This window comes from Chryseobacterium sp. C2(2020), assembly GCF_014218915.1.
Taxonomy (GTDB): domain Bacteria; phylum Bacteroidota; class Bacteroidia; order Flavobacteriales; family Weeksellaceae; genus Chryseobacterium; species Chryseobacterium mucoviscidosis.
The window spans coordinates 1-57,671 of sequence record NZ_JACLCT010000024.1 but is presented as its reverse complement, the minus strand read 5'-3'; the positions used below and the strand labels follow the sequence as shown (position 1 = coordinate 57,671).

General features: G+C 35.6%; 51 protein-coding genes and 4 tRNA genes (1 of these 55 running past the window's edge). 36 read left to right on the top strand and 19 right to left on the bottom strand.

What is annotated here, in order from left to right; all coding sequences use genetic code 11:
* A protein-coding gene (locus H6W52_RS14110) for a M23 family metallopeptidase (protein ID WP_116098784.1) crosses the window boundary here: on the bottom strand, positions 1 to 456 show its 5' end (the start). It extends 552 nt beyond the left edge of the window; only the first 456 of its 1,008 coding nucleotides appear in the window; its start codon is at positions 454 to 456; its stop codon lies beyond the left edge, outside the window.
* 228 nt (positions 457 to 684) lie between these two features.
* Here H6W52_RS14110 and H6W52_RS14105 point away from each other — a divergent pair, with 228 nt between their 5' ends.
* The 7 genes from H6W52_RS14105 (at position 685) to H6W52_RS14075 (ending at position 9,095) form a co-directional block, all read left to right on the top strand.
* Positions 685 to 1,722 (top strand): NAD(P)H-dependent glycerol-3-phosphate dehydrogenase, encoded by a 1,038-nt coding sequence (locus H6W52_RS14105; RefSeq protein WP_116098783.1) that lies wholly within the window; start codon positions 685 to 687, stop codon positions 1,720 to 1,722.
* A gap of 370 nt (positions 1,723 to 2,092) precedes the next feature.
* Positions 2,093 to 3,598: a malate dehydrogenase (quinone) gene (gene mqo, locus H6W52_RS14100; protein WP_116098782.1), complete on the top strand. Its 1,506-nt coding sequence runs from the start codon at positions 2,093 to 2,095 to the stop codon at positions 3,596 to 3,598.
* 84 nt (positions 3,599 to 3,682) lie between these two features.
* The gene (locus H6W52_RS14095) at positions 3,683 to 4,084 is read left to right on the top strand and encodes a hypothetical protein (protein ID WP_108411637.1); all 402 of its coding nucleotides are present in this window, start codon (positions 3,683 to 3,685) and stop codon (positions 4,082 to 4,084) included.
* A 122-nt stretch (positions 4,085 to 4,206) separates the two neighbouring features.
* Complete coding sequence (locus H6W52_RS14090) at positions 4,207 to 4,764, top strand: DUF1684 domain-containing protein (RefSeq protein WP_228457581.1); 558 nt, start codon at positions 4,207 to 4,209, stop codon at positions 4,762 to 4,764.
* A 3-nt stretch (positions 4,765 to 4,767) separates the two neighbouring features.
* Positions 4,768 to 5,241 (top strand): GNAT family N-acetyltransferase, encoded by a 474-nt coding sequence (locus tag H6W52_RS14085; RefSeq protein ID WP_087708978.1) that lies wholly within the window; start codon positions 4,768 to 4,770, stop codon positions 5,239 to 5,241.
* A 148-nt stretch (positions 5,242 to 5,389) separates the two neighbouring features.
* The gene (locus H6W52_RS14080) at positions 5,390 to 6,199 is read left to right on the top strand and encodes a glucose 1-dehydrogenase (protein ID WP_116098780.1); all 810 of its coding nucleotides are present in this window, start codon (positions 5,390 to 5,392) and stop codon (positions 6,197 to 6,199) included.
* A gap of 238 nt (positions 6,200 to 6,437) precedes the next feature.
* On the top strand, positions 6,438 to 9,095 hold the full coding sequence (locus H6W52_RS14075; protein ID WP_116098779.1) for an MGH1-like glycoside hydrolase domain-containing protein: 2,658 nt from the start codon (positions 6,438 to 6,440) through the stop codon (positions 9,093 to 9,095).
* A 40-nt stretch (positions 9,096 to 9,135) separates the two neighbouring features.
* Here the strand turns inward: H6W52_RS14075 and recO are convergent, their stop codons facing one another.
* From recO to H6W52_RS14055, 4 genes are read right to left on the bottom strand one after another with little or no spacing between them, the layout of a single operon-like run.
* A complete protein-coding gene (recO, locus tag H6W52_RS14070) occupies positions 9,136 to 9,822 on the bottom strand; it encodes a DNA repair protein RecO (RefSeq protein ID WP_116098778.1) in 687 nt (228 codons plus the stop codon).
* Positions 9,822 to 12,107: a T9SS type A sorting domain-containing protein gene (locus tag H6W52_RS14065; RefSeq protein WP_185144423.1), complete on the bottom strand. Its 2,286-nt coding sequence runs from the start codon at positions 12,105 to 12,107 to the stop codon at positions 9,822 to 9,824. Before H6W52_RS14065 ends, recO begins: the two co-directional genes overlap by 1 nt.
* Before the next feature lie 2 nt (positions 12,108 to 12,109).
* On the bottom strand, positions 12,110 to 13,060 hold the full coding sequence (locus tag H6W52_RS14060; RefSeq protein WP_116098777.1) for a bifunctional metallophosphatase/5'-nucleotidase: 951 nt from the start codon (positions 13,058 to 13,060) through the stop codon (positions 12,110 to 12,112).
* A complete protein-coding gene (locus tag H6W52_RS14055) occupies positions 13,060 to 13,827 on the bottom strand; it encodes a 5'-nucleotidase C-terminal domain-containing protein (protein WP_116098776.1) in 768 nt (255 codons plus the stop codon). The genes H6W52_RS14060 and H6W52_RS14055 overlap by 1 nt, the downstream gene beginning before the upstream one ends.
* Positions 13,828 to 14,014: 187 nt before the next feature.
* Between H6W52_RS14055 and dapA the strand changes: the two genes are divergently transcribed.
* From dapA to H6W52_RS14035, 4 genes are all read left to right on the top strand, one after another.
* Entirely contained in the window at positions 14,015 to 14,887 is an 873-nt protein-coding gene (gene dapA / locus H6W52_RS14050; protein ID WP_116098775.1) for a 4-hydroxy-tetrahydrodipicolinate synthase, read from the top strand.
* Between the two features lie 123 nt (positions 14,888 to 15,010).
* Positions 15,011 to 15,508 carry a GNAT family N-acetyltransferase gene (locus H6W52_RS14045; RefSeq protein ID WP_116098774.1) on the top strand — a complete coding sequence of 166 codons (498 nt, stop codon included), beginning with the start codon at positions 15,011 to 15,013 and terminating at the stop codon, positions 15,506 to 15,508.
* A gap of 295 nt (positions 15,509 to 15,803) precedes the next feature.
* Positions 15,804 to 16,382: a helix-turn-helix domain-containing protein gene (locus H6W52_RS14040; protein ID WP_087708992.1), complete on the top strand. Its 579-nt coding sequence runs from the start codon at positions 15,804 to 15,806 to the stop codon at positions 16,380 to 16,382.
* Positions 16,379 to 16,825, top strand: a complete 447-nt coding sequence (locus tag H6W52_RS14035) for a response regulator (protein ID WP_116098773.1) — start codon at positions 16,379 to 16,381, stop codon at positions 16,823 to 16,825. Before H6W52_RS14040 ends, H6W52_RS14035 begins: the two co-directional genes overlap by 4 nt.
* Positions 16,826 to 17,399: 574 nt before the next feature.
* Here H6W52_RS14035 and recG read toward each other — a convergent pair.
* From recG to H6W52_RS14010, 5 genes are all read right to left on the bottom strand, one after another.
* Entirely contained in the window at positions 17,400 to 19,484 is a 2,085-nt protein-coding gene (recG, locus tag H6W52_RS14030) for an ATP-dependent DNA helicase RecG (protein ID WP_116098772.1), read from the bottom strand.
* Between the two features lie 70 nt (positions 19,485 to 19,554).
* On the bottom strand, positions 19,555 to 20,088 hold the full coding sequence (locus tag H6W52_RS14025) for a thioredoxin family protein (protein ID WP_116098771.1): 534 nt from the start codon (positions 20,086 to 20,088) through the stop codon (positions 19,555 to 19,557).
* Positions 20,089 to 20,129: 41 nt separating this feature from the next.
* Positions 20,130 to 21,641 (bottom strand): peptide MFS transporter, encoded by a 1,512-nt coding sequence (locus tag H6W52_RS14020; protein WP_116098770.1) that lies wholly within the window; start codon positions 21,639 to 21,641, stop codon positions 20,130 to 20,132.
* 139 nt (positions 21,642 to 21,780) lie between these two features.
* Entirely contained in the window at positions 21,781 to 23,535 is a 1,755-nt protein-coding gene (locus tag H6W52_RS14015; protein ID WP_087712039.1) for a peptide MFS transporter, read from the bottom strand.
* Positions 23,536 to 23,668: 133 nt separating this feature from the next.
* Positions 23,669 to 25,324 (bottom strand): peptide MFS transporter, encoded by a 1,656-nt coding sequence (locus tag H6W52_RS14010; RefSeq protein WP_116098769.1) that lies wholly within the window; start codon positions 25,322 to 25,324, stop codon positions 23,669 to 23,671.
* 88 nt (positions 25,325 to 25,412) lie between these two features.
* On the opposite strand from H6W52_RS14010, the gene H6W52_RS14005 reads away from it, so the two are divergent.
* On the top strand, positions 25,413 to 25,658 hold the full coding sequence (locus H6W52_RS14005) for a DUF2281 domain-containing protein (RefSeq protein ID WP_157967257.1): 246 nt from the start codon (positions 25,413 to 25,415) through the stop codon (positions 25,656 to 25,658).
* Positions 25,648 to 25,950 carry a type II toxin-antitoxin system RelE/ParE family toxin gene (locus H6W52_RS14000; protein ID WP_157967256.1) on the top strand — a complete coding sequence of 101 codons (303 nt, stop codon included), beginning with the start codon at positions 25,648 to 25,650 and terminating at the stop codon, positions 25,948 to 25,950. The genes H6W52_RS14005 and H6W52_RS14000 overlap by 11 nt, the downstream gene beginning before the upstream one ends.
* A gap of 53 nt (positions 25,951 to 26,003) precedes the next feature.
* Here the strand turns inward: H6W52_RS14000 and H6W52_RS13995 are convergent, their stop codons facing one another.
* Positions 26,004 to 28,133 carry a S9 family peptidase gene (locus H6W52_RS13995; protein WP_116098766.1) on the bottom strand — a complete coding sequence of 710 codons (2,130 nt, stop codon included), beginning with the start codon at positions 28,131 to 28,133 and terminating at the stop codon, positions 26,004 to 26,006.
* 120 nt (positions 28,134 to 28,253) lie between these two features.
* On the opposite strand from H6W52_RS13995, the gene H6W52_RS13990 reads away from it, so the two are divergent.
* Both H6W52_RS13990 and H6W52_RS13985 read left to right on the top strand, forming a co-directional pair.
* Positions 28,254 to 28,727 (top strand): hypothetical protein, encoded by a 474-nt coding sequence (locus tag H6W52_RS13990; RefSeq protein ID WP_116098765.1) that lies wholly within the window; start codon positions 28,254 to 28,256, stop codon positions 28,725 to 28,727.
* An 11-nt stretch (positions 28,728 to 28,738) separates the two neighbouring features.
* Positions 28,739 to 28,924, top strand: a complete 186-nt coding sequence (locus tag H6W52_RS13985) for a DUF6496 domain-containing protein (protein WP_116098764.1) — start codon at positions 28,739 to 28,741, stop codon at positions 28,922 to 28,924.
* Positions 28,925 to 29,131: 207 nt separating this feature from the next.
* Here H6W52_RS13985 and glgP read toward each other — a convergent pair whose 3' ends face one another.
* Positions 29,132 to 30,790 carry an alpha-glucan family phosphorylase gene (gene glgP / locus H6W52_RS13980; protein WP_116098763.1) on the bottom strand — a complete coding sequence of 553 codons (1,659 nt, stop codon included), beginning with the start codon at positions 30,788 to 30,790 and terminating at the stop codon, positions 29,132 to 29,134.
* A 201-nt stretch (positions 30,791 to 30,991) separates the two neighbouring features.
* On the opposite strand from glgP, the gene H6W52_RS13975 reads away from it, so the two are divergent.
* The 4 genes from H6W52_RS13975 (at position 30,992) to H6W52_RS13960 (ending at position 35,263) form a co-directional block, all read left to right on the top strand.
* Positions 30,992 to 31,789, top strand: a complete 798-nt coding sequence (locus H6W52_RS13975) for a hypothetical protein (protein WP_087712020.1) — start codon at positions 30,992 to 30,994, stop codon at positions 31,787 to 31,789.
* Positions 31,790 to 31,922: 133 nt separating this feature from the next.
* A complete protein-coding gene (locus H6W52_RS13970; protein WP_116098762.1) occupies positions 31,923 to 34,019 on the top strand; it encodes a T9SS type B sorting domain-containing protein in 2,097 nt (698 codons plus the stop codon).
* Positions 34,020 to 34,103: 84 nt separating this feature from the next.
* Positions 34,104 to 34,625, top strand: coding sequence for a DUF1572 family protein (locus tag H6W52_RS13965; RefSeq protein WP_116098761.1), 522 nt, complete (start codon positions 34,104 to 34,106; stop codon positions 34,623 to 34,625).
* Positions 34,626 to 34,720: 95 nt separating this feature from the next.
* Positions 34,721 to 35,263: a hypothetical protein gene (locus H6W52_RS13960; protein WP_185144422.1), complete on the top strand. Its 543-nt coding sequence runs from the start codon at positions 34,721 to 34,723 to the stop codon at positions 35,261 to 35,263.
* 34 nt (positions 35,264 to 35,297) lie between these two features.
* Here H6W52_RS13960 and H6W52_RS13955 read toward each other — a convergent pair whose 3' ends face one another.
* Complete coding sequence (locus H6W52_RS13955) at positions 35,298 to 35,873, bottom strand: helix-turn-helix domain-containing protein (protein ID WP_157967255.1); 576 nt, start codon at positions 35,871 to 35,873, stop codon at positions 35,298 to 35,300.
* An 888-nt stretch (positions 35,874 to 36,761) separates the two neighbouring features.
* Between H6W52_RS13955 and H6W52_RS13950 the strand changes: the two genes are divergently transcribed.
* The 3 genes from H6W52_RS13950 to H6W52_RS13940 all read left to right on the top strand — a co-directional run bounded on the left by H6W52_RS13950 (position 36,762) and on the right by H6W52_RS13940 (position 40,867).
* Positions 36,762 to 37,433 carry a hypothetical protein gene (locus H6W52_RS13950; RefSeq protein ID WP_116098760.1) on the top strand — a complete coding sequence of 224 codons (672 nt, stop codon included), beginning with the start codon at positions 36,762 to 36,764 and terminating at the stop codon, positions 37,431 to 37,433.
* A gap of 376 nt (positions 37,434 to 37,809) precedes the next feature.
* Positions 37,810 to 39,156, top strand: coding sequence for a tRNA (N(6)-L-threonylcarbamoyladenosine(37)-C(2))-methylthiotransferase MtaB (mtaB, locus tag H6W52_RS13945; RefSeq protein ID WP_185216757.1), 1,347 nt, complete (start codon positions 37,810 to 37,812; stop codon positions 39,154 to 39,156).
* A gap of 193 nt (positions 39,157 to 39,349) precedes the next feature.
* Positions 39,350 to 40,867 (top strand): FMN-binding glutamate synthase family protein, encoded by a 1,518-nt coding sequence (locus H6W52_RS13940; RefSeq protein ID WP_076392693.1) that lies wholly within the window; start codon positions 39,350 to 39,352, stop codon positions 40,865 to 40,867.
* Positions 40,868 to 40,913: 46 nt separating this feature from the next.
* Here H6W52_RS13940 and H6W52_RS13935 read toward each other — a convergent pair whose 3' ends face one another.
* Positions 40,914 to 41,672, bottom strand: coding sequence for a hypothetical protein (locus H6W52_RS13935; RefSeq protein ID WP_087712009.1), 759 nt, complete (start codon positions 41,670 to 41,672; stop codon positions 40,914 to 40,916).
* Positions 41,673 to 41,729: 57 nt separating this feature from the next.
* Between H6W52_RS13935 and H6W52_RS13930 the strand changes: the two genes are divergently transcribed.
* A complete protein-coding gene (locus H6W52_RS13930; RefSeq protein WP_076392689.1) occupies positions 41,730 to 42,167 on the top strand; it encodes an RNA-binding S4 domain-containing protein in 438 nt (145 codons plus the stop codon).
* 9 nt (positions 42,168 to 42,176) lie between these two features.
* Here H6W52_RS13930 and H6W52_RS13925 read toward each other — a convergent pair whose 3' ends face one another.
* Complete coding sequence (locus tag H6W52_RS13925) at positions 42,177 to 42,692, bottom strand: shikimate kinase (RefSeq protein WP_116098758.1); 516 nt, start codon at positions 42,690 to 42,692, stop codon at positions 42,177 to 42,179.
* 114 nt (positions 42,693 to 42,806) lie between these two features.
* On the opposite strand from H6W52_RS13925, the gene H6W52_RS13920 reads away from it, so the two are divergent.
* The 4 genes from H6W52_RS13920 to H6W52_RS13905 all read left to right on the top strand — a co-directional run bounded on the left by H6W52_RS13920 (position 42,807) and on the right by H6W52_RS13905 (position 43,400).
* A tRNA-Lys gene (locus H6W52_RS13920) sits at positions 42,807 to 42,879 on the top strand.
* 39 nt (positions 42,880 to 42,918) lie between these two features.
* Positions 42,919 to 43,001, top strand: a tRNA-Leu gene (locus tag H6W52_RS13915).
* Between the two features lie 74 nt (positions 43,002 to 43,075).
* Positions 43,076 to 43,148 (top strand) — tRNA-Lys (locus H6W52_RS13910).
* A gap of 179 nt (positions 43,149 to 43,327) precedes the next feature.
* Positions 43,328 to 43,400 (top strand) — tRNA-Lys (locus tag H6W52_RS13905).
* Positions 43,401 to 43,584: 184 nt separating this feature from the next.
* Here H6W52_RS13905 and panC read toward each other — a convergent pair.
* Entirely contained in the window at positions 43,585 to 44,433 is an 849-nt protein-coding gene (gene panC, locus H6W52_RS13900) for a pantoate--beta-alanine ligase (protein ID WP_116098757.1), read from the bottom strand.
* Positions 44,434 to 44,614: 181 nt separating this feature from the next.
* Here panC and H6W52_RS13895 point away from each other — a divergent pair, with 181 nt between their 5' ends.
* The 9 genes from H6W52_RS13895 (at position 44,615) to H6W52_RS13855 (ending at position 55,243) form a co-directional block, all read left to right on the top strand.
* Positions 44,615 to 45,385 (top strand): glycogen/starch synthase, encoded by a 771-nt coding sequence (locus tag H6W52_RS13895; protein ID WP_116098756.1) that lies wholly within the window; start codon positions 44,615 to 44,617, stop codon positions 45,383 to 45,385.
* 14 nt (positions 45,386 to 45,399) lie between these two features.
* Positions 45,400 to 46,968, top strand: a complete 1,569-nt coding sequence (locus tag H6W52_RS13890) for a DUF4270 domain-containing protein (RefSeq protein WP_116098755.1) — start codon at positions 45,400 to 45,402, stop codon at positions 46,966 to 46,968.
* A gap of 23 nt (positions 46,969 to 46,991) precedes the next feature.
* Positions 46,992 to 48,845 (top strand): glutamine--fructose-6-phosphate transaminase (isomerizing), encoded by a 1,854-nt coding sequence (glmS, locus tag H6W52_RS13885; RefSeq protein WP_116098754.1) that lies wholly within the window; start codon positions 46,992 to 46,994, stop codon positions 48,843 to 48,845.
* A 108-nt stretch (positions 48,846 to 48,953) separates the two neighbouring features.
* The gene (gldK, locus tag H6W52_RS13880; RefSeq protein WP_116098753.1) at positions 48,954 to 50,372 is read left to right on the top strand and encodes a gliding motility lipoprotein GldK; all 1,419 of its coding nucleotides are present in this window, start codon (positions 48,954 to 48,956) and stop codon (positions 50,370 to 50,372) included.
* Positions 50,373 to 50,429: 57 nt separating this feature from the next.
* A complete protein-coding gene (gene gldL / locus H6W52_RS13875; RefSeq protein WP_116098752.1) occupies positions 50,430 to 51,119 on the top strand; it encodes a gliding motility protein GldL in 690 nt (229 codons plus the stop codon).
* Positions 51,120 to 51,173: 54 nt separating this feature from the next.
* Positions 51,174 to 52,763: a GldM family protein gene (locus H6W52_RS13870; RefSeq protein WP_116098751.1), complete on the top strand. Its 1,590-nt coding sequence runs from the start codon at positions 51,174 to 51,176 to the stop codon at positions 52,761 to 52,763.
* 9 nt (positions 52,764 to 52,772) lie between these two features.
* Positions 52,773 to 53,711: a gliding motility protein GldN gene (gene gldN / locus H6W52_RS13865; protein WP_116098750.1), complete on the top strand. Its 939-nt coding sequence runs from the start codon at positions 52,773 to 52,775 to the stop codon at positions 53,709 to 53,711.
* 55 nt (positions 53,712 to 53,766) lie between these two features.
* Positions 53,767 to 54,810, top strand: a complete 1,044-nt coding sequence (locus H6W52_RS13860; protein WP_116098749.1) for an NAD(P)/FAD-dependent oxidoreductase — start codon at positions 53,767 to 53,769, stop codon at positions 54,808 to 54,810.
* A gap of 175 nt (positions 54,811 to 54,985) precedes the next feature.
* On the top strand, positions 54,986 to 55,243 hold the full coding sequence (locus H6W52_RS13855; protein ID WP_087711702.1) for a SemiSWEET transporter: 258 nt from the start codon (positions 54,986 to 54,988) through the stop codon (positions 55,241 to 55,243).
* 59 nt (positions 55,244 to 55,302) lie between these two features.
* Here the strand turns inward: H6W52_RS13855 and H6W52_RS13850 are convergent, their stop codons facing one another.
* The 3 genes from H6W52_RS13850 to H6W52_RS13840 form a co-directional block, all read right to left on the bottom strand.
* Positions 55,303 to 55,749 carry an META domain-containing protein gene (locus tag H6W52_RS13850; protein WP_185144421.1) on the bottom strand — a complete coding sequence of 149 codons (447 nt, stop codon included), beginning with the start codon at positions 55,747 to 55,749 and terminating at the stop codon, positions 55,303 to 55,305.
* Positions 55,750 to 55,767: 18 nt separating this feature from the next.
* Entirely contained in the window at positions 55,768 to 56,172 is a 405-nt protein-coding gene (locus H6W52_RS13845; protein WP_116098747.1) for a hypothetical protein, read from the bottom strand.
* A 258-nt stretch (positions 56,173 to 56,430) separates the two neighbouring features.
* Entirely contained in the window at positions 56,431 to 57,303 is an 873-nt protein-coding gene (locus H6W52_RS13840; RefSeq protein WP_116098746.1) for a hypothetical protein, read from the bottom strand.
* Positions 57,304 to 57,671: the final 368 nt, after the last annotated feature.

The window sequence follows — 57,671 nt, the reverse complement described above, 5'->3', positions numbered from 1 at the left end:
GGAGGCTAAAACGGTTTTAAAAGGAATAGGATTTTTTCTCACTCCGAAATTAGACGAAATATAACCTTCAGTAGGCATTCCCAAAGGAACTTCCAGTAACTTTTTCTGAAGATTCATCAGATATTGGCTGTATCGGTTTGCCTGTTTTGCCAGATAAATAGAGTTGGAGATACTGTCTTTACTCAGAATAGTAACTTTCTCGTTGGGAACATCCTTAGATTTAAGGAAAGAATTCAGTTCTGCTACGGTTTGATCCACTAATGTAAGATCAGTTTTCATTTTCAGATAATCTACACTGTCTTTTTCAGTGTTTATTTTTACAAGGTTTACTTCATAATTTTTGTTGTCCTTTTCCGAATACAACTTCGCAATGAAAATACCTTGCGCAAAAACTACTAATAAAAGTCCTCCTAAAAGCACATTTATGTTCTTTTTACTGCTTAGAAATTTCTTCATTTTTCTTCTCTTAGTATAATTACAAAACGGTTTTAAGCCTGCAAATTTAATTAAAAATAAACTTTCAGGCTTATTTTTAACAAAACTTTAGTTTTTTCTGTAATTAACGGTCGATTAGATATTTAATTGTGTTGAAGTGTTAATTTTGTCTAAATTTGGTTTTTATCATGCTCCGAAAATCCTTCTTTCCGTCTTTGTTTTAATATATTTGCAGTTCACATTTCTATTATGGCAAAAAAGAAAACAAATATAGAATCGAACCCGAAGAAAAGCAAAAATGATGTTGCGGTAGGAGTAGTCGGAAGTGGAAGTTTTGCGACTGCTATTGTGAAAATGCTTGTAGAAAACTGTAAAGTCGTGCACTGGTGCGTAAGAAATGAGTACGTAAAAGGAGCGATCGAACAGAGAGGTCATAACCCGACTTATCTTACGGCAGTCAATTTCAATCTTAAAAATTTAAAGCTTACCACAGACATCAACGAGCTTGTTTCTGCGTGTGATATTATTGTCTTGGCAACGCCGTCGATCTATCTTTCCGATACGCTGGATAAAATGACTTGTGATTATCAGAATAAAATATTTGTTTCCGCCATTAAAGGAATTATTCCGAAGGTAAATGATGTCGTAGCACATTATTTAAGAGACGAATTTAAAATAGGTTTCAGGAATCAGGCAGTGATTGCAGGACCTTGTCACGCAGAAGAAGTAGCGATGGAAAGACTGTCCTATCTTACCGTTGCAACCGTAGAAGATGAAGTTTCACAGAAACTGGTGGATATTTTTAATTCAGATTTTATTAAAATGCATTCCAGCAAAGATATTTTAGGAAACGAATACAGTGCGATTCTTAAAAATATTTTCGCTATCGGAGCCGGAATTGCGAGTGGTTTAGGATATGGAGACAACTTTACCGCGGTTTTCGTTTCCAATGCGATCCGTGAAATGGAAACTTTTCTGGAAGCCATTTACGAAGCGCCGAGAGATGTTAACGAAAGTGCTTATCTGGGAGATTTACTGGTTACCGCGTATTCATTATTCTCCAGAAACAGAAATTTGGGAAATCTTATAGGAAAAGGATATACCGTAAAATCAGCAATCCAGTCGATGAACATGATTGCAGAAGGATATTATGCCGCGAATTCTATTTATAAAACGTCAAAGGAAAAAGGGCTGAAACTTCCGATTGTAGATACGATCTATGGAATTCTGTATGAAGGAAAAAATGCAGAAAAACAGTTTAAGAAACTCACCGCAAAACTCGATTAATTTTCAATTTTAAATAACACAAAAACATCAGAAATCTTCTTCTGGTGTTTTTTTTATGTATAGAAATCTTTTTTATTTGGAGCTTTTTCCTGCTTTCGCTACTCGCTTTTTTAGGTTTTCGGCGGCGGCAAAGCCGCCGCCGAAAACCTAAAAAGAGCTCAGACATGCCGCTCAATCATGACTATAAAGTTGTCGGATCATAAAAACTCAAGACAATAATCAGCATTTCAGCATCACAGATTTTAAAACAACTCAATAATCCGACAGATTCTGTAAATTAATTTTTTTGATAAAACCCATATTAAAATCGTTTAACCGAACCCTATTTTAAGAAACTTTTCCCGAACTTTGAAGTAATAAAATTTAAATTATGTCACAATCGCTTACAAGCAGAACGCCGAAACCCAAATACGACGTTGTTCTAATAGGTGGCGGAATTATGAGTGCCACTTTAGCTACCTTATTACACGAATTTGATCCTGAGCTCGAAATAGCTATTTTCGAAAGGCTGGGACGGTTTGCTAAAGAAAGTACAGCAGCCTGGAATAACGCAGGAACAGGTCACTCAGCATTTTGTGAGCTCAATTATACCCCTGAGAAACCCGACGGAACAATTGATATTTCAAAGGCAGAAAGCATCGCCGAACAGTTTGAAATTTCAAAACAGTTCTGGTCTTATTTAATTACAAAAGGTTACATCAGCGAACCGAAGGATTTCATTAATTCCTGTCCGCACATGAGTCTCGTTTTTGGAGAAAAAGATGCAGAATATCTTAAAAAACGTCATGAGAAAATGTCAGAATCTGTTCTCTTTAAAGGGATGGAATTTTCAACGGATCACGATAAATTGAGAGAATGGATTCCTTTGGTAATGAGCAAAAGAAACCAGTCGGAAGTAATGGCGGCAACCAAAATGGATCTGGGAACTGATGTTAATTTCGGAACGTTAACCAGAAAAATGGGAAGACATTTGCTGGAAGATTCCAATGTTGAAGTTTTCCTTTACCACGAAGTAAAAGACATTGATCCGAAAGAAGACGGAACCTGGGAAATGAAAGTGAAAGACAGAATTCATAATCACAAACAGGAAGTAGAAGCGAATTTCGTATTTATCGGTGCAGGAGGATATGCTTTGCCATTGTTAGACAGTTCAGAAATCAAAGAAAGCGAAGGTTACGGCGGTTTTCCGGTTTCCGGACAATGGCTGGTAACTCACAATCAGGAATTGGTGGAAAAACATCAGGCAAAAGTATATACACAAGCAACTGTGGATGCTCCGCCAATGTCGGTTCCACATTTGGATTTAAGAATAATCGACGGGCAGAAAGCTTTACTTTTCGGACCTTTTGCCGGATTTTCAACTAAATTTTTAAAAGAAGGAAGCTATTTGGATTTACCTGAAAGTGTGAATACTAAAAATTTAAGATCGCTTTTCGGAGCTTGGTGGCATAATATTCCTTTAACCAAATATCTGGTTCAGCAGGTCGCCATGACGAAGTCCCAGAGAATTCAGCATTTGAGAGAATTTATTAAAGATGCCAAAGAAGAGGACTGGGAACTGAAAGTTGCCGGACAAAGAGTTCAGATCATTAAAAAAGATGAAAAACATGGCGGAAAACTGGAATTCGGAACCGAAGTAGTAGTGAATAAAAAAGGAACAATAGCTTCTCTTTTAGGCGCTTCTCCGGGAGCGTCAACAGCAGTGTACGCAATGTTAAACGTGCTTGAAAAATGCTTCCCCGAAAAACTTCATGGCGAGTGGAAAGAAAAACTGCTGGAAATGGTTCCTTCTTACGGGCAAAAACTGGCAGATCATCCCGAGCTTACAGAAAAAGTGAGAAACTATTCAAAAGAAAAATTACAACTCGAATATTAAAAAAAGTGAGCGCTGAATAGTCAGTTTTTTAAATTAAAGTATTAAATTACAAACAATTGACTATTCACTTCTCACAAAGATATTATGTCAGAAACACTTATAAAACCTGTGATCGTGAAAGAATTATTAGAATCCCTTCAAACCAAATTCGAGGAGGAACAGCAGGTTATTGTCCATTGCTGTTTTCCGGCATCACCCTTTTTTGGAAACCTCATCAGAATATGGCAGTCAACCTATCTTTTTGATAATCAGTCGGAACATCAGAGCAAATTAATTCATGCGGAAAACATTACCATTTATCCCAACTGGACTCCCGTTCCGTTTATGAAAGATTTTTGGTTTACCTTGGTGTTTTCAGGGTTGCCGAAAGACTGTAAAAGCTTTGATTTAAAAGAAGTTATTCCGGAAGAAGGCGGATTTTTTGTAGAATCCATTAAAAGAAATTCATCAGACATCTACCGTGTGAAAATTTCAGAATCTTACTGAAAATTTAATCCGCTGAATGGCTTATTTACCGTAAGATCTTTATCGTAAATCATAGTTTTAAGTTCATGAAAAAATACCTACTTATCTTTTTACTTTTTCCACTTCTGATATTTTCTCAAAAATTGTCAAAAGAAGAATCCGAAATTAAAAAATTTCAGAAAGAACTGAATGCAGAATATTTAAACCCGAAAGAAACACCTTTACGCGGCGAGAATTTTAAAAATTTTAAGCAGCATCCTTTCTTTCCAATCAATTTAAAATACAGAATTACCGCAAAATTCGAGAAAACAGAAAATGCAGAACCTTTTGATCTTCCCACCTCTTCAGGCAAAACAAAACCTTACAGAGAATTTGGAAAAGCAACATTTCAGTTAGACGGAAAATCATATACATTAACGCTGTATCAAAGCTTAGATTTAATCAAACAGAAAAAATACAAAGACCATTTATTTCTGCCTTTCCGTGATGCTACTAACGAAAAAGAAACATACGGAGGCGGAAAATATCTCGATTTAACCATCCCAAAAGGCAAAACCATTATTCTGGATTTTAATAAATCGTATCACCCTTACTGTGCTTACAACGCTTACGATTACAACTGTCCCGTTGTTCCAGAAGAAAATAAACTTCCGGTTGAAATTCGGGCAGGAGTAATGTATGAAGACATATATCATCATTAAATTATGGTAAAATTAAAATTTTACGAACCGAAAGATTTTCCCGGAGTAAGCTATACTTTGGACGAACTGCAGTCACAATACACCGCAACTGCAGAACAGGCATTACAGAAAATTGAAGAGCGGAGCGACACCCTTGCTTTTCCCATCACCATTCTGGAAAATCATCATCCTGCCGGTTTTTTTGTGCTGGATTTCGGAAATGATAAATTAGACCTTACAGACAATCAGAATTCTACGTTATTGCGCTCCCTTTCCATAAATCCTGAATCGCAGGGAAAAGGAATCGGAAAAGCAGCAATGATCCTACTTGATGAATTTGTTCGGGAACACTTCAAAGATTGCAGCGAAATCGTTCTTGCAGTCAACCAAAACAATAGTTCCGCTTACGAACTATATCTCAAAGTCGGCTACAAATTCGACGGAAAAACAAGAATGGGCAGAAGCGGAATACAATATCTGATGTACAAAAAATTGTAAAACAGAATTTTTGAAAAAATTATCGTTTCAATAAAAAATAGTTTTAGCATAATCCTTAAAAATCAAACTTTAAGAAATTTTTAATTCAGAATTTTCATGTTTGGCGTGAAACTTTCACCTAAATTTGAGTAACATCAAATAATAAAACATGGAAATATCTCTTCACAATCAGGTCGCTGTCGTTACCGGAGCTTCCAGCGGAATCGGGTCAGGAATTGCAAAATCACTCGCTTCAGCCGGAGCAACAGTTATTGTCAATCACTCTTCGGAGCATTCGTCAGACGAAGCCAAAGCCGTTTTAAAAGGAATCACCGATGCAGGCGGAAACGGAATAACCTATCAGTGCGATGTTTCCAAAGAAGATCAGGTCGTTACAATGTTTCAGGATGTGGTTTCACAATTCGGAACAGTCGATATTCTCATCAACAACGCAGGTGTTCAGAAAGATGCAAAATTTACCGAAATGACACTCGATCAGTGGAATACCGTCATCGGAATCAATCTTACAGGTCAGTTTTTATGTGCAAGAGAAGCCATCAAAGAATTTCTTCGCCGTGGTATCGATCCTTCGCGTTCCGTTGCCTGTGGAAAAATCATTCACATCAGTTCCGTTCACGAAATCATTCCTTGGGCAGGTCACGCCAATTATGCTTCAAGCAAAGGCGCAATCAGAATGCTCATGCAGACTTTGGCGCAGGAATACGGAGCCGACAAAATCCGTGTCAATTCCATCTGTCCCGGAGCAATCCAGACACCCATCAACAAAGATGCATGGAACACTCCTGAAGCGTTAAACTCATTATTAGACCTGATTCCTTATAACAGAATCGGTCAACCGCAGGACATCGGAAATATGGCGGCGTTTCTGGCAAGTGATCTTGCAGACTACATTACCGGAGCCAGTATTTTTGTAGATGGCGGAATGACAACGTTCGAAAGCTTTTCAACAGGAGGATAATTCTTTTGGCGCATATTTCCGGCTTTCACTACTCGCTTTTTTGTGCCTTTGCTTTTTCCAAAACTTACAAAAATAGCTCAGACAGACCGTTCAATCCGGAGCGCATTGCAGCCGAAACATGAATGAACGTTATTAAAGAAAATGAATTGGTGAATTAATCAAACCTCATAGGTTTTTAAAACCTATGAGGTTTACCAAAAAATTAAATATTCATAGTTAATCATCATCTATAAAAAACATGAAAGAAAAAGAAAGACTGTCCGACGTTACATGGAAAAAATGGGGACCTTATGTCAGCAACCGCGAATGGGGTTTGGTGCGCGAAGATTACAGTGCAGATGGTGATGCATGGAACTATACCAATCACGACATTGCGGAGGCCAAAACCTACCGTTGGGGCGAAGAAGGGATCTGCGGTATCTGTGATGACCTTCAGAAACTTGTTTTTTCAGTCGGATTCTGGAACAAAAAAGATAAAATGCTGAAAGAACGCTTCTTTGGCCTATCAAACGGTCAGGGAAACCATGGGGAAGATGTAAAAGAATATTTTTATTATCTCGATTCCACGCCTACGCATTCTTACATGAAAATGCTGTACAAATATCCTCAAAACGCATTTCCCTACGAAGATCTCATAAAAACCAACGCAGAAAGAGGAAAAGAAGATCCTGAATACGAATTAATTGATACCGGAATTTTCGACCAAAACGAATACTTTGATATTTTTATTGAATACACCAAAGAAAGTCAGAATGATATTCTGGTAAAACTAACGGTCGTCAATAAATCAGAACAAGAAGCTCCGTTAATCATTCTGCCTACAGTCTGGTTCAGAAATACATGGAACTGGGGATATAATAATTACAAACCTCAGATGAATTCTGAAAATTCAGATTGTATCACTATTAATCATCACGATTTAGAAATCAAAAATGTATACGCAAAAAATGCTCAGAAAATATTATTCTGCGATAACGAAACTAATAATGAAAGACTGTATCAGTCTCAGAACCAGTCAAAATATACCAAAGACGGAATCAACGATTTTATCATCAACGGAAATTCCCAGTCTGTAAATCCAAAAGATTTTGGAACAAAGGCTTCCTTTTTCATCGACGAAAATTTTAAACCAAAAGAAACAAAAACGTTTGAATTCAGACTGTCAGATCAAGATTTAAAACAGCCTTTTCAGGATTTTGAGGAAATTTTGGATTCAAGACAGAAAGAAGCAGACGAATTTTATGCAGACATTCAGTGCGGAATAAAAACAGAAGACGAGAAACTCGTTCAGCGACAGGCTTTTGCAGGAATGCTCTGGAACAAAATGTTCTATCATTACAATGTGGAATGTTGGTTGAAAGGAGATCCTTCACAGGTTCCACCCCCAAAATCCCGTGAACACATCAGAAATTCTGAATGGAAGCACCTCAACAACGAGCATATTATTTCTATGCCCGATAAATGGGAATATCCGTGGTACGCAACGTGGGATCTGGCTTTTCATACCATCAGTTTTTCATTAATTGATCCCGATTTTGCAAAACATCAGCTCAAATTGTTTCTTTTTGAGTGGTATATGCATCCAAACGGACAGCTTCCGGCTTATGAATGGGATTTTAGTGATGTAAATCCTCCCGTTCATGCATGGGCTGTTTTCAGGGTTTTTAAAATAGATGAATATCTGAAGGGTAATCCCGATCTGCAATTTCTGGAAAGTGCTTTTCAGAAACTTTTAATGAATTTTACATGGTGGGTGAATAAAAAAGACAACAACGGAAATAATATTTTTGAAGGAGGATTTTTAGGTCTCGACAACATCGGCGTTTTCGACCGGAATATGCCTCTTCCCAACGGAGAACATCTTGAGCAATCCGACGGAACGAGCTGGATGGCAATGTTTGCTTTAAATATGATGAGAATTGCTCTGGAACTTGCTTTGTATAACAATGTGTATGAAGAAATGGCGATGAAGTTTTTTGAGCATTTTCTGGCAATTGCCAATTCTCTGGACAACATGGGAGAAGAATGTTTCAGTTTGTGGGATGAAGAAGATGAATTCTTTTATGATGCCATTGCTTCGAGCGATGGAGATCATATGTATCTGAAATTAAGGACAATTGTTGGACTTATTCCTATGTTTGCAGTTGAGGTTATCGATGATGAAATGATCGAAAAACTGCCGAATTTCAAGAAAAGAATGAAGTGGGTTCTGGAAAATAAACCGGAACTGGCTGCTTTGGTTTCTCATTGGGAAGTAAAAGGTGATGAATCCAAACATTTGCTTTCTCTTTTAAGAGGTCATCGTTTAAAGAGATTATTAAGCAGAATGCTCGATCCGGATCAGTTTTTAAGCGAATTCGGCGTTCGTGCGCTGTCAAAAGAATATGAAGACAATCCGTTTACCCTAAATCTCAACGGAACAGATTATAAGGTAAAATATACTCCCGCAGAAAGCGACAGCGGACTTTTCGGAGGAAACAGCAATTGGCGTGGTCCGATCTGGTTTCCGATTAATTTTTTAATTATTGAAAGTCTGCAACGCTTCTTTTTTTATTACAGTCCCGATTTTTTGGTGGAATATCCTACCGGAAGCGGAAACTATTCCAATCTTGACGAAATTGCAGAGGCTTTAAGCAAAAGACTGTCTCAATTATTTTTAAAAGATGAAAAAGGAAACCGCCCTTTTAACAGTCAGTATCCCAGATTTCAGACCGATCCGGATTTTAAAGATTATATTTTGTTCTACGAATATTTTCATGGTGATACCGGTCGTGGAGTAGGAGCATCGCATCAGACAGGTTGGACAGGGCTTATTGCCAAAATTTTAATGCCAAGATTTTCACGGAAAAATATTGCAGAATCTGAGACTGAAAGACCGAAAAATGTGGAATTTTAAATCAATAATATCTTACTTAATGCCAATTCTCAGGTATTAATCATTCAAATATCTGCTGAATGACTTCCAGAGAAGCCGGAATTTTAAAATCGGTGATATGGTAATGATAGTACACGAGTAAGCTGTCTAAAAAGTCTTTCCTGAAATTGGAATGTATTTTAATGCCGTAAGGATTTTCAGCAGAAAGAATTCTTTTCCAGATGGCTGAAACTTCTTCTGTAAACAGTTGGTGCATTATTTCATGGGTAAAAGTTCCTGTTTCAGGATCAAGAAATTTTCCTTCGTTCAATAATGGTGCAACGCCCTGAATTTTTAGAATTTTAATTAAAAAAATAAGATGCGACTGATAGTTGCGGCTTTCCAGCTCATCCGTAAATTCTTCAAGACAGAAAAAAATATGATGATTTTTGTTTTCATGTCTTAAATTCTGATTTAAAAAATCTGAAATAAAAAACACAACCGTATTACAGCGAATATCCGTATAAATATCGTTGCTTTTAATCATTTCAAATTTTGAAATCGTCTGGATTCCGTTTCCTTTTACAGGATTTACAGAGAAATTGAGTTTGCTTAACGGCAGAAGAAGGGCTTTTTTCTTATTTTTCTTAGCATATATTCCTTTCAGAAAATAAGACTGAAACCCGTCTTCTTCAGTGAAACAGTGCAGTACTGCATCATTTTCACCATATTTTATATAAGATAATAAAAATCCGCTTTGTGAATTCATTAATTTACGACAGCAATCTTCGCTGTAGCTTTATCGGAGCCGTCTTCATTGGTCATTAATACGAAATATACTCCCGAAGCAACTCTTGTTCCTCTCTGGTTATTGAGATCCCACTCATAATATCCACCTCTTGCCACTGCGGAATGTACAACGTTTCCGGCAGCATCAGCAATTCGGATGTTGGTAACTTCTGCCAAACCTTTAATAGTAACTTTTCCTTTAAAATTAGAATAAACTACAGGGTTTGGATATACCAGAACGTTTCCGAAATTTGATGTTACATCGGCAACATCTCCCTGATACGTCACAATTCCGTCATAAGAAACAAAATATACTTTTCCTGTTTTTTTATCAACTTTAATGTCCGTAATGGTATTTGTTGGAAGTGGAGAGTTTTCTTTGGTAAAATGTTTAATGGTCTGCTGTCCGTCTGCGGAAAGATAATACACACCTCCACCATCAACAGAAATCCACTTATGATCTCCCGCATCCACTTCAATCTGTAAAATCTGCCCGTCTCTGAAAAGTTCTTCACCCAATCCGTTCTGTTCTATAATAATTGGCTCAACGGTTGCGGAAGACGGTGTTTTTATAGCTGAAACAGCGTTTGGTAAAATTCTTAGTCCGGCATCCGTACCGATCCATGCATCTCCGGATTTATCGACCGCTACAGAAAGCGTTCCTCCGGAAGTTGTTGCAAAACCGTTAGGTTGTGTTAAAATATAGGCGGTATCGTCTGAAGTACTTTGTGTTTTCTTTGTATCGTAAGCTATAAAATTATTAGTTCTCGGCGTAGGAATAAAAAGAAGCCCTTCATTGTAAAGAGCTTTCTGGGAAGCTCCAAATTGAGAAGTGGTGTTTTTTATAACAAAGTCATCTCCTGTTCTGTCGTATGCACCGATTGCTGTATAAGGACCAAGTGCAGCACCGTCACCGGAGAAAGCTATAGAAGCAAAAAGATTGTTCGAATCATCAAAAGTCAAACCTACAGGACGCCTTGTGAAGATATTAGTAGTTCCTAAATCATATTTTTTGACGAAAGTAAAATCCTTGTTTCCTGCATTGTATTTCATTTTATAAATTCCGCGTGATCCATCCGTCATGTAGTTTGCAAAAAATACATCAGTTGGATTTACAGGATCTGCAACAACATCCAATACATTGAATACGGTTGAATTTCCTTTAAAATAGGACGGATAGATCCAGCTCATCCCGTCAAAATAATAAAATCCGGGATTTTTTATATTGAAAATAGGGGTATTGAATCTGCTTTCTCTTCCTCCGGTAGAAACCAAAATCTGATTTTCTCCGTAAAGACTGATTTTATAGGCATAATTCTGATAAGGACCATCCGGTTTGAAGGTATTTCCCCCCTCATTTTTAATTCCTGAAAAAATTGTTCCGCCATAAACACTGCTTCCTATAGTGGTTGCAGTGTTACATTCCTCACCAAAAGTTACGTTTGCGTTAAAGTTTCCGTTGGTTCCGAATGTATACACTCTGCTGAGATCCGTAACTACAATACTGTTATTAGTTACTACGACATCATGAACATTGGTAAATGACTGTGAAAGGGGAGTAAAAGCTCCTCCGTTATATAAATAAGCTGTATTGGCTGAAGAAAAGCTCAGAATCCCTTCTGAATCGATATGCTTGAATGTACCTGCCAATTCCGTAGTCCATGTTGAAAAGACAGGAAAGGTAGTATTCATCTCATGGCTTCTAAGACCGGTGTTGGTTACAGAAAACACTTTATTTCCGAAGATCGTGGCTTCATTACTTGCCTGATAAACTCCTCCGGATAAAAAGAATGCAGAATCTTTAAATTCTTTCTTCTTCAAATCGAATATTGAAACACCGTAACCTACAGAAATAACAGCAAGATCTCCGGTAATTGAGATATGGTTGATTTTTTTGCTTCCGTTATATCCGGTCGCAATAGGAATATCAACAACATAAGTAATTCCATCCGGAGTTATGACATCCAGCGAGCCGTTTTGATAACCTACCAAACCGATTTTGTTCTGCGGATTGTAATCAAAAGCTGAAACTTTAACCTCATGCAAACCGTTTGCTTTAGACAGTTTGGTAATTTCACCAGTAGAAATGGTATAGTAGAAAACCCCGCTTTCTGCTGCTGCAACTATTTTTCCGTTATCTTCTTTCATGGCAAGAACATTATTGTAGGAGAATAAGTCTGCCCATTTTTTTGAAGAAATAGTCTGTGCATGTGCAACTTGCAGGGATGCTAAAATACCAAGAGAGATTAAAGAGAGTTTTTTCATGCTTATGCTATTATGCTGCTGTCTATTACCTGATTGTTCCAGGAAATATGTTTTACATTTTTATTAGTATCAAAGAAGAAATCTATTCTGCCCAACAGAAGACCTGCCCATCCTACCTGATTTACCAGAACACTTTTGCCTGCTCTGTTGGTAAAAGTCTGTGGTTCCGGTAAGAAAGTGTGGGTATGGCCACCCAGAATAATATCAATATTTTCTGTTTTGGCAGCTAAAATTTTATCACTTATTTTATTAGGTTCGTCTTTATAATCGTAGCCGATGTGTGAAAGGCAGATAACAAGATCACATTTTTGTTCGTTTTTCAGGAAGTTGGAATAATGTTGGGCAACGTCAACAGGATCGGAGTAAACTGTTTCCCCATATTGTTTTTTGCCAACCAGTCCGTCCAGTTGAATGCCCACTCCGAAAATGCCTACTTTGATTCCGTTTTTATTGAAAATTTTATACGGAGACGTTTTTCCGTCAAGAACAGTATTTTTAAAATCGTAATTTGAACAGATGAAAGGGAATTTTGCATTGGGTAAAACTTTCAAAAATCCGTTCAGACCATTATCAAAATCATGATTTCCCATGGTAGAAGCATCATATTTCATCATGGACATTAATTTAAACTCCAATTCACCGCCGAAAAAGTTGAAATAGGGAGTTCCCTGAAAAATATCTCCGGAATCCAGAAGCAAAACATTGCTTTCCTGATTTCTGATCTGTTGTATTAAACTTGCCCTTCTTGCAAAACCTCCCTGATTGGGATTTTTGGTATAGCTTGCGTCAAAAGGCTCTATTCTGCTGTGCTGATCGTTGGTGTGAAGAATAGTAAGTTTCGTTGCGGACTTTAAATCAAGAATGTTTAATTCTTCCGCCATCATCATATTGGGAGCTAAAGCCATTGCTAAAGTTCCGCTACCTATTGCTTTTAAAAAACTTTTTCTATCCATTACTTTTTACCGATAAAATTTAGACGAACATCTGTACTGGGAACAACTTCAGGAGTTTTCTTAAAATAATCGATGAAAAGATCTCTTAATTTAATTCCTGTCGGGATCATTTCTCCTTTCGAGAAGAATTTCATATTGTCGCCTCCCAAAGCCAGATAATCTGAAGTTGCAATATTATAATCCTGTTCCGGATTTACTGTCTTCCCGTTGATTAAAGTTTTGGTTATCTGTCCGTTATTGGTTTCTATATACAAATGAGACACAGGATTGTTTACCTGATGTTCTGCATAATAATCGAAAAGTCCCTGAAGATCGCTGCCTTTCATTTTTACGATAATCACTTCATTTTCAAAAGGCATTACTTCAAAAACACTTTTCAGTAAAATATCTCCTTTCCCGATCGTGGTACGGATTCCTCCGATGTTGATGAGGGCTGCGTCTACATTTTTCTGTATATTTTTCTTTGCCCAAACATCTGCTCCGTCGAATGTATAGTCTGCTAAAAGATTACCTAAGTTACTGTTATCACCTTGTTTTGTAAGATCTACATTGGTGTGAGAGATCTTTTGGTTCATCTCTTTATCCAGTTTTTGCTTATAAGGCTCGATAATTTTTACAAATTCCTCATCATTTTTTAGCTCATTATTAATAGAAATATTTTTCTGGGTTTTTACCTCTGCAATCTGCATGGAAGAAGCCGATGAAGCCGTCTTACAAGCCGAAAGGGCAGCCAGAGCAATTCCTAATAACAAGAATTTATTTTTCATACGTCGACAATTATATTATTAAGGTATTGGTAATTATCATTCTATTGTATATTGATAAACAATTTAGCTGATAACTCCATTATATCTTTTAGTATATGCAAATATAATTATATGTATAATAAAACATTATTAATTATTAGAAATTCTTCTCACAAATGATTAAATTTGGCAAAAATAATTCTAACAGATGAGCATTTTAAAAGGAGTAGGTGTTGCTTTGGTAACGCCCTTTAATGAAGATTTATCCGTAGATTTCGATAGTTTAACAAAGTTGGTAGACTACAATATCGAAAACGGAACCGGTTATTTAGTTGTTTTGGGAACTACAGCGGAGGCTGCAACGCTTTCTGCTGAGGAAAAGAAACAGGTAATTGAGCATATCATTAAGGTTAATAATAAACGTGTTCCTTTGGTTTTGGGAATCGGCGGAAACAATACTCTTGAAGTAAAGAAACAGATTGAAGAAGCAGATCTTTCTGAATTTACTGCAGTACTTTCTGTTTCTCCTTATTACAACAAACCCAATCAGGAAGGGCTTTATCAGCATTATAAAATGTTGGCTTCAACCGGAAAGAATATTATCATCTACAACGTCCCTTCGAGAACTGGACAAAATGTTGAGGCAGAAACAACGCTGCGCTTGGCAAGAGAATTCCCTAATTTATTCCTGATTAAAGAAGCGGCTCCGAATATTCTTCAGTATTTCGATATTTTAAGAAAGAAGCCGGAAGGTTTCAATCTGGTTTCTGGAGATGATGAATATACGCTTCCTGTAACTTTGGCAGGTGGAGCAGGGGTAATTTCTGTAATAGGGCAGGCATATCCTAAAGAATTTTCTACCATGGTTCAGTTGGCTTTTGATAAAAAAGTGGATGAAGCCTACGAAATCCATAACAAGCTGGTTGAGATCACGAGACTGATTTTTGCTGAGGGAAATCCTTGCGGAATTAAAGTGATTCTTGCAGAAATGGGAATCATCAAAAACTATCTGAGACTTCCTTTAGTAGCTGCTTCAGAAGGGCTTCATGCTAAAATTAAAACTGAAATGGGAAATATTTAAAAGAAAGTTATTAATCTGCTTTGCAGTGATTTGTATATTTATAACATCATTTTGAAGCGATTCCAAAATATCAGGTGAAAGAATCAGTTCTTTCACCTTTTTCAATTTTTAAAATGTAATTAAATGAAATTAACAGAAGCTACAGAAAAAGATATTCCGATGATTCAGGATTTGGCAAGAAGATCCTGGGAAAGTGCATATAAGGGGATTATCTCGAATGAACAGATCAATTATATGTTGGAGAAAATGTATTCAGAAGAGGAAATTTCATCCCATTTAAAGAATCCGGATTATCATTATTTTTTAATTTTTGATGAAAGTAATCATTCTTTTGAGGGTTTCATGGGATATGAAAACGGTTACGAAGATGCCACAACGAAGCTTCACAGGATTTATCTGGTTCCGGAAAGTAAGGGGAAAGGTTTTGGAAAAGAAGCCCTAAGCTTTTTAAAACAGAAAATTTCTGAGAGTAATGATAAAAGAATTATTCTGAATGTGAATAAAGATAATAACGCTAAACATTTCTACGAATCTCAGGGATTTAAAGTATATGATGAGGTGGTTCTGGATATAGGAGACGGTTTTGTAATGGATGATTACCTGATGGAATTCAAGCTTTAAAGAAAAGAAGATTGGAATTTTATAAATCTTAAACATAATTCTATAAAATGTGATTTATTTATTTTTCGCATCTTTGCTGTACCAAATCACCTTCAAAAGTACATTCATATGCTTGGTGCTAAGCTTTATTGGCTTTTTATCAGTATATTTTTTTTCATCCTTAGTGTTTAAATTCCTGTATTTATTAATGCAGGAGTTTTTTATTTATGCAAAAAATAGCAGATTTTTATTATTTCACTTTTAATTGAAATAAAATTTTTATATTTACATTGAAACATTAAAGGATATATAAAAGATGAAAATGTACGTAAAATTTGACTTCAATACCCTCTGTAAAAAGATTCTTGATGAGAAACTTCGGGAGCACGGTCTTAAATACAGGCTTCTGAATTTCGGAGAAGTAGAGTTCTATGAATCTCTTACCCAGGAACAGCACAAGAATTTTAAAAAAAACCTTGAAGATTACGGAATAGAAATAATTGAAAATCAAAAGGCTGCGTTGGTACAAAAAATTAAAGATGCCATTGTAGAACTTATATCTTCCGAAGAAGGAATCTCTGTAAAAGCTTCCATTTACATTGCCGAAAAACTCAATCACAGCTACGGATATCTTTCGAATTTGTTCTCGGAGATTACCCATACTTCCATTGAAAATTTTCTCATTATCCGTAAAATAGAGTTTGCAAAAGAACTGATCATCAGTAAAAAGCTTAGTTTTACGGAGATCGCTTACCGCTTAAATTATTCCAGTGTAGCACATCTCAGCACACAGTTTAAAAATACAACGGGAATGACACCTTCTCAGTTCCAGAAAATTATTTCGCTGAGGAGAAAATTATCCCATATCAACGAACAATATCTGAAGGCTGTATGACCAAAGATTATCTGAATATAATTCTTGTAGAAGAGGACGAAGGAAAACGAATCTTTTTTGAAAATATATTTTCGGACTCAAAAATTGCCCTTAAAACAAATTCTTTTCACAAGATAAAATGTGTGATGGATTTGCTGGATGAAGAAGATATTTTGATTCCTGAAATGTTCTGGATTAATAAAGATATTATTGCAAAAGACGATTTTGATTTTTTTTCAGTAATACAATCACATATGAAGTTTAATGATACTGTGATTGTTATTTATTCGGAAAGTTTTAAGAATGACGAAGAAGACGATTTTTTGGTAAAAGGAATTAATGTTATTATGAAACTTCCTGATAATTATACAGATATGAAGAAAAAAGTGAGTGAGATTATCGCGATAAACTGGCAATATCACACTTCGGGATTCAATAAAAATAATTTTATCATGAAAGTGTGAAAAATTTGATTAAATTATTTTGGAATTAAAATTAAATTTTTATATTTGTAAAGTAATACTCACACAAAGGTGATAATTAAGTAGAAAATACATTGATTATCTCTTGAGAAATTACCGAAATTGGAACACAGATTTATCATATCAAAAAACGATAAATGAAGAATGAAAATTGTTTCAGTTTTTGAAAAAATTATATAAATCACAATGTTAGTTAAACAAAATGAATTATAATAATTTCCAATTAAAAGCGCAGAAGATCTTTAAACAAAACGGTACAATCATGAAAACTTAGTACTGCCAAAGGAGAATATATCGTTTCATTTTTTCAAATCCTTTGTCAGAAACCTAGTTAGTTTTTATAAATAAGCAATTGGAAACTTAATTCATTTTGTTTTTTTTACATCATTTTTTAAGCTTAAACATCATTACAATTACTATATTCATCACACCACATCACAAAATATTAAGCGAAAGGCTTATGTGAATTTTAAAGAAGTAAAGTAATTTTTCTTCAAATAACAGTTTTATAAGGGGGAACCGCGTGAAGACAAGATCTTTTCGCGGTTTTTTGTTTTCAGGAGATTTTACTCCATTTATTTTTTCCTTTGTAATTTCTCAGATAATCATTTTTAATAATCTGGTTTTCCGGTCTGGATAATAGCGGATCTGCTTCAAGTATTTTTTCTACCGTTTTTTTTGTTGCTTTGATAATGGCGGCATCATTCACAAGATCCAGTCTTTTAAAATCCACAACACCACTTTGCTGAGTCCCCAAAATATCTCCCGGACCGCGAAGCTGCATATCTACCTCAGAAATTTTGAAGCCGTCATTGGTTTCCACCATCGTTTTAATACGCGTTCTGCTGTCTTTAGACAATTTATCCGAAGTCATCAGAATACAATAGCTCTGTTCCGCACCACGACCGACACGTCCGCGAAGCTGATGAAGCTGGGAAAGCCCGAATCTCTCAGAACTTTCAATGACCATAACCGAGGCATTCGGGACATTTACACCCACTTCAATTACTGTTGTTGCGACCATAATTTCTGCTTTTCCGGAGGCAAAATAATTCATGGCAGCATCTTTTTCATCCGGTTTCATCTTTCCGTGGAGCATGGCTACGTTATAGTGTGTGAAATTATCCATCACATTTTCCAGACCTTCCATCAGATTTTTGTAGTCTAACGTTTCAGATTCTTCAATTAAAGGATAAACGAAGTAAACCTGCCGTCCTTTCTGGATTTCCTCGCGGCAGAAATTATAAACATAAGCGCGGTCTTTTTCCCTTCTGTGAGCCGTGATGATGGGTTTTCTTCCAACAGGAAGCTCATCGATAACCGAGACATCAAGATCCGAATAAAAACTCATTGCAAGAGTTCTAGGAATTGGCGTTGCTGTCATAACCAGAATATGAGGCGGAATTTTATTTTTTGCCCAAAGTTTTGCTCTTTGTGCTACACCAAACCGATGCTGCTCGTCGATAATTGCCAACCCGAGATTCTTAAATTTTACTTTATCTTCCAAAACCGCATGAGTTCCCACAAGAATAGAAAGTTCGCCGTTTTCCAATTCTTCATGAATTTTATTCCGTTCGGACTTTTTTGTAGAGCCTGTTAAAAGTCTTATTTTAACTTCCGTCTTTTCTAAAAGTTCTTTAATTCCGTTATAATGTTGCTGGGCAAGAATTTCCGTAGGAGCCATGATGCAGCTCTGGAAACCGTTGTCTTTTGCTATAAGCATCGTTAAAAGAGCAACCATGGTTTTTCCGGAACCTACATCTCCCTGCAAAAGCCGGTTCATCTGGATCGGACGTTTCATATCCATCCGGATTTCTTTGAGTACTCTTTTCTGAGCTCCCGTTAAATCAAACGGAAGATGATTTTCATAAAAATCATTAAAATAATCTCCGACAACAGGGAACGGATTTCCTGCAGTATGGCTTTTGTGATGAAGTTTTTTCAGCCCGAATCCTAACTGAAAGAAAAATGATTCTTCAAATTTTAAGCGGTAATCGGCTTTCTCAAAATGCTCCATATCCTTCGGAAAATGAATATTGAGATAGGTGTGCTGCCTTGATAAAAACTTAAATGCCTTCATCAGATAATCCGGAAAATTCTCATGGATAAGATTCGGGATTTCTTTGCATACATTTCGTAACACAACCTGAAAAAACCGCTGATTCAGTCCTCTTTTGGTCAGCTTTTCCGAACTTGGATAAATAGGTCTTAAACGGTTTTCGGAATCTTTCTTTTCTTCAATTTCTATTTCGGGATGCGGCATCGAAAACTGGTTGTTGAAAACATTGATTTTCCCGAAAATAAAAACTTCTTTATTCACAGGAAGCTGTTCTTTCAGCCATTTTGAATACTGAAACCAAACCAGATCCATCGATCCTGTATCATCATTGAATTTCGCCGAAAGCCTTTTGGTTTTTCCGGTCTGTATTTCCTGAACGTTGGTAATTTTCCCTTTCAGTTGCACGTCTGTGGAAACGTCTCCAAGCTGCGAAATTTTATGAACTTTACTTTTATCCAGATAACGGAGCGGGTAGAAGTTCAGCAGATCTTCCACGGTGGAAATTCCCAGAACGCTTTTGATGAGTTTGGCTTTTTCCGGACCGATTCCTTTTACGTATTCTATGGAGGTTTCTAAATTCATTTTTAGGAGCCACGAATTTCGGGAAAAATTAGAAATTAAAAAAGGCTCTCATTGCTGAAAGCCTGTATTTTTATTCTTTTATTTTAGATTTAAATTTTTTCTGATAATCTTCCCACTGCTCCCGCGAACGGATTTTCTTGAAAAGATCTTTAGAAATAAATTCCAGATAAGGTTCTAATTCCTTTGCAGATAATTCTCCCTGCAAAATGGTGATCGGATTACCGCTTTCATCCAGAAAAACCGTACTCGGAACGGCTGCAACATTCATATACTGAGTAAATTCGTGTAAGGAATTTCTTCCTTTCTTATGTTCCGTATTCGGATTAGAAAACTTTCTTCCAAAAATTTCGATCTCCTTTTTATCTTCCGCATTGAATTTTACCGGATAATAACTTTCATTCAGCATATCAGAAATTACCAGATGTCCGTATGTTTTTTTATCCATGATCTTACACGGAGCGCACCAGTCTGCGTAAAAATCGATGAGAATTTTTTTAGGATTTTCTTTCTGTGCTTTCAGTGCTTCTTCAATCGTCATCCATTTTACCTGCGCAAAACTGAAAGTGACCAGAAAGAGTGCTATTAAACTTATAATTTTCTTCATGATTTGGTATTTTTGAAGTAAATGTAAGCATTTACTTATTTTTATTTTACATCCTGCATTAATTTTTTCACAAGCGGGGAAATCAAAATTAATACCACTCCGGCAATTACCGCGTATAATCCCAATTGTTTATATCCATCGGTATAAGTGATCAAAGCATCATAGTTGGTAGAACCTTCTTTTGCAGTCGCCAAACCTGCCCCGATAATTCCTGCCACGTACTGTCCGTAAGCCGAAGCCAGAAACCACATTCCCATCATCATTCCCTGAAGGTTTTTCGTGGAAAGTTTCGTCATAATGGATAATCCAATAGGAGAGAGGCATAGTTCTCCCAGCGTGATAACGAGTAAAGCGATGGTAAAGAAATTAAGAGAAGTAATCCCTTGAAGATTGGCAAAAAGTCTCGTTGCGAACAAAATATAGTATCCTAAACCTAAGAAAATGAATCCGAGACCAAATTTAATAATGGTGTTTGGTTCAATTTTTCTTTTACCCAGCCAGATCCAAAGTAATCCGATTAAAGGAGCTAAAAAGATAATAAAGAATGCACCTCCGGAATTATTAACGCCATTCGGATCTAATCCTAATAGATCTTTATTTAAATTCTTTGCCGCGAAAATGCTTAACGAACCGCCGCTTTGTTCATAAATTCCCCAAAATAAAATGGAAAACAGGATGAACACTAGTGCTGCCCAAAGTTTATTACGTTCAGCAGGGGTTACTTTGGTCATTTCATAAAATAAATAGATCAGAGTAAGCGGTCCTATTGTCCACATAAAATAATCCGTATATTCTGTTTTGGCAACCATCACCATGATGATCGGAACAAAGATTAATGACAATACATATACTCCATATTCCTGCCATTTTGGGATAGGTGAGGACTTTACCTCATTTTCAGAATGTCCCGGCTGAAGTCCGATCGTTCCTAAGCTTCTCTGGGTAAAAACAAAATTAATTAAACTGATAACCATTACCACAGCAGCTAATCCGAATGCAATATTCCATCTTAACATTTCAGGAATGACACCTGATAATATCTCTCCCTTTCCGATGGCAATACAAAAATATCCTCCCAGTAATGCACCAAGGTTGATTCCTGCATAGAAAAGCGAAAATCCGGCATCTGCTCTTGAATCATTCGGTTTATAAAGCTGACCGACCATTGATGAAATGTTGGGTTTAAAGAAACCTGTTCCCACTACAGTAAACGCGATTCCCAGAAAGAAAAACTTATGAGGATCTGTTGCAAGAATTAAACTTCCGACAATCATTAAAAGTCCACCCCAAAATAAAGATTTTCTGAAACCTAAAATTTTATCTGCAAACAACCCTCCGATAAAGGTAAAAGCATAGACGAAAGCCTGCGTTGCACCATATTGAAGATTGGCTTCACTTTCATGAAAATTAAGCTGCGAGATCATGAAAAAGACAAGCATTCCTCTCATTCCGTAGAAGCAGAAGCGTTCCCACATTTCGGAGAAGAAAAGGCTCCAGATCTGTTTTGGATATTTCCCTTTAAAATTTTGTATTTCGTCTAAAGTTAAACTCATAATTGTTTATATGATTAAATTTTAATTATATTTTCAGTTTCTGTAATCCATCACAGTGACGTCTCAACGGATGAACATACTAAAATATAAAAAACCTCCGACTTAGCGGAGGTTTTTAATTTATTTTATTTGATGCGGATTAGTTTACACCGTGCATCATTTTCTTTAAGATTGGTGAAATTAACGCCAATATTACAGCAGCAATACCACAAAGAACAACGAATACCATGAAGAATTCAAATAAGTTGTGGATCTCAAATCCTACAAAAGTCGGATTTGCCAACGGCAACTGTGCTTTTTCGAAAGCAGCAACCTGATCTGCATTTAAAGTCACTTTTTTATCTAAAACATCCTGAAGGTTAATTCCCATTTCCTGCGCCTTAGAGAATTTATCTCCCGTTGCAGGAATCAATGCTCCCAAAGAACCTGCTAAAGCATAACCTGCAGCATTGGAAATAAAGAATACTCCGTATAATAAGGATGCAAATCTTTTTGGAGCCAGCTTACCTACCAATGATAATCCGATAGGAGATAAACAAAGTTCACCACAAGTCTGGATGAAATACAGTAACATTAACCATTTGATTGCCAATAATCCTGAGTTTCCTAAATCTTTTACGTTATGTGCGATGATGAAGTAACTTAATGCGATTAAAGCCAATCCCATTGCCTGTTTCATCGGGGAAACCGGTTCTTTTCCTTTAGCTCTTAATTTGTCCCAGATCAAACTGAAAGGAACAGCCAAAGCAACAACGAAAATACCATTGAAAATCTGTACCATTGAGGGAGGCATATTCCATCCTAAAATGTTTCTGTCGGTTTGATTATCAGCGATAAATGTTAATGAAGATCCGGCCTGTTCGAAAGCAGCCCAGAAGAAAATAATGAAGAATGACACGATATAGATTACCCAGATTCTCTGTCTTTCCACTTTATTTTCGGCAGAACTCATGATCAGGAATGCTAGAGAAATCCCTGCTGCATAAATGAAAGGATAAATAATTCCTTTAATAAGCTGTCCCATTTCTACGGCTTTAAATCCGAATTCTCCTACCAGAAGATATCTGAAAGCAAAGAAAAGAACAACAAACAATCCTCCAGTAATTCCTAAAGCGGATCCTGAGAATTTAGCAGTCTGCGTTTCTCCTTCTTCAAAATCTGCGCTTGTATTATTTTTAGGTAATCCACCGATAGGTCTTCCTTCCGGTGTAACTACATATTTATTTTTAAGAATAAAGAACGTAATGGTACCGATAACCATTGCAATAGAAGCGGCTAAGAATCCCCATTTGAATGCGAAAATATCTCTTACACCGGTTGTCGCATCTTTTACGTCTCCTACGTACGGACAGATAAACTGTCCCAAGAATGCACCAATGTTGATTCCCATGTAGAAAATCGTGAAAGCAGAGTCTAGTTTTGATTTTTCCTGTTTCGGATAAAGGCTTCCTACCATCGAAGAAATATTCGGTTTGAAAAATCCGTTACCGAAAATGATGATGAAAAGAGCAAGCCACATAAACATTTTGGCACTGTCTAAGCTTCCTGAAAAGGTAGAAGCACTAATGAAAAGCAAAAACTGGCCAATTGCCATTAATGTTCCTCCGATAAGAATTGCGTTTCTGTTACCGATATATTTGTCGGCGATGAAACCTCCCAAAAGCGGAGTAAGATAACATAAAGCTAAAAATCCACCATAGATGATTGCTGCATCAGCTTCTTTTATCAATAAGGAATTTACCATGAAGAGCGTTAATAAAGCTCTCATTCCATAAAAGTTGAAACGCTCCCACATTTCTGTTCCGAAAAGAACCCACAATCCTTTCGGATGTCTGGAATTCTTGTTCTCTACAAATTCATCCGGTTTCGGACTCAATGCTTCAGTATTATCCATTTTTATTGTTAATTTTTGTTAAGACTGACAAATATAGTTTTTTTTGTGTTTTCAGCAAGGTTTTAATTTTATATTTAAATAAAAAAGCCGCAGAATAATTCCGCAGCTTGCTTTTCTGTATTGTGAACAGGGATTAATGCCCTTTTTCTTTCATGATTTTGTTTAATCTTTTCAGCATGGATAAGCCTAAAAGGGTTGCAAATATCAACAAAGCAAAATTCACTAAAAAGTAATTCATTTTATTGTCATAATTGTACCATGTACTGGCTAAAATTCCGGAAAGTTTGTTTCCTACGGAGTTAGCAAGGAAAAATCCGCCCATCATCAACGCTGTAATTCTTGCAGGAGAAAGTTTGGAAACGAAGGATAATCCCATTGGTGAAAGACATAATTCTCCTACGGTAATGACTCCATAACTTGCAACCAGCCACCACGGCGAAACTTTTACAGCACCGTTATCTCCAGCCCAGACTGCTAAAACCATCACTAAACAGGATAATCCTGAAATGAAAAGTCCCAAAACAATTTTTGTAGGCGTCAAAGGCTCTTTTCCTTTTCGTCTCAATAATGCCCAGAAACCTACTATAACCGGCGTTAAAGCGATTACCCAAAACGGATTGATGGACTGAAACAATTCTGTATTGTAAAGATAGGTTTTAGCCTGAGGATTTTTTTCCAGTTCTGCTCGTTGTTCGGAAGAAATATTTTTAAAATAAACATCTTTTCCCTGAACTTTTATTGTGTTTCCGTCTTTATCTTTCTGGGACTGGAACTGATCGTCGTAAACAGGAACTTCTTTGTCTTCATAACTTTTTCCGTCTACCATGTAAATGCTTTCCAAAGGTTTTTCCATGGAAGCAGGTACACTTCTGTCGGTGTAATAATTTGCCCATCTCGTTAAAGCGGTTCCGTTTTGTTTGAAAACTGCCCAAAAGAACATACTGATGAGGAAAACCGATAATAAGGCTCCGATCGACGATTTTTCGTCCGGTTTTGCCTTAAAATAAAGGGAAGCATAGAAGTAAATAACAGGAACACAGGCAAAAATAAAGGCATCTGTATTGTCGCTTCCGAAAATATTTCCGGGAATAACCCAGCCGATTGCTCCTGCAATAATTGCCGGTAAGAATACTTTCATTAATATTTCAGAAAGTTTGGTGTCTCCTTCCTGAACAGGCTTCATCTGAGCGGCATGAATGTAGTGTTTTCTGCCGATGGTAAAAATAATCAATCCGACCAGCATTCCGACTCCGGCAGTGATGAAGGCTTCACCCCAACCGAATTTGTTTCGCATAAAAGCCGCAATAATGTTGCAGATAAATGCGCCGATGTTGATTCCCATGTAAAAAATATTGTATCCGGAATCTTTATTGGCTTTATAAGGTTCTTCGGAATATAAATTTCCAAGCAAAGTTGAAATAGTAGGTTTAAAGAAACCGTTTCCGATGATAATGAGCGCTAAAGAAGAGTAAAATAATGTGAGATCTTTAAAAATACCCATTCCGATATATCCTGCAGCCATCAGAACGCCTCCGATATAAATGGATTTGATGTATCCTAAAACTCTGTCCGCAAGAAATCCTCCGATAAAAGGAGTTAAATACGTCAAAGCAATATAAGTTCCGAAAATATCGTCCGCAGTTTTATCGGGAAGTCCGAGACCGCCTTTTGCTCCGGTAGGCTCAATTACATATAATACAAAAATTCCGAGGATAAGATAGTACCCGAAACGCTCCCACATTTCCGTAAAGAAGAGGAAAGGCAATCCTTTAGGATGTTTAGTCTTCATAGTTTACAAATTTCAAATTTCACAAATATAGAATTTTAAAAATAATAATCGAATTTTATTAACTTTGATGGAAATAAAGATGAAGAAAATGGAAATTACGTTAAAAGATTTAGAAGACAATATCAGAACACTTCCTGAAAATTTTTATGAAGAGGTGAATGATTTTATTAATTTTTTGAAGACAAAACATTTCAAAAGCAAGTCTCATCATATTCCTGAATGGCAAAAAGAAGAAACAGGAAGAAGGGTAGAATATTTACGTGAAAACCCTCAAAGTTTTGTTTCTGAGTCTGAAATGGATGATTATTTAAATAATCTCGAAAGTGGCGACTAAATTAATTTACGGTCATTTTGTAAAGCAGGATTTAAAAGAAATTAACGATTGGTACAGGAAAATTGATAAAAAATTATGGAACAGATTTCTTATTGATTTTCGGAATAAAATCGATTTAATAAAGGAAAATCCATTGTCCTTTGAACTTAAATATGGCGACACTCGAATCGTTTTTCTCAAAAAATTTCCCTTTGGAATTCATTATTCTTACAGCGAAGAGAAAAATCTAATTGAAGTATATTCTGTCTTTCACACTTCCAGAAATCCTGAAGAATGGAATGACAAAAAATAAAAAAGCCGAATCTTAAAAAGAGATCCGGCTTTTTTTATGCTTAAATTTTCGAATTATAAATTCTCCAAAATAAAATCAGTCATTTTCTGATACAGTTGTGGTCTTGTCTGTCCGCCATAAATTCCGTGGTTTTTATCCGGATAAGCCATAAAATCAAACTGTTTTTTGTTCTGGATCAAAGCTTCCGAAAATTCCATAGAATTCTGGAAGTGTACGTTATCATCGGCAGTTCCGTGAATTAATAAGAATTTCCCTTTCAATAAATTCGCATATTCAGTCGGGGAGTTTTTATCGTATCCGTCCGGATTTTCCTGCGGTGTTCTCATGAATCTTTCTGTGTAAACAGAATCATAATATCTCCAGTTCGTTACCGGTGCCACTGCGATTCCCATTTTGAAAACATCGGCGCCTTTTGTCATTGCCAGACTCGTCATATACCCTCCGAAGCTCCATCCGAACATTCCGATTCTGGATTTATCAATGTATGATTGATTTCCGAACCATTTTGCTGCCGCGATCTGATCTTCAATTTCATATTTCCCTAAATTCATGTATGTCACTTTCTTGAATTTAGCGCCTTTATAACCTGTTCCGCGTCCGTCGACACAAGCTACGATATATCCTTTCTGAGCAAGCATTTCAAACCAGATTCCGTTTCCGTTGTCCCATGAATTGGCAACCTGCTGAGAACCGGGACCAGAGTATTGGAACATAAACAATGGATATTTTTTGTTTTTATCAAAGTTTTTAGGCTTGATGATCCATGCATTCATCTGATCTCCCGCTTCATTCGGAATTGTAATAAATTCTTTTTCTACGAAATTATCAGCTTTTAATTTCTGTAGCTGAGCTTCATTATTCTGAAGTTCTTTTACCGTTTTACCGTTTCCGTCCTTTAAAACATAAGTATAAGGTTTTGCAGCCGTAGAAGAAGTTTCGATGAAATAATTATAGTTTTTGCTGAAATTGGCAGAATTATTTCCTTCCGCATTGGAAATCAACTGGGATTTTCCGTTTTCGATATTTACTTTGGAAACTACTTTATTGATGCTTCCTTTTTCTGTGGTCTGAATGTAGATCTCCTTTGATTTTGGATTAAATCCGTAATAATCTGTTACTTCCCAGTTCCCTTTCGTAACCTGCTTTTTCAGTTTACCATCTTTATCATACCAGTACAAATGGCGGTTTCCGTCTCTTTCGGAACCCCAAAGGAAAGAATTGTCCTCTAAAAATTCTAAAGTCGGGCTGTCTGTATCGATCCATTTTTCATCGGTTTCGGTGAATAATTTCTGTACAGCTCCGGTTTTTGTATTGACTTTTAAAACATCAGAAGCATTCTGAATTCTGTCTGAAGTAATTAAAACAATTTCGTCCGGTTTTGCTGTCTGAATTACATTCGGAATATAATAATGCTTGAAACTGTCTAAATTAACGGTTGTCTTTTTACCGTCACTCAACTGATAAATATGTGCTGAAGCAACAGAGTTTTTTTCTCCTGCTTTTGGATATTTGTAACGCATTTCGCTTGGATAAAGCGTTTTGCCGTAAATCGGAATATAGATTTCCGGAACTTCCGTTTCGTCTAATTTTACGAAAAGAATCGCATCCGAGTTCTTTGTCCATTCGTACAGTCTTGCATGTCCGAATTCTTCTTCATAAACCCAGTCTGCAAGTCCGTTTAAAATTTTATTTTTAACACCGTGCTGCGTAATCTGTGTGATTTTTCCTGAATTCAGATCCTGATAAAAAAGATTGTTATCTGCAATAAAAGCCACTTTTGTAGCATCCGGTGAAAATCTTGGCTCCTGAACAAATTTTCCGTCATTAAGACTTACTGTTTTTCCGGATTTAAGATCTTTTACTTCATATTTTCCTAAAAACGAATGTCTGTAAATCGGTTCACTGTCTTTCAGTAACAAAATTTTAGATTCATCATCAGAAAATTCATAGCTCTGGAACTGTCCGTCCACAAGGTTTCCTTCTTTTTGAGAAGTTTTGTAAGAATATTTTGCAATTCCTCCCTGTTCGATAACCAGATAATTTTCACCGTTTTTCATGGAGGTAATTCCGGCAATGCCTTTTCCGCGGTAATATCCTGAATATATTTTATCTAAAGTAATTTCCTGAGCGGATAAACTTTGAAATGCCACAGCAACTGTAAGCGTTAGTAAGAATTTTTTCATTTCTAATTTTAAAAGATTTCAAATATAATAATTTTTAAAATGGTAAAAAAAGCTTTTTAAATCTCTGATTTTGGCAGTAAAATTGGATATATTAAGATACAATCAAATTAAAATATAATTATGGAAACGAATGCTTTTAACCAAAAACTGAACCGATACGAACTGGACGATAGAATAATATATACAGGATTTTCAAGCTATAAAGACGCACAGGAATGTGCCGATAAAAAAGGAGGAGAATTGGTTGAAGTGGGCTTCAAAGACGGAAATGATAATCCTGAAATCTGTAACGAAGCCGGACTGATAGAAAAAAAATTGCATTATTTCGTAGACGCGGGAGATGAATATAAATTTATCCATTCTTCAGATCCCGGATTCAGAAAATATGCCGATGAATTACAGAAGATTAAAGCGAAACAGCAACAGTCTCCACCCGATGAAAGATACATCGCCAATTTTGAAATCGAAAATATTGAAGACCCGATTGTAGTGATAAAAAATGATCATTTTGAATCGGTAACTTCCAGAGAGCGTTCTAAATATCTGAAGCACGCCCAAGTGTATGAAATTGCTGTGTCTTTACCTAAATCTTAAAAATAAATAATATGAGCAGGACAAAATATTCAGAAAAAGCTCAGGATAAAATAGGAAAAGTAATGCACGAATTCAAGGAAGGAAAGCTGAAATCTTCTTCCGGAGAAAAAGTGACCAACAGAAAACAGGCAGTTGCCATTGGTATTTCTGAAGCGAAACAGGAGGGCTTAAAAGTCCCTAAAAAGAAAAAAGATTAACCTAAATAAACAAGGCTTGGAAAAATTTTCCAAGCCTTGTTGTTTCATTTATTGAACCATTAAGGTCGATTTAAGAAGTTAAGCCAGATTAAGATGAATCATTTCTGATTTTAATGTAGCATCACCAAAACTTAAATAATGCTTAACTTCTTAAATCGACCTTAATGGTTTAAAAGCTTATTAACAATTAACAATTAACAATTAACTTTAATCATTATACATAATTCTGTAATATTCATCCGCCATTCTGTCGCTGTTAAACTGATCTTTCACGTCATTCATAGAATTGTACTGGATTTTTCTCCACTGATCCGGCTTGTCATAATACGTAGGAAGAATTTCGTTTTCCAGAATTTCATATAACTTGTTAAGATCATAATTATCCTGTTCGTAGATGCTCATGTTGGCATAATCTGCTTTCGGAACCACAAAAGAATTTTCTCCATGTTTAGCAAATTCAGGGATCCATCCGTCATCTGTGGAAAGATTTACAGAACCATTCATGGAAGCCGTCATTCCGGAGGTTCCGGAAGCTTCTCTCGGAACTCTCGGATTATTCAGCCAAAGATCAGAACCCTGCTTTAAAGATTTACTCAAAGACAGTTCATAGCCTGTAAGAACTGCCATATTTTTATGATTTTTGCTTTCCTCCACCAAAGAATTGAATGTAGAAATTGCAGAATAATCCATTGGATAAGGTTTTCCCGCCCAAATGATCTGAACCGGATATTTCGGATGATTTAGCAATTTGTAGAATCGGTCTTTGTCATGTAAAAGCAGATCGGCACGTTTATATCCTGCAAATCTTCTCGCCCAGACAATGGTAAAAACATTTGGATTGAATAAATTTCCGGTCTGGTCGGCTACGATTTTAAATAATCTTTTCTTTAAATGCTTTTTACGGTAATCGAAAACCGTTTCGTCGTTTTCGTCTTTTGCATTGTAAAGCGGTTTGTCTGCCCAATATTTGAATTCCTGCGCATTGGTAATTGAAGTAATCTCACAGATTCCCGGATATTTGCTCCACATTGCTCTGGAAACCACTCCGTGAAGCTGAGAAACTCCGTTTGCTATTCTTGCCATTTTCAGCGCGCAAAGAGAATGGTTGAAACGGTCGTCATCAGAACCTTCGATATTTTTTACCTCTTCCATACTGAAGCCTGAAAAATAAGACATATCATAACATAGTCTCATATTGTGCTTTTCATTTCCAGCTTCTTCAGGAGTGTGCGTTGTGAAAACCAGCTTTTCTTTCACTTTATTCAGGTTTCCGCCGTATTTTTTCAGCAGATGGAAAGCTGCAGGAAGTCCGTGGGCTTCATTTAAATGATAAACATCTCTTTCAATGTTCATTTCATCCAGCAATTTTGCGCCTCCTTTTCCTAAAAGAATATATTGTGCCAGTTTCGTAGATTCATTGGCATCATATAATTTATGACAGATGGTTTTAGAAATGTGGTCATTTTCAGGAACATCCGTTGACAGGAAAAACATTGGAGCCGTGTGGAAAATCTCAGGATCAAGGTACCATACTTTTACCCAAACCGGAGCGCTGTGGATTTCTATCTGAAATTTTATGCCGGTGTCTTCCAGAAAGCTGTAAATTTTCTTCGTCCATGTCGGCTGTAACGTCTGGTCATGATTTCTTGCCTGATCGTAATACCCGAATTTCCAGAGAATTCCGATTCCGATAAGATCCTGTTTCAGATTGTAAGCACTTCTCATGTGGGAACCCGCCAGAAATCCTAATCCTCCCGAATATATTTTCAGCACCTGCTCAATCGCAAATTCCATAGAAAAATAAGCAACTTTCTTGGAATACTGCGGATTTACGCTAAAAGGTATTTTAAAATTTTTAAAATCCATGTGTAACAGTTTATTAAGTGAGGAGGCAAAGGTATTAATTATGAAAATAAACTCTACATTAATTATTTTATAAATTAACATTAAAAATACTTTTTGAATCTGTTTTTTATTTACCTTTAATAGGTAAATTTTTGATAATCAAAACTTCATGATCTGAAACCGGAAGCTTTATGTCTTCCATAACAATAAAATAATAAGCAGATGAAAAAGGCATTTTCTGATGAAGATTTAATTAAAAATCTGAGCTTATATTATCTGAACCGACACTTGAAAAAGAAGCCGATAGAAAAGTATCACCGTAAGATCGACGAATCTCCGCTTCACGACCGCGAAAAATATAAAAAGAAAGCGGAAATTTTACTGCTCAACTCCTTTATGCATCATTTCCCTGAAGTTAAGTTTGAAGATTTAACCTGCGAAAGCCCCGACTTTATCGCAAAATTCAACGACAAGAAAATCGGAATCGAACTTACCGAAGTAATCAATCATCTTGAAATGAAGAAAGTTGAAAGCAATCTGAACAAGATTTTCCGTCAGGCAGAAATACTATTGGAACAGGAAGACACTACGAAATTTCGTGGTGTTTATTTTTTAGAATTTCACTCAAATATCAAACTGGATTCTCTGGAAAATCAGCAGGAAATTATTTTAAATATCTGTAAAAGCATCAAAAAAGGAAAACCTGCAGGAAATGTAAAAGGAATCCGAAAGTCTTTCCACCGCAGAAATGTTTTTATTACCCATGAATACAATATGAATCTTTTTGATGAATTATGTTCTGAGAAAATTGTAGAGCTGATTGAAAAAAAGAACGAAAAATTTCCTTACTACGATACTTCGGTCGACGAATGTTGGCTCGTTATTGTTTCGGATATGAATTCCATCGCTTCGCGCTATACTTTTATTCAGGATAAAGAACATCTGCAAAAGGTAAAAAGCCCTTTTCACAAGATTTTTCATCTCGAAAATCTTTGCGGAAATATCACAAGTATCAAGTAATCGCTGGAAATATTTCATTTTTAATCAACTTTTATTGAATTATTTTCGTTGAATCTGTTATTTTTAATTGGAATTGTTTATATTTGATAGACAACAAATTACCTCATAAATTAATAACCAAATTCAACATGATATGAAAAAAACTCTACTTCTTTTCTTGCTTTTTATTTCATCTTTTATTTTCGCTCAGGCAGACTGTTCATCAGCACTTGCGGTATGCGGAAATTCCAGTATAACGTATTCTCCGACGGGAATCGGGGCCGTTAATGAAAATTTAGGAGGATGTTTATCTTCCGGTGAGCACAATTCAATCTGGTATAAATTTACCATTGCAACAGGCGGAACGCTTACTTTCGATCTCGTTCCTACAGATCCGGGAGCAGATTACGACTGGGCGATTTACGGGCCGAATGTAAACTGTTCAAGTCTTGGTTCTCCGGTTCGCTGTAATGCAGCCACCGTTATCGGAGTCGGAGCTTCTACAGGCATGAATATGACGAGCACCATCATTAGTGCTGCAGGAGGATCGTTAACACCTTACTGTAAATATATGGATGTTTTACCGGGGCAGACTTACTATTTGTACATAGATAACTGGGTAGATGTTTTTAATCCTACAATGGCTCCGTTTTCTCTAAATTGGGGAGGAACGGCAACGTTGGCTTCACCTTTTACGGATCCTAACATTCAGACTCAGCCTTTTCTTCCGCCCGGAGTTCCGGCTGCCAATCCTGCGAATCCGCGAGAAATTATTGTCTGCGAAAATCCCATGGTTTTTAATTTCAGTACCTTGTCTTCCGGTATTCTTAATGGCAACAGCAATTTCCAGATCAGTTATCATACTTCACAGAATGAAGCACTTTCCGGAGCAAATCCTATTGTGTCACCGATTACCGTTAATACTGCCACAACATATTATTACAGTATCCATTATCAGGATCCTGCAAACCCGAATAACCCTATTAATTCCTGCAGACAGGTGGGAGCTTTCAAATTTAAATACGGAAATATTTCAGGAACCAATGTTACGCTCTACAGCTGTAATAACAACAATGCCGGAACCGGAACTTACGATTTAACTTCCGCTGCTGTTTTTGGAGATCCTACCGCGGTGAAGGTTTATTATAATTCACTTTCAGATCTTAATGCGGGAATAAATCCCATTACGAACACCACTAATTTCGTTTCGGCAGAAGGAACGGTGTATGTGAAAATTACTTCTCAATATGGTTGTGTAGCTATTGCACAGATTATTCTGAAATTTTATCCGGTTGTTGTGGTTACTGAGGCCACTTTAAGAACCTGTTTTATTGAAGCTAATCCTTCAACGGGAGCATTTAATCTCAGTCTTGCAGCCGTCACCACGCAAAGCGGAACGACTAAAAAATATTATCCTTCTTTAGCAGATGCCCAAAACGGAACCAATGAAATTGTATTATTCTCAAATTACATCGCTCCAAATGGCGTTATTTACATCAAAGTATTTAATTCTAACAATTGTTTTGCAATTGCGAAAGTGAATTTAGTAGTCATTCAGCCGGTATATTCCAATGTCCTGAAAGACAAAATCATCTGTATGGAAGACCGAACCACACTGGATGCAGGTTCCGGCTTTACGAGCTATGAGTGGAGTACAGGTGCAACCACACAGACCATCAATAATGTAGGAGTAGGAACGTATTGGGTGAAATTAAAAAGCGGCGACTGTATTACCAAGCAAAGTGTAAAAGTGTATGCTTCGGAACAGCCGGTAATTTCATCAGTTGATATTACCAATAATACCATAACGGTAGATGTTTCAGGTGGAACCGCTCCGTACAAATATTCTCTTGACGGAATCAAATGGCAGGATTCCAACGTATTTACAAACCTTCCGAGAGGAGACAGCAGAGTTTTTGTAAAAGATGCCTACAATTGTGAACCGATTGATATTACTGTGGTTGTTCCTAATTTGGTAAATGTAATTACACCAAACGGAGACGGAGTAAATGATGTGATCGATTATTCAGCTTTAGGATACAAACAGAATTTGGTATTGAGTGTTTTCGACAGATACGGAACACTTGTTTTCAAGGCGGATAAATTCAGAAACTATACGTGGGACGGAACCATCGGAGGCAAAAAAGTCCCAACAGGAACTTACTGGTATTCGGTTTCTTGGAACGAAAATGATAAGAAGAACACCTTATTCAAGTATTCAGGTTGGGTAATGGTAAAAAACAGGGAATAATTTTCAGAAGTCAATAGAAAACCGTTGCCTGTGTAACGGTTTTTGTTTTATAAAATCCTTATCTTAGATATTCAAACTTACATCATGAAGGATTTATTGATAAAACGTTTTGAATATTACAAAATGCTCGGAGATCAATCTTTCGGGCAGCTTTCGGATGAACAGATTTTCTGGCAGTTTAATGAAGAAAGCAATTCTATAGCCATTATTGTTAAGCATATCGCCGGAAATATGTTATCCAGATGGACTAATTTTTTAACCGAAGACGGCGAAAAATCATGGCGGAACAGGGATGAAGAATTTGTTGATACTTTTAAAACAAAAGCTGAGGTTCTGGAATATTGGGAAAAAGGCTGGAAATGTTTTTTTGACGCTCTGAACCAGATGAATGATGAAAATGTACATTCCTTAATTTACATAAGAAATGAAGCACATACATTTATGGATGCTGTTTTCCGTCAGTTGGCGCATTATCCTTATCATATCGGGCAGATTGTGTATATCGCAAAAATGATGAAGAATGAAGATTGGAAAAGTCTTTCTATTCCGCGAAACAAATCGCAGGAATTTAATTCTGAAATGATCAGTAAATTCAGACAACAGTAATAAAGAACTTTACCATTCAAAATAAAGGAATTATTTCTGATGAATTTTTAAATAGAAACATCACAGATTTTCATTCTGCGTGCCAATATGTTTCGATGATTCCTTACAAAAGAAATAATGATAAAAGCAGAACCGAATGTGTTTTTGATGATTTTGGCGGAACCTGCAGCACAAAACACGCCGCCCTGAGAAAACTTGCTCTGGAAAATCATCATAGCGATATAAAGCTGATTCTTGGAATTTTTAAAATGGATGCAGAATACACTCCGAAAATTAGCGGTACTTTGCAAAAATTTAATTTGAAATACATTCCGGAAGCGCATAATTATCTCAAAATTGATAACGAATATTACGATTTTACAAACCGCAGCTCACATTATCATCATTTTAAAGATAAACTACTGATTGAAAGGGAAATAGAATTCAACGAAATTGGGGTTCAGAAAGTTTCATTTCACAAAGATTTTCTTGAAAAATGGCTGAATGAAGAACACATCACTTACAGCTTAGATGAATTGTGGAATATCAGAGAACAATGTATCAGGGATTTGCAGCAAATTGATGAACCTGAAATTCAAAATTCGTCTCTCGTTTGTTACCAGAACAATTCTGAGGTAAGAGACGAATACAGACAATAATCATAAACAGATGCCCCAGATAAATCGTCAACAGTCACATTTTAAATGAGTTTTTTTGTTTTTCGGAATTTTCCATATATTCCGAAGGAGTTATACCTTCCAGTTGTTTAAAAACACGATTAAACGTAGACTGGCTGGTAAAGCCTGCTTCAGTATAAATATACATGAGCGTTATTTTTTTCATATCACTTTCTTCTATTATTTTTTTTACATAGGAGATGCGGTGTGTGTTTATATAATGGTTGAAATTAGTATAACCATGAACTCTTATTGCTTTTGAAATATAATTGTTACTTATTTTCAGTATTGTACTCAGTGTCGAAATATTCAGATCCGGGTTGGTAAAAAGTTTATTACCTACAACTTCATGTTCTATTTTTTCAAAAAGAGAATCTGCCATTTCCAGTACTCTTTCATTAAGGGTAACCGGAAGGATAATTTTTTCCTTTTCTTCTATTTTGATGAGGGTGTTAACTTCCCTCATTTCATCTTTATAATAGGCTAACAAACCAACGACAAGAATGTTGGATAGAATCAGAAGAGTGTCCTTACAGTGTATCTTTTCGGGAATATGTTTTGTAAAGTTAAACGTAAAGAATTTATTGAGCATACACCCAAGAATTATAATGAAGCAGCAGTATAAAGAGTAAAGTATAACTTCTTTTCTAGCGAAAAATATATAAGCTCCAAAAGGAAGGGGGATGAGCCACACACATTGTCCTGTGGATACTTTCCAAAACTTTAGGATGATGTAAAATGCATATAAAGGAGCAATAATGAAATATGTATGCAGTATCTTATTCATTAGATTGTAGTAACATGTTCTTAGCCAAACCAATGTCAATAGCAATAAAATAACCCCTGCTGATAGATAATATACCAAAAAAATATCTTTCATAACCGTTAGATAAATGGTAATATGCAATAGAAGTATAATACACATCAAATAAATATATCTTTCCGCTAATTCTTTTTTAAGCTTTAAAATCTGGCGTTCCCGGAGTGCTCTGTTATCTGTTAAAAGATATTGGGAATGCGCTTTAGATAAGTCATTAATCACTTTTGATATTCTTATTTTATTGATTATGAGCTTTTTTATCAATTTTTTCATTTTGTGTTTTTTTTCCATTTTACAATATATATATGTATTAATCAATAATCATTATTGGCTAATATTAATGAGGTTTCTATTTCAGTGATGAGCAGAAGTAAAATTATCTTTGTTGAAAATAAACGGAAGTAAAGATTCAAATCTTCTTTTAAGAATATTCTTGTTTTACAAGTAGGTAATAAGGGCATTCATTTGCCTGTGCGAACCTTAAAAGTCGAAAAGATTTGAAAGCACGAATTTATAAAAAAATCTGATAAAGCACGTTATTGTATCATTTTTTTAACAAATGGCAGCTATTTTCAGCAAAATCTTTTACAAAACATCAGGTTGTGCTGTAATTATACTTATTATCATTTTAAAATATTAATCAAATATTATAATAACATTATGAAAATCAAATTTATTTCTCTATTAGCAGTTTTTCCTACAGTTTTATTTTACGCTCAGAATAGTAAAGTAGGGATTAATACCACCACTCCTGGGAACACCTTGGAAATTAAATCCGATTCCAACGGAACATCCGGCTTAAGATTCAGTAATCTTAACAGCTCTTCGAATACATCAGAAGGAAAGCCTCTTGGAGTAAACAGTAGTGGAGATGTAGTCACTATTACCGGAGGAGCGACTGTACTTTCAAAAACTTTTACTTTAACAGACAGTTACATTGCTGGACATCTCTCTCAAAACGTTTCTAATGACTCTTCCATTTCTTCTAATCTTTTGTCGATAGATGATGGTATTCTAATGGATGTTTTAATATATTCCGCGGCTGAATATGTACCAAGAATAAAAAACCTCACAGGTAATACAATAAATGTAGCCTACGTTTCAAATATTGATATTTCGGTAGTAGGAAATACAACAGCAACTGATGTTTCTGTAAACAATGGAAGCAGTCTGAGTTTATCTTCTGCACCGGTAAGTTGGGTGGCGCCAACCAATTCGAGAATCGTTATTTCAATTAATAATACAAGTTGGTACGAGCTTAAATGGTTTTGCTACACAAAAGGAATTCCCGGAGTTAAATACATTTTTATATCTGCACAGCGCATCTTGTAAAAGAATAATTAAAGAAAAAACTCTGTCAATGTAAGCAGGACTACATTTAGTTTTTTAATTGTAGCCTTGCTTAAAACCACTTTCAGAATTAGCAGCAAAAGAGGCAAAAGATAATAATGCAGCGTATTTACGGAATAACCAAAACGCCTAATACAATAAAAATCAAGGGTTTTTAAAAATTTAATTTATCTTTTGCGACTTTTGTGGGTAAATAAAACTTTAAATAGCATTTTAGGATTTACGTGTTGTTTTTCCGGTCTGAAATTTTTGTTTTCCGTTTTCTATCAATTTTATGATGACACTATAATAGACTGAATCAATTCAGAATTCATCTTAAAATGATTATCTTTGCACCCACAAAATTCAGAATCAATAAATGTCTCAATTTCAAAGAACTTCCGCATTTCATACTCTTGGCTGCAAATTAAATTTTGCGGAAACATCTACCATTGCCCGTCAATTAACAGAAGCAGGTTACGAAAAGGTAAGTTTTGATGAAAAGGCGAATGTGTATGTTATCAATACCTGTTCGGTAACTGAAAATGCCGACCGCGAATGCAAACTTCACGTAAAAAGAGCCATGAAAGCCAATCCGGATGGTCTGGTTGTAATCGTGGGATGTTATGCACAGTTGAAACCGGAGGAAATTTCACAGATTGAAGGGGTAGATTTGGTTTTAGGGGCCAAAGAAAAATTCAATATTCTGAGCTATCTTGATGATCTGGAGAAATCTGAAAACGAAGGGATCGTTCATTCATGCGAAATTGAAGAAACAGATTTTTTTATCGGAAGTTACTCCATCGGAGACAGAACACGAGCTTTTCTGAAAGTTCAGGACGGCTGCGATTACAAATGTACCTACTGTACGATTCCTTTGGCAAGAGGAATTTCCCGTTCTGATACCATCGAAAATGTATTGAAAAATGCCAAAGAAATTGCTGAAAGAGACATCAAAGAAATTGTTCTTACAGGCGTAAACATCGGAGATTACGGAAAAGGAGAATTTGGAAACAAAAGACACGAACATACTTTTTTAGATTTAATTTCTGAGCTTGATCAGGTTGAAGGAATCGAAAGAATCCGTATTTCTTCCATCGAGCCGAATCTTCTGAAAGACGAAAGCATAGAACTTGTTTCGAAAAGCAAAAGCTTTGTTCCGCATTTTCATATTCCTTTACAATCGGGAAGTGATGAACTGCTGAAAAAAATGAAACGCCGTTATTTAACGAAATTATATACCGACAGAGTCAATAAAATCCGTGAGGTAATGCCGGATGCAGCGATCGGCGTGGATGTAATTGTCGGTTTTCCGGGAGAAACAGAAGAGCTGTTCATGGAAACATACAACTTCCTGAACGAGCTTCCAATAACTTATCTTCACGTTTTCACCTATTCTGAAAGAGAAAATACGGAAGCGGCAGAAATGGAAGGCGCAGTTCCGATTCCGGAAAGAAAAAGACGCAATAAAATGCTTAGAATTTTATCTGAAAAGAAAAAGATGGCATTTTACCAGACCCAGCTTGGAAAAACACTTCCTGTACTTTGGGAACACGAAAACAAAGACGGGAAAATGTTTGGCTTCACAGAGAATTATGTGAGGGTTCAGAAGAATTTCGATCAGGCTTCAGTCAATCAGATTGAATTCTTAAAGCTTGAAAAAATAGAAGCGGACGGAACGGTTTCTGTGATGAATTCCTTTGAGAGTTTTCTGGAGAAAATATAATATTCTTTAAATAATTCATTTAAAATAATTCAGGCATTGCTATCAGAGTGATGTCTTTTTTTGTTTTAATGAAATCGAAACCTGAAATCATCACATTTAATCCAAAAATAACTTCTTTCATTCATCTTTTTGATGTTTCTCAAGCCGTTCATATCAATTTAAATTTTTTAACTTTGGTAAAATTCAAAATGATATGAGAGACAAATTTTTGCTTTGGGGAGCTATTATTCTCGTCGTTGCGTGGTCGGTTGCTTTTTTAATAAGGGCAGATTGGTGGATTCCTGTTTTGCTAACCATTGTGTATGCAATCGGAATTTATAATATTACCCAATCTAAACATGCTATTCTAAGAAATTTTCCTGTTTTGGGCTATTTCAGATACTTTTTTGAGAGTATTTCACCGGAAATGCAGCAATATTTCATTGAAAGAGAGACCGATGGAAAACCTTTTCCGAGAAATCAGCGATCTGCGGTGTACAGAAGAGCCAAAAATTTGAGTGATACCGTGCCTTTCGGAACACAACTGGAAGTTAACCACAGAAAATATGAAGGAATTAAGCATTCCATTTATGCAAAATCTCCGATGGAAGAGCTTCCGAGAGTCTGGGTAGGAGGAGAGCAGTGTTCTCAGCCTTATCATGCTTCGTTATTTAATATTTCGGCAATGAGTTTCGGGGCTTTAAGCGACCGCGCTCAGATTTCTTTAAACAGAGGCGCAAAAAAGGGAAATTTTTACCATAATACCGGAGAAGGAGGGATTTCTCCGCATCATCTGGAAGGAGGCGATCTTTGCTGGCAGATTGGAACAGGATATTTCGGCTGTCGTGATGAAGAAGGGAAATTCAATCCGGAATTGTTTAAAAAATATTCCACTTTACCCAATGTAAAGATGATCGAAATTAAATTGTCTCAAGGGGCAAAACCAGGTCATGGCGGAGTTTTACCGGCTGTTAAAAATACACCTGAAATTGCCAAAATCCGTCACGTCACTCCGGGAATGACGATTATTTCGCCGCCTTCACACACTTCTTTTTCCGATGCTGCAGGTTTGTTGAGGTTTGTACAGCAGTTAAGAGAACTTTCAGGAGGAAAACCTGTTGGATTTAAGTTGTGCATCGGCGATACCAAAGAATTTGAAGATATCTGCGTTCAGATGAATGTTCTGAAGATTTATCCTGATTTTATAACCATTGACGGAGCAGAAGGAGGAACCGGAGCCGCACCACCTGAGTTCTCAGATGGAGTAGGAATGCCTTTGGAACCTGCTTTGATTTTTGTTAACAGAACGCTGAATAATTATAATTTAAGAAGTAAATTAAGAGTGATTGCAAGTGGAAAAGTTCTTACAAGTCTAGACATTTTAAGAGCAATCGCGATGGGTGCAGATATGTGTAATAATGCGAGAGGATTTATGTTCTCTTTGGGCTGTATTCAGGCTTTGAGGTGTAATAATAATATGTGTCCGACAGGAGTTGCTACTCAGGATAAAATGTTAATTAAAGGACTTGATGTTACGGATAAAGCGGAAAGAGTGTATCATTTTCATAAAAATACGCTTCATACATGCAATGAGCTGATTGCAGCGGCAGGAAGAAGTTCTTACGAAGAAGTAGATGCCACAATGTTCATGAGGGGCGACGAGTTTGATCATTTAGCAGATCTCTATTTTCCGGATATTTTAGGAAATGTAAAGCAGAAAGCTAAGTATTAATTTTAAGCAAATAAAAAGCGCTTCTTATTGGGAAGCGCTTTATTTTTTATTGTTCTAAAACAGGTCTCTGATTAGCTTTGTAAATTTGAAAATTGAATACAAAACAATTATTTTGGAGTGAATACCCTGTATAATTATAGTGTGTATCTCTTCCGAAAGCAGCTCTTGAAGGAACGATAATTACCCCCTGTAAATTATATGCGTCTCCGTCTGATAGATTTGCATATCCCTGAAAATACTTTAATCCTTCCTGAAGACCTTCTATTTCGTAGTATTTTCTTAGTTTGGCAGCATCAGTTGTAGCATCCGTCATTGTTTTTTTCTTCACATAATAAAACAACGGATCAGTTAAAGGAGAACCACTTCCGTTGATTGTGTTGGCTAAAACTCCTGATGTTGTAAATGCTACATTACCATCGGTATTTGTTGCAAGGTAATAGTTTGCTCTCATCATCGTTCTGATCTGAGTGGCGTTTGTTGCTTCAGGATTCGTTTCAAGAGTTACTCCTGAAGTTGGCTGTGCTCCGTTTCTTACAATATAAATAACCCCGGAAGAAAGTTTTACAGGACTCAGCTCAGATAATTTTTTCTCATTATCATCAGAAGTATCTGTAGAGCTGAATGCTTTTATATTTCCTTGTGAATCAAGGTAATTGTCATTCATAAACTTTTGGATCGCCTGATCATCATATGAATTTCTTACCGAGATATCTTCCGGTTCTACAAATGTTTCAACTTCATCATCCTTTTTACATGCCGTGAAACAAAGAGATCCAGCAAGGATATATAAAAATATTTTTTTCATTTTTCAAAAAACTTTAATTACTTTACAAATAATATAACGACAAAAGTATAAAAAATTATGAGAATAGATAAATTTTTATGGAGCATTCGTTTTTATAAGACCAGAACCATTGCTACTGAGGAGATTAAAAAGAACAGAGTGTCTATCGGTGCGTCGGTTGTAAAGTCTTCTAAAGAGGTGAAGGAAGGAGATGTGATTAAGATCCGTAAAAATCAGATTGATTATCAAATTAAAGTAATTCAGATTCCTAAAAGCAGGATCGGAGCAAAGCTTGTTCCTCTTCATATAAAGGATGTAACCGATAAGGAACAGTATGAGCTGTTAAAAATGCGTAAAATGTCTCAGGATTATTACCGGAATAAAGGTGAGGGAAGACCTACGAAAAAAGACCGCAGAGATATGGACGATTACGTAGAAAATGATATTGCCTCAGATTTTACGGACTGGGACGATTTCTTTGGCGAAAATGGGGACGACTCTGAAAACGAAGATTAACAAAAAGCTCTAGAGATAGAGCTTTTCTGTTATTTCATTCACAATATCTTCCGGAGTTCTGTTGTCTGTAATTACGCTGACCTGTGCTTTATTATAAAAATCATTCCTTTCGAATAAATGCTTGGCTATAAATTCTGCAAGATTTTCATCAGTAATATTTACAATTAAAGGTCTTTTTTCCTTCTGTTTAGAAAGTCTTTCTGCTAAAGTAGCAACAGAAGCTCTTAAAAAAACGCTTTTTGAATTATGGTTGATGATTTCCATATTATTATAGTAAACAGGAGTTCCTCCGCCAAGACTTAAAATTGTATTTTTTTCGGACGCAAGAATTTCTTCTAATGTCTCTCTTTCCAGCTTTCTAAAATAGATTTCTCCCTTTTTATCGAAGATTTCGGGGATTGTCATTTTGTTTCTTTTGGAAATTTCTTTATCCAGATCAATTAATTTAAAATTGAGTTTATCGCTTAATATTTTGGAAATGTGAGATTTGCCACTTCCCATGTATCCGACCAGTGAAATTATCATGAATTTTTTTTAAACAAATTTGCAAAAAAGTTTTGAGATAAAGAAAAAACTCATATCTTTGCACCACTAAAAACGAGGGACATTATCACTGTGTTAATCGTTGATAAAGTGACCGACTCGGTAGCTCAGCTGGTAGAGCAATACACTTTTAATGTATGGGTCCTGGGTTCGAATCCCAGCCGGGTCACAAGCAAAAAAAGATTACTAGATTTTTGTAGTTTTTATTGCCTGCGTGGTGAAATTGGTAGACACGCCATCTTGAGGGGGTGGTTTCCTAAGGATGTGCTGGTTCGAGTCCAGTCGCAGGCACAATGCAGAAAATTTGAATAATTAATAGTGAAGTTTAAAATTTTAATTTTATATTTAGTCTATTAATTGTGACCGACTCGGTAGCTCAGCTGGTAGAGCAATACACTTTTAATGTATGGGTCCTGGGTTCGAATCCCAGCCGGGTCACAAGTTTACTGAAAAGTAAATTTTTTTCATATTAATATTTTGTGATTTGGTGTTTCAAGGGCTTTCTCAAGAAGCCTTTGATTTTGAAAAATAAATTTTGCAGGAACGAAATAATTCGTATCTTTGCAGCTCTTAAAAAAAGAATATTACTTTTTAAAGTAAATTCAAATTAAGTGACCGACTCGGTAGCTCAGCTGGTAGAGCAATACACTTTTAATGTATGGGTCCTGGGTTCGAATCCCAGCCGGGTCACAAGTTTACTGAAAAGTAAATTTTTTTCATATTAATATTTTGTGATTTGGTGTTTCAAAGGCTTCGTAAGAAGCCTTTGATTTTTTATATAATCTACTGTCTTCATTTGTAGAAGTAGATAAAAATAACAAGCGTTGCTAAAAAGCAACGCTTGTTATTTTAAGATGATTTGAATTTGATTAAATTAATTCAGGTGCATATTGTCAATTAGTCTCACTCCATCCACAACAACTACAATAAATGCACGGAATTTTCGGTCTTTGTAAAAAAAGTCTGTTTCTTTCAGTGTTTCTTCATCGGCGATTAGAAAGTATTCCAATTGCATTCCTCTCTGCTGATCAAAAATATCCTGTACTCTGGATTTGATTTCCGGAACGGTGATGACTCTGAACCAATCGTTTACTTTTTTAAGTGTTTCATAAATAACAGCAGAGGCTACTCTTCGGTCTTCATGAAGTCTTTGGTTTCGGGAGCTTAAAGCAAGTCCGTTCTCTGCTCTGTAAATGGGAACACCCTTGATGTTAATCAGAAGTTTTTTCTTTTCAACCATTTTTTTGATAATTGCCAGTTGCTGGAAATCTTTTTCTCCAAAATAAGCATTGTCGGGCTTTACCTGACTGAAAAGTTCTTCTACGACCGTTCCGACACCGTCAAAATGTCCCGGTCGGGATTTTCCTTCCATTTCATTTTCCAGTCCGTCAAAATCATAATGCTGACTCTCTGTTTTTTCAGGATAAATGTCTGTAACTTCAGGAACGTAAACAGCGTCAACCAAACCTGATTTTTCAAGAATAGAAATATCTCTGTTGATATCTCTTGGATATTTTTCAAGATCTTCCGGATTATTAAATTGAGTAGGATTAACAAAAATTGATGATACCACAAGATCGTTCTCTTCTCTGGCTGCTTTATATAGGGATAAATGTCCGTCGTGAAGGGCTCCCATGGTAGGTGCAAAACCTATCTTTTTGCCCATTTCTTTCTGTCTTTCAATGAAATCCTGAAGAACCTTTTTATTTTTTAGAACTTCCATAGCTTATTTTAATAGTAATTCAAAAATACTAAAAATATCATATAATTATGATACATGAAGTCTTAGTTTTAATAATTTGACAAAGGGAATTATCGTAAAAAAATGTTAATTAAAATAATAATGAATGTTTTTTCGTAATTTTGCGCATTAAAGCATTTTTACAAAAATTAGATAGAAGTTTATGCCGAATCAAAAAATACTGTACATTACTACAGAGATGTATCCATATCAGGAAGATACAAATATGGCTGCAGTGGTAAACAAAATGGCACTTAAGATGCACCAAGAAGGCAATGATGTAAGAGTTTTTATGCCAAGATTTGGACAGATAAGTGAAAGGAAATTCCAGCTTCATGAGGTGATCCGACTTTCCGGAATGAATATTATTATTAATGATCTGGATCAGCCTCTTATTATTAAAGTAGCGTCTCTTCCGGGGGAAAGACTTCAGGTTTACTTTATCGATAATGAAGAGTATTTCAAAAGAAAACAATATTATTTTGATGATGAAGGACAGCCTTTCGAGGATAATGATGAAAGAGCAATATTTTTTGCCAGAGGAGTAATTGAAACCATTAAGAAACTGAATTGGGTTCCGGATGTTATTCATCTTAACGGATGGATGGCTTCTTTTGTTCCAATTTATCTGAAAACCTATTACGAAACAGATACTTACTTCAAGGATGCGAAAATCGTTCTTTCATTATACAATGAGAAAGATGCATCTTTGGCTTCCAATATCGACGAAAAACTGAAGTTTGATAATATTTCAGGATTAAAAGCGTTAGATAATCCGAGTGTAAAATCTTTTGTGATCGAAAGCATGAACTACGTAGATTTGGTTGTAAAAGGAGATGAATTTTTAGATGAAGACTTAGATAAAGCTTTCAACGAAAGTTCTACTCCCAAATCGGAATATCTTGACGTAGATTCTATAAATCAAATTTATTAAAAAACACATTTTTAATGATTCATACTATTAAAAAAGCAATCACCGTTTTTTCTATGGTGGTTTTCGGAAGTGCATTACTTTATAACTGTGAGCCAGATGCAGATACATTGGGGGAACAATTATTCTTAGATGGTGCTGCACAGGGAAATGAAAAATCTTTTGATGTTACTGCATTCAATATAAACAATAATGATAGTATCAGAAGTGATGCCTCTAAATTAACGTATGCTGTCTTAGGTGCTTTCAATGAAGGACAATTCGGAATGCAGAAAGCTTCTTATCTGACGCAGCTTAGACTGTCAACATACGATCCTGATTTTGGGACAAATGCAGTAGTCGACTCAGTAGTTTTGGTTATGAAACCTAGATACGCTACTGACAGTGTTACAACCAATACAGTAGATGATAGTTATACTTACACTACAGCCGCTGACGGGAGTGTTAATGCTAAAAAAGTAGTAAATACATATCCTGTTTTAAAATTTGGGAAGGCGAAAAAAACATTTAATTTAAGAGTTCATGAAGTAAATACATTCTTAAAAGGTGTTTCTGATAGTGCCAAATCTAATCAGACTTTTGATATTGGTTCAGATTTGGGATCAAAGCAGTTTAAAGGATATGTGAGTTCTGTTGCTATTACCAAAGATGATGGCGGAGCAGCTTTATTTACTGCATCAACTCCGGGAATCAGAATTCCGTTGGATAAAAATTTTTTCCAAAGTAAAATTATAGCTAAGAAAGATCAGCCTGAACTTCAGGATGCTTCAAATTTCATAAGATACTTTAAGGGCCTTAGAATTTCTGTTGACGAACAGGATGGATATTTATTCCAGTTCTCACCAAACGATATGGAACTTATCATGTACTATAAGTATGATAAAACAGAAAATGGGACTACTACAAGACCGCAGACAACATATTCATTTGCATTAGGTTCTGCCAATACACATATTGGGCAATATCAATATGACAGAACTGGTTCTGCATGGGCGTCGGCTACAATTGGAAATCAAAATAATGGTGCTCCAAAACTATTTTTACAAGGAATGGGAGGTCCATCAATAGGAATTAAAATTCCAGATGCAACTATTAATCAGCTTAAGCAATTGTATCAAAACGACAAAGCGGCTATAATTAGTGCTAAAGTGAGAATATATACAGATCCTACAGATTGGAATAATAATCTTTCTAAGCCAAGAGAACTTACGATTGTGCAAAAATATAAAGACCTCAGTTCATCTACCCCAGATAAAACTATAACAGCTTTTACTTCTGATATACTAAATTTAGCAGGTTCTAACGATTATAGTATTTATAAGATTTTTGATTATGATAAAAATCCTACATATTATGATTTTATAGTTACCAAATCGGTTAAAGATTTTGTAGAAACTTCAGCAGACAATACTACAAAATATTTTAGAATTGATATGGGATCTTTCCAGACCAATTCTGATGGAACCAGTTTAGCAGGATACAAATTTACTACAACACCATATAATACAAATAGAGCTGTTTTTGTGGGATCACAGGCAGGAAATCCAAACAGAGTTCAGTTAAAAGTAATTTACGGTACAAAATAATTTAAAATACACTTGATAAAAATATGTGCGGAATCGTTGGATATACAGGTTTTCAGGACGCTTACGATATTGTAATTAACGGTCTTAGAAGATTAGAATACAGAGGGTACGATAGTGCCGGAATTGTTCTTGAAAATGCGGAAAATAAACTTGAAGTTGAGAAAACAAAAGGCAAGGTAGATGATTTGGTAAATATTTCCAGTCAGTTAAAAGGAGTTGCAAAAATTGGTATGGGACATACGCGTTGGGCTACACATGGTGTTCCCAGCGACAGAAATTCTCATCCTCATTTATCTAATAACGGAAAAATAGCACTTGTTCATAATGGCATCATTGAAAATTATGATACGATTAAAACGATGCTTACTGATAAAGGCTTTACCTTTAAATCTGAAACAGATACAGAGGTTTTGGTAAACCTTGTTCAGTACTTCATGGATCTTAATGTTGAAATGGATTTTCCTACCGCAGTAAGATATGCTCTTAATGAAGTATATGGAGCCTACGCAATCACAGTAATGCATGAAGATTTTCCTGGCGTATTGGTTGTAGGAAGATTAGGATCTCCTTTGGCGATAGGAATCGGTGAGAGAGAATATTTTATCGCTTCAGACGCATCACCATTCGTAGAATTCACTAAAGAAGCTATTTATCTTGAAGAAGGTCATATGGCAACAATTTCTCTTGAAAATGGAGTGGACATCAGAACCATCAGTGAGAACTCTAAAATTGAACCGGAAATTCAGGAACTCAAATTAAGTTTAGAGCAGATTGAAAAAGGAGGATATGAGCATTTTATGCTGAAAGAAATTTTCGAACAGCCTAAATCGGTTCACGATACGATGAGAGGAAGACTTCTCGTAGATGAAGGAGTTATCAAAATGGCTGGAATTTGGGATCATATCGAGAAATTTAAAAATGCCAATAGAATCATTATTATTGCTTGCGGAACTTCTTGGCACGCAGGACTTATTGGAGAATATCTAATTGAAGAATATGCCAGAATTCCTGTTGAAGTAGAATACGCTTCTGAATTCAGATACAGAAATCCAATTATCACAGATAAAGACGTTGTAATTGCAATTTCCCAGTCAGGTGAGACTGCAGATACTATGGCCGCCTTAAAATTGGCTAAAGAAAGAGGAGCATTCATTTACGGTATTTGTAATGTCGTAGATTCATCTATTGCAAGAATTACTGACGCTGGATCTTACACACATGCTGGTCCTGAAATCGGAGTAGCTTCTACAAAAGCATTTACTGCACAGTTAACCATTCTTTCTTTAATAGCCCTTAAATTAGGGAAGCATAATGGGAATTTAGGAAACGCCGAATTTATGAGCTTAATTGCCGAACTGGATGCCATTCCTAAAAAAATAGAAGATGTTTTGGGTACGACTCACGATCTGGTACAAAATATCGCAAAGGATTTTGTGAGTGCAACCAATTTCCTTTATTTGGGAAGAGGATACAATTATCCGGCTGCACTTGAAGGTGCTTTAAAATTAAAAGAAATCTCTTATATTCATGCTGAAGGCTACCCTGCTGCAGAAATGAAGCACGGTCCAATTGCGTTAATTGATGAAAATATGCCAATTGTTATCATTGCTCCTAAAAAAGGACATTATGATAAAATTGTAAGCAATGTTCAGGAAATTAAGGCAAGAAAAGGAAAAGTTATTGCTGTTGTAAATAAAGGAGATACGCAGGTAAGTGCAATGGCAGACTACGTTATTGAAATTCCGGAAACATCAGAATGTTTTTCTCCAATCGTTGCATCAGTGCCTCTACAATTATTGGCATACTACATTGCAGTGTACAGAGGAGCTAACGTAGACCAGCCAAGAAACCTTGCGAAATCTGTAACTGTGGAATAAAAATTACTTGTAAATAAAATAAATTTAGATTTCTTCCGTTATTTCAAAAAAAATCTTAAAAGTTTCTTAAAAAAATTATATATTTACGGCTTAATTATAAAAATTAACATGAAAAGGATATTTCTTTTATTATTGTCTGCGTCGGTAGCATCGGTATCTTGTTCAGGTGGGGGAGCCTCTTCAGTAGGTAAACCGGGAACAAAAGGAGAATTGATACCTAGAGAAAAAACAAAATCATTTGTTGCAGAAAGACCTTACGGAATGGTAGCTATTCCTGCAGGATCGTTTGTTGCAGGATTAACTGATCAGGATTTCACAAACAGTCCTGAAAAGGCTCCGGCAAAAACTGTTACTGTTTCTTCTTTCTTCATGGATGAAGCAGAAACTACTAATGCGGAATACAGGGTATTTATCAATTATGTAAGAGATTCTATTGCAAGAACTTTATTAGCTGAAGCTGCCGGAGAAGGTGGTGAAGGTAAAGGTAAAGGAACAAGCATCGGAGATTATGCATACCTTGCACAGAAAGAAGAAAATTTAACACCATATCAGGAATATTTAGAAGGACAAGGCGGTGGAAACGAAGGAAACTACGATCCAACGAAAAAAATCGACTGGAAAGTTCCTTTGCACTGGAATACATCTAAATATCCGGATGTAGAATATGCGGAAGTTTTAGAATCTATGTATTTACCAGCTTCTTCAAGAATCGGTAATGAAAGAATCCTTGACGTTAGTAAATTAAAATATACTTACAGATGGGGAGATATGGATGTAGCAATGGCTGAAAAAGAAAGAGGTGTAAACTATCTTAGAAGTGAAAGCATTGCTATTTATCCGGATACAACTGTTTGGGTAAAAGATTTCCATTTTGCTTATAACGAGCCATTGTTTGAGCAGTATTTCTGGCACAAAGCTTACAAAGATTATCCTGTAGTTGGGGTAACTTGGGATCAGGCAAGAGCATACTGTAACTTCAGATCTAAATTGAAATCTGATTATAACGAAAGCTTAAAAAGAAGAAAACAAAGACCATTGCAGTTCAGACTGCCTACAGAAATCGAGTGGGAATATGCTGCAAGAGGTGGAATGCAAAATGCTACTTATCCTTGGGGAGGTCCTTATTTAATGGACGACAGAGGTTGCTATCTGGCAAACTTCAAACCTAAGAGAGGTAACTATATGGAAGACGACAAAAAAGGTACTTATACATATACAGCTCCAGTTAAGAAATTTAAGAAAAATGGGTTTGGGTTATTTGATATGGCTGGAAACGTTTCTGAATGGACATCGTCTGATTACAACAACTCTTCATACGGCTTCTCATCTACTTTAAATCCTTCTACGAAAGATTTGGCAGATACTAAGAAATCTATCAGAGGAGGATCTTGGAAAGATGTAGGATATATGCTTATGAACGGTGCAAGAGACTGGGAAAGAAAAGACTCTGCAAGAAGCTATATCGGATTCAGAACTGTACAGGATATTCCTGAAGCTGCTGTTAAACCAAGAAAAGTTAACAGATAATTCAATCATCACTATTTTTCGATAAATTTTATTTAACATTAAAAAAAACTAACTTATATGTTTAAGACTAAAGATGCTTGGATGAATTTCTTCTATTCATTCGGTGCTGCAATTGTAATTCTTGGAGCTTGGCTTAAAATTACTCACATTACCTTGGGACCAATTAACGGAAACATGGCCCTTACAGTGGGACTTATTACGGAAGCTATCATCTTCATCATTTTCGCTTTCGACCCGCCAAAATCCGAGGAGTCTTATGCTTGGGAAAATGTTTATCCTGAATTATTAGATAAACACGCGAACCCAAATCCATTACACTCAAACATATCTAAAAGCAACTCTGCTCAATTTGCTGAATTAGAAAATTCTCTTTCAACCAAATTAGACAAAATGCTTCAGGATGCTAAACTTGATGTTCAGTTATTTGAAAGATTAAGAACAGGAATCGATAAATTTTCAAGTTCTGTAGACCAGATCAACCAGACTGTTGACGTTTCTGCTTCTACTCATAAATATAATGAGCAGTTAAGTAAAGCAGCGCAGCACATGGAAAGCATGAATGCTTTATATGCAATGCAAATGGAAAGCACTAAAAAACAATCTGAGTTTACTAATAAGTACGTAGCAGATATGCAAAAATCTGCTGAACAATCAGAAAAATTCAATCAGGAATTACAAGGTTTAACTTCAAACTTAAACAATCTAAACAGAGTTTATGGCGGTATGTTAACTGCTATGAAGTCTTAATTTCCCAAACCATTTTTTAATTTAACTACTTAATCAAAAAACAAAGAAAAGAGAATGGCAGCAGGAAAACAGACACCTCGTCAGAAGATGATCAACCTGATGTATTTGGTGTTCATCGCTATGATGGCCCTAAATATTGATGCAGAAATCATCAGGTCATATTATGACTCTACTAAAGCTCTTAATGAAACAAGAACTTTAACTGAAAGAAAAAACGAAAAGATTTTTGAAAAGACTCTTGAAGCGAAAGCTCAACAGGTTCCGGATACTTATGCGCAGCCATGGGCTCAGTATCAGGTTCTTAGAGACAAGATCAACGTTTTGGTAAAATCTGCTCAGGAAATTAAAGACGTTCTTAAAAAGAAATCAGAATTCCACGATAAAGATGCACAGGGAAAAGATGTTGATGTAAGTGAAAACTTTGCAGCTCTTAACAATAATGAAGCTACAACTGAATATTTCTTTAAAGAAGGAGATGAAAACACACCTTCAAAAGGTGCATTGGAATTAAAAGCAAAAATAGATGATGTAAGAAATTACATTAACGCTACTTTCGGAAACAATCCTCAATTAAAAGACTTAGTTGAAAGAGCTAATAAATCTTTAATTGCTGAATATCCAAAAGGAAAATCTCCAAATGACAAAACTTGGTTCCAAAACAAGTTTTATCATCAGCCATTAATTGCTGCGATTTCTAACTTAGAAATTATCCAGAATGATGCAAGAAACGTTCAGTCTGATGCATTGGCATTAATGCTACAGGAGAAAGTAGATGCAAGTATTAAATTTACAAGCTATGAAGCTATTGTTTCTGCGCCTGTAGATGTAGTTGCAGGAAAACCGGCTGAAGCAGTTGTAATGTTAGGAAACTATTCAAACAGTAATAAGATAAGCATTTCCGGAGTAAGCAGACAGGAAAACGGAAAAGGATATGCAAATCTTAACACAAGCGGAATTGGACAGAAAACATTTAGCGGAAACATTACATTAACAGATGCGACAGGAAAAGCTCAAAACTTCCCTTTCACTCATACTTATAATGTAATTGCTGGACCACAGGAAGTGAAACTTCAGAAAGGATTATTACTTTCTGCTGATAAAATGAATGTAATGTACAGAAACTTAGATAACCCTGTTTCTGGATCTATCTTAGGAGCTGACAATGCTAAGCTTTCATTATCTGCTCCGGGTGCAACGGTTAAGAGTACAGGACCTGGTAAATGGGATGTAAGACCAGGTGCAGGAAATATTCTTAAAATAACGTTATCTGGAACGGATCCTTATGGAAAATCAATTTCTCAGGTATTCGAATACAGAATTAAAAATGTACCTCCGCCACAAGGACAGATCAGAGGTAAGAATATTCTTACACTACCGGCAACTTCTGTTGAAAATCAGCAACTTCAGGCTGTTATTCCAGACTTTGATTTCCCTGTATCATTTAACGTGACTTCGTTCATGGTAAGAGTTCCGGGTAGAGCATCAATGCAGGTTCAGGGTAATTCATTACAAGGAGCAGCAGGTATGTTCAGAAACTTAAGACCTGGGGATGGCGTTTATATCTTTGATATTAAAGCAACAGCTACTGGATTAGGAAATACAATCGTTCCGAATATTTCACCGGTATTAATTAATGTTCAATAACAAATAATTATGAAAAAATATATTAGCAGTCTTTTAGTAGTAGTTTCGGGAATGATGTTTTCCCAAACTATTCTGAACGCTTCTTCGCCTGAAGAATTCAGAAAAATGAGAGCTGAAAACAAAATGAAAGTTGGAGATACTCTTATTGACAAAAAAGTAAAACCATTGGAATACGGATTTGTTGAAGATAAAGATATCTTAAAGAGTATGTTTGTTTGGGAAGTTATAGACATGAATGACAAGATCAATCAGCCGTTCTATTATAACAACCCTGATGGTTTATTAGCTACAGAAACAAAGTCTCTGTATAAATTATTGCTAGACGGTGCATTAAACGGAGATATTAAAGAAGTATATGACGATGAAAATTTCGTTCAAAGACTTACCCCAGAGCAAATCAAGACAAGATTAGTTGATGTGAGAGTTGATGACGAAGCTATTAATATTTTAAATAGCGGTCGTCAGTTAACAGAGCAGGAGAAAAAAGAACTTACTGATATTTACGAAACTACAACTGAAAAAGTTAAAGTTTTAAAAATCTTCGGTATGTGGTTTATTGATAAAAGAGACGGACAATTGAAGTACAGACCTTTAGGAATTGCTGCAATGGGACCAGATCCAAAATTAATTGGCAGAACAACTCCTGATGGACAGCCTTTACCGGGAGCTAATGATTTAATTGATCTTTTCTGGGTTTATTATCCAAATGCAAGAGATATTTTAGCGAATAATTTTGTTTTCAACAGAAAAAATTCGTCTGCAGACTTATCTTTTGATGATCTAATTAACGCAAGAAGATTCTCTTCCGTTATCTTTAAATCTTCAACAGGATTAGGTGATGGAGTTATCAAAGACTACATTCCAAGAGATGCTGATGATCAGATTGAAGAAAGCGACAGAATTAAGGCGCAGATTCTTCAAATGGAAAATGATATGTGGAATTACTAAGATTTCACTTGATAATTATAGAAAACCTGAGTATTTTTACTCAGGTTTTTTTATTATGAAGAATGTAGATTATATTATCGTTGGAGACGGGTATGCAGGACTTTTCTTTGCGCATCAGTTGATCAGAAACAACAAGACTTTCGTGATGTTTTCTGAAAAAAAGAAGAGTGCTTCACAGGTTTCAGCAGGAATTATAAACCCTGTTGTGCTTAAAAAATTTACCACTTTCTGGAAAGCACAGGAACAAATTGATTTCCTTAAAAATACTTTGAAAGAAATTGAGAATTACACAGGACAAAACTGTCTCATCGATGCACCCATCCACAGAATTTTTCATGATGAAAATGAACAGTCACTTTGGTTAAAGAAATCCGGAAATGATGATCTTTTGAATTTTTTAGATAAAAATTTTGATCGTTTAAACGTTGTAAAAAACGACTTTCTTACAGGAAAGGTTAATCAGTCTGCAAGATTGAATGTTAATGGATTTTTCACAGGTTTATTTGATTTTTTAGATAAAAGTGGAAAATTAATCAGAGAAAAATTTGTTTATTCAGACATAAATGTAGAAAGATCCACTTATCAGGATTTTACTTTCAAGAATATTTTGTTTTGTGAAGGAATGGGAGTGGTACAAAATCCTTTTTTTTCCGATATTCCTGTAAATCCCAATAAAGGTCACCATATCAAAATAGAACTTTCAGAAAAAATTACGGAAAATATCACCATCAAGAAAAAGCACTTTCTTTTTCCGGTGAATGATCGGTTGTATTTTTATGGTGGTACTTATGATAGAGAACAGCTTCATCATGAAATTGATGAGTCCGCTGTTGAACAGCTTAAAAAAGGTCTGATGGAATTTTATCCTCATCCTTTTGAAATTAAAGACATCAATTTTGGATTCCGTCCAACCGTAAAAGACAGAAGACCAATCATTGGAAGACATCCTGAACATCACAATTTATATGTTTTCAATGGATTGGGAGCAAGAGGAATTTTAAATGGTTGCTATTTCTCCAAAAGTTTATATGATTTTATTGAAAACAATATTCCTTTACATGAAGAAGTTGATCTAAAAAGGTTTATAATAAAAAGTTAGTATTGAAAATATAAACCTATTACATTAAATTTTCACAAAAAAATATAATTTATTGTTTAAAAGTAACAGCTAAATACAAATCAAAAAAGATTATCATTTCAACGGGATCCTAGAAATTTTAAAATTCTTTTAACAATTGACATAATTTTTGCTATATCTGATGTAAATAACAGCTATGAATGAAAATGTTTTAGGAATAATTGCCGGTCTTCTCACTTCAGGATCGATGATTCCACAATTGATAAAGGTAATTAAAGAAAAAAATGCCGATGATCTTTCCTCGGGAATGCTTATAGTTCTTATTTCAGGAGTTTCTCTATGGATCTGGTACGGATTTCTTAAAGATGAACTGCCTATTATTTTAACCAATGCATTTTCGGTAGTTGTAAATGTTACATTACTTATTTACTGTCTTATCTACAAAAACAAATAGTCTAAAATAAAAACACTTCCGTCAAAAGGAAGTGTTTTTTCTTACAAATAAGAATTTAGTTATTTTTTTAAAGTAAATTTTGCCAAAGGAGCCATCCTTGCTTTATTAAGCGTTAAAGTACTTCCATTCACAGAATAATTATCCGCAGAAAGTAACGCTTGCGTGAATGCACGTTCTGTTTCAAGATCATCGCAGGCAATCATCGTAGATATACCCTGATTGAATTTGATGCGCATTACTTCGGGTTTTATCTCAAAAGTACCTCCAACTCCGTTACAGCCGCCATGACCCTCATATCTCATCGTGGAAGTATTTAGCATAAAATGAGGTATTACCTGAGGATTTTTAAGCTGAATAGGTTTTCCGTTAAGTTCTGTCAGCTCCCATGTTTTTCCGGTAATGTCAGAATTATTTTCAGAAGTACTGGTTGCAGAAGACTTATTCATGCAGGAAACCGTAAGAGCCACAACCAACAACGAGCAAAAGTAAATGATTAGCTTTTTCATAACTTTAAAATTTTGTGATTAATAAGAAGCCATCTTGGTATTAGACGAAGAAGATTTTTTCTTTTTATGATGGAATAGAACCATATTATAATCTTTTTTCAGGAAAGTGATTTCACCGCGTACATCAGAATATTGATAATTTGCGTCTCCTGCCGTAAAATCAGGGAGTTCATCGCTTTTTTTAAGTTCGTAAGATTTACCGTCCAGATGAACCACAACAGTATTTTTCGTCTCATTAAAACCTACTTCCAACTGTTCTCCCGATTCATCTGTATAAACTTCTCGGGTAATTTTATCAGGCTCCTGTTGTATAGCGGTATTATTTTCAGGTTCTACAATTTCCTCTTTTACCTGATTCTTACATGCTGTTTGGACGATGAGTACAAAACCTGTTAACGTAATAATCCGTAATAATTTTTTCATAATAATAAGTGATTTTTAGGTGATTAATTTATAATGCAGTATAAATAATGCTGTAAAATTACAATTTTTTATAGTAATAATATGTTAATTTTTTATAAATTAATTAAAATTTAATGCTTTTTGATGCTATTAAATATTTTATGTTAAATTTAGAATTGCTGTTTATCATAATCTGCACAGATCTAAAATTGCTATCATCAAAAATAAAAAAGAGACATTCCGGGAACGTCTCTCAAAATCAGTGGTGTTTTTAGAATCCTATGGCGCTTTAATCTGGTCGATTGTGAAAAATGCTTTGGTGGTATTACAGGTTCCGGACGGACAGTTTGTTGCATTTCCGGCATTTCCGGGAGTAAAAGAACCCATCATATAATACATTTTATAAAATGTTTTATCAGATCCGTCAGTAGTAGTCCAAGAGTATAAACGCTGTTCCGGCATACCTCCGGCATAGGTTTCAGGATCTCCCCAATAAGGATTGGTAGATGCGGTTTGTATCCTTGCACCTGTGGTAGCATCAATAAGAGACGCACTGGAAGTTGCATTATCTCCTGCCCATGCACCTACAGGAAGTCTTAACTGGTTTTGCATATAACCGCCGGCTCCGGACCAAAGATAATGTCCGTTGGATATAATTTCCACTACTCCGGTAGTATTATTTCTTATTTGCAGATTTACCTGCGAGAAATTTGTATTTGTAGGGATGAACTTTCTTACCGAAAATCTTCCGTCCGGTGTGGTTATAGACAGTGCATATCCGGCTCTTCCATTGTCTGAAGTAGAAGTAAGAGGTCCCATTACGGCAATACTTTCCACATTGGCAAGAGCCTGAGAAGAACCGCTTCCCGAAGACGAAGAATTAAAAACCCTCCATTCAGATCCATTCCAGAAGTAATATCCCGGTGTTATTGTTGGGCCCGTATTGTAAATTAAAAGTCCATCGGCATTAGGAGCCGAACCAAGCTGCATGGTAGCAGAAGTAAGACTTATTCTGGGACCTAAAATCCCTTTGTTTGTAGAACTCACATCCAAGACGGCAGAAGCGTCTGGAGATGTTGTGTTAATGCCAACTTGCGCAAATGTAAAAAAAGAGGCAAGCAGGAATCCTGAAATAAAGATTTTGTTTTTCATGTTGTAATATTAATGTCAGTTTTAAACAAATAAAATGTGAGAATTTTCAGTGGTATTTTAAAGTAAATATAATAAATATTATTTTATTTATATGAAAAAATTAATAAAAATGTTATTTTATTTAATTTTTATCAATAATATGTGAATTTTATAAGAATTTAACTTTATCTAAGGTGGTTTGTATGACTTATGAACTTTATAAAAGTATGTTGTTAAGTCTGATTTAATTTTTTTTTAAAATTAATTATTTGATAATCATTTTGTTTATATGCTTTTAAGTAGATCTTTTTTTGTATTTGTTATTTTAAAATATATAATTGTTTATTTAGTTTTAGAAAAAGCAACTTTAAAGAGTTTTCCAGCATAAA

Coding starts and splice junctions, on each gene's coding strand:
- H6W52_RS14105 (WP_116098783.1), top strand. CDS start 685: ATGGCAAAAAAGAAAACAAATATAGAATCGAACCCGAAGAAAAGCAAA.
- mqo (WP_116098782.1), top strand. CDS start 2,093: ATGTCACAATCGCTTACAAGCAGAACGCCGAAACCCAAATACGACGTT.
- H6W52_RS14095 (WP_108411637.1), top strand. CDS start 3,683: ATGTCAGAAACACTTATAAAACCTGTGATCGTGAAAGAATTATTAGAA.
- H6W52_RS14085 (WP_087708978.1), top strand. CDS start 4,768: ATGGTAAAATTAAAATTTTACGAACCGAAAGATTTTCCCGGAGTAAGC.
- H6W52_RS14080 (WP_116098780.1), top strand. CDS start 5,390: ATGGAAATATCTCTTCACAATCAGGTCGCTGTCGTTACCGGAGCTTCC.
- H6W52_RS14075 (WP_116098779.1), top strand. CDS start 6,438: ATGAAAGAAAAAGAAAGACTGTCCGACGTTACATGGAAAAAATGGGGA.
- recO (WP_116098778.1), bottom strand. CDS start 9,822: ATGAATTCACAAAGCGGATTTTTATTATCTTATATAAAATATGGTGAA.
- H6W52_RS14065 (WP_185144423.1), bottom strand. CDS start 12,107: ATGAAAAAACTCTCTTTAATCTCTCTTGGTATTTTAGCATCCCTGCAA.
- H6W52_RS14060 (WP_116098777.1), bottom strand. CDS start 13,060: ATGGATAGAAAAAGTTTTTTAAAAGCAATAGGTAGCGGAACTTTAGCA.
- H6W52_RS14055 (WP_116098776.1), bottom strand. CDS start 13,827: ATGAAAAATAAATTCTTGTTATTAGGAATTGCTCTGGCTGCCCTTTCG.
- dapA (WP_116098775.1), top strand. CDS start 14,015: ATGAGCATTTTAAAAGGAGTAGGTGTTGCTTTGGTAACGCCCTTTAAT.
- H6W52_RS14045 (WP_116098774.1), top strand. CDS start 15,011: ATGAAATTAACAGAAGCTACAGAAAAAGATATTCCGATGATTCAGGAT.
- H6W52_RS14040 (WP_087708992.1), top strand. CDS start 15,804: ATGAAAATGTACGTAAAATTTGACTTCAATACCCTCTGTAAAAAGATT.
- H6W52_RS14035 (WP_116098773.1), top strand. CDS start 16,379: ATGACCAAAGATTATCTGAATATAATTCTTGTAGAAGAGGACGAAGGA.
- recG (WP_116098772.1), bottom strand. CDS start 19,484: ATGAATTTAGAAACCTCCATAGAATACGTAAAAGGAATCGGTCCGGAA.
- H6W52_RS14025 (WP_116098771.1), bottom strand. CDS start 20,088: ATGAAGAAAATTATAAGTTTAATAGCACTCTTTCTGGTCACTTTCAGT.
- H6W52_RS14020 (WP_116098770.1), bottom strand. CDS start 21,641: ATGAGTTTAACTTTAGACGAAATACAAAATTTTAAAGGGAAATATCCA.
- H6W52_RS14015 (WP_087712039.1), bottom strand. CDS start 23,535: ATGGATAATACTGAAGCATTGAGTCCGAAACCGGATGAATTTGTAGAG.
- H6W52_RS14010 (WP_116098769.1), bottom strand. CDS start 25,324: ATGAAGACTAAACATCCTAAAGGATTGCCTTTCCTCTTCTTTACGGAA.
- H6W52_RS14005 (WP_157967257.1), top strand. CDS start 25,413: ATGGAAATTACGTTAAAAGATTTAGAAGACAATATCAGAACACTTCCT.
- H6W52_RS13995 (WP_116098766.1), bottom strand. CDS start 28,133: ATGAAAAAATTCTTACTAACGCTTACAGTTGCTGTGGCATTTCAAAGT.
- H6W52_RS13990 (WP_116098765.1), top strand. CDS start 28,254: ATGGAAACGAATGCTTTTAACCAAAAACTGAACCGATACGAACTGGAC.
- H6W52_RS13985 (WP_116098764.1), top strand. CDS start 28,739: ATGAGCAGGACAAAATATTCAGAAAAAGCTCAGGATAAAATAGGAAAA.
- glgP (WP_116098763.1), bottom strand. CDS start 30,790: ATGGATTTTAAAAATTTTAAAATACCTTTTAGCGTAAATCCGCAGTAT.
- H6W52_RS13975 (WP_087712020.1), top strand. CDS start 30,992: ATGAAAAAGGCATTTTCTGATGAAGATTTAATTAAAAATCTGAGCTTA.
- H6W52_RS13970 (WP_116098762.1), top strand. CDS start 31,923: ATGAAAAAAACTCTACTTCTTTTCTTGCTTTTTATTTCATCTTTTATT.
- H6W52_RS13965 (WP_116098761.1), top strand. CDS start 34,104: ATGAAGGATTTATTGATAAAACGTTTTGAATATTACAAAATGCTCGGA.
- H6W52_RS13960 (WP_185144422.1), top strand. CDS start 34,721: ATGATTCCTTACAAAAGAAATAATGATAAAAGCAGAACCGAATGTGTT.
- H6W52_RS13955 (WP_157967255.1), bottom strand. CDS start 35,873: ATGCTCAATAAATTCTTTACGTTTAACTTTACAAAACATATTCCCGAA.
- H6W52_RS13950 (WP_116098760.1), top strand. CDS start 36,762: ATGAAAATCAAATTTATTTCTCTATTAGCAGTTTTTCCTACAGTTTTA.
- mtaB (WP_185216757.1), top strand. CDS start 37,810: ATGTCTCAATTTCAAAGAACTTCCGCATTTCATACTCTTGGCTGCAAA.
- H6W52_RS13940 (WP_076392693.1), top strand. CDS start 39,350: ATGAGAGACAAATTTTTGCTTTGGGGAGCTATTATTCTCGTCGTTGCG.
- H6W52_RS13935 (WP_087712009.1), bottom strand. CDS start 41,672: ATGAAAAAAATATTTTTATATATCCTTGCTGGATCTCTTTGTTTCACG.
- H6W52_RS13930 (WP_076392689.1), top strand. CDS start 41,730: ATGAGAATAGATAAATTTTTATGGAGCATTCGTTTTTATAAGACCAGA.
- H6W52_RS13925 (WP_116098758.1), bottom strand. CDS start 42,692: ATGATAATTTCACTGGTCGGATACATGGGAAGTGGCAAATCTCACATT.
- panC (WP_116098757.1), bottom strand. CDS start 44,433: ATGGAAGTTCTAAAAAATAAAAAGGTTCTTCAGGATTTCATTGAAAGA.
- H6W52_RS13895 (WP_116098756.1), top strand. CDS start 44,615: ATGCCGAATCAAAAAATACTGTACATTACTACAGAGATGTATCCATAT.
- H6W52_RS13890 (WP_116098755.1), top strand. CDS start 45,400: ATGATTCATACTATTAAAAAAGCAATCACCGTTTTTTCTATGGTGGTT.
- glmS (WP_116098754.1), top strand. CDS start 46,992: ATGTGCGGAATCGTTGGATATACAGGTTTTCAGGACGCTTACGATATT.
- gldK (WP_116098753.1), top strand. CDS start 48,954: ATGAAAAGGATATTTCTTTTATTATTGTCTGCGTCGGTAGCATCGGTA.
- gldL (WP_116098752.1), top strand. CDS start 50,430: ATGTTTAAGACTAAAGATGCTTGGATGAATTTCTTCTATTCATTCGGT.
- H6W52_RS13870 (WP_116098751.1), top strand. CDS start 51,174: ATGGCAGCAGGAAAACAGACACCTCGTCAGAAGATGATCAACCTGATG.
- gldN (WP_116098750.1), top strand. CDS start 52,773: ATGAAAAAATATATTAGCAGTCTTTTAGTAGTAGTTTCGGGAATGATG.
- H6W52_RS13860 (WP_116098749.1), top strand. CDS start 53,767: ATGAAGAATGTAGATTATATTATCGTTGGAGACGGGTATGCAGGACTT.
- H6W52_RS13855 (WP_087711702.1), top strand. CDS start 54,986: ATGAATGAAAATGTTTTAGGAATAATTGCCGGTCTTCTCACTTCAGGA.
- H6W52_RS13850 (WP_185144421.1), bottom strand. CDS start 55,749: ATGAAAAAGCTAATCATTTACTTTTGCTCGTTGTTGGTTGTGGCTCTT.
- H6W52_RS13845 (WP_116098747.1), bottom strand. CDS start 56,172: ATGAAAAAATTATTACGGATTATTACGTTAACAGGTTTTGTACTCATC.
- H6W52_RS13840 (WP_116098746.1), bottom strand. CDS start 57,303: ATGAAAAACAAAATCTTTATTTCAGGATTCCTGCTTGCCTCTTTTTTT.